Source organism: Streptomyces sp. NPDC031426 (assembly GCF_055581585.1).
Genome location: NZ_JBVIJE010000035.1, coordinates 1 through 57671, shown reverse-complemented (window position 1 = coordinate 57671; position 57671 = coordinate 1). Strand labels below are relative to the sequence as shown.

Genomic DNA, 57671 nt, shown 5'->3' with positions numbered 1-57671 from the left:
GCCAAGATGCGGGCGGCCCGGCTCCTGTGGGCCAAGCTGGTCTCGCAGTTCGAGCCGAAGAACTCAAAGTCCCTGTCCCTGCGCACGCATTCGCAGACCTCGGGCTGGTCGCTGACCGCGCAGGACGTGTTCAACAACGTCACGCGTACGGCCGTGGAGGCGATGGCGGCGACCCAGGGGCACACCCAGTCGCTGCACACCAACGCCCTCGACGAGGCCCTGGCCCTGCCGACCGACTTCTCGGCGCGCATCGCCCGCAACACCCAGCTGCTCATCCAGCAGGAGTCGGGCACCACCCGGGTCATCGACCCCTGGGGCGGCAGCGCGTACGTGGAGAAGCTGACGTACGACCTCGCGCGCAAGGCCTGGGCGCACATCCAGGAGGTCGAGCAGGCGGGCGGCATGGCGCAGGCCATCGACGCCGGCATCCCGAAGCTGCGCGTGGAGGAGGCGGCGGCCCGCACCCAGGCCCGCATCGACTCGGGCCGTCAGCCGGTGATCGGCGTGAACAAGTACCGCGTGGAGAACGACGAGGCGATCGAGGTCCTCAAGGTCGACAACTCCGCCGTACGCGCCCAGCAGATCGAGAAGCTGCGGCGGCTGCGGGAGGAGCGGGACGAGACCGCGTGCCGGGACGCGCTGGACGCGCTGACGCGGGCCGCCGAGGGCAAGGAGAACCTGCTGGAACTGGCCGTGCGCGCGGCCCGCGCCATGGCCACCGTGGGCGAGATCTCGGACGCCCTGGAGAAGGTGTACGGCCGGCACGCGAGCCAGATCCGTACGATCTCCGGCGTGTACCGCAACGAAGCAGGCAAGTCCCCGAACGTGGACCGCACCCGTGCCCTGGTGGACGCCTTCGAGGAGGCCGAGGGGCGCCGGCCGCGCATCCTGGTCGCCAAGATGGGCCAGGACGGCCATGACCGCGGCCAGAAGGTCGTCGCGACCGCGTTCGCCGACCTCGGCTTCGACGTCGACGTCGGCCCGCTGTTCCAGACCCCGGAGGAGGTCGCCCGGCAGGCGGTCGAAGCGGACGTCCACGTGGTCGGCGTGAACTCGCTGGCCGCCGGTCACCTCACGTTGGTCCCGGCGCTGCGCGAGAAGCTCGCCGAGGAGGGCCGCGAGGACATCATGATCGTGGTCGGCGGGGTGATCCCGCCGCAGGACGTGCCGACGCTGCGGGAGATGGGCGCGGCGGAGGTGTTCCTGCCCGGGACGGTGATCCCGGACGCGGCCTACGACCTGGTGCGGCGGCTGTCGGCCGACCTGGGCCACGAGCTGTAGCGGGGGCTCTCGGGGTGGCATCGATCGATCTCGACACGTATGTGAAGGGCGTGCTCGACGGAAAGCGCGCGATCGTGGCCCGCGCGATCACGCTCGTGGAATCCACGCGCCCCGCGCACCGGTCGCTGGCTCAGGAATTGCTGACCCAGCTCCTTCCGCACAGCGGCCGGGCGCGGCGGATCGGCGTGAGCGGGGTGCCGGGTGTCGGCAAGTCGACGTTCATCGACGCGTTCGGCACCATGCTGACCTCACTGGGCCACCGGGTCGCGGTCCTCGCGGTCGACCCCTCCTCGACCCGTACCGGCGGCTCCATCCTGGGCGACAAGACGAGGATGGAGCGCCTGGCGGTGGACCCTGCCGCCTTCGTCCGCCCCTCCCCCAGCGCGGGCACGCTGGGCGGGGTCGCGAAGGCCACCCGGGAATCGATGGTGGTCATGGAGGCGGCGGGCTACGACGTGATCCTCGTCGAGACGGTCGGCGTGGGCCAGTCGGAGACGACGGTCGCGGAGATGGTCGACTCCTTCCTCCTGCTGACCCTGGCCCGCACCGGCGACCAGTTGCAGGGCATCAAGAAGGGCGTCCTGGAGCTGGCCGACGTGATCGCCGTCAACAAGGCGGACGGACCGCACGAGCGCGACGCGAAGGCCGCCGCCCGTGAACTGGCGGGCGCCCTGCGCCTGATGCACGGCAAGGAGGCGTTCTGGAGCCCGCCGGTGCTCAGTTGCAGCGCCCGTGAGTCGACGGGCCTGGACACGGTCTGGGAGCGCCTGGAACAGCACCGCACCCTGCTCGACTCCACCGGCAGGCTGACCGCCAAGCGGCGCGCTCAGCAGGTCGGCTGGACCTGGGCGATGGTCCGCGACGAACTGCTGGACCGCCTCCACGCCGACCCGGCGGTGCGCGAGGCCGCGCCGGACCTCGAACGACAGGTCAGAGAGGGCCGGTTGACGGCGACCCTGGCGGCGGAACGGATTCTGGAGGCGTTCGGCGTGCGTACGGCTCTGCCGCCGGCCGACTGAGGCGCAACGAGTTGCGCACCCCGCCGGCGATCTCGAAGACGCTTCTCGACGTGGCCCGCACCGACCCGGACCGCGACACCGGCGAGATCATCGACCGCCTCCACGACGTCGACAGCCGAGCGATCGACCTCACCGAGGCGCTGCTCCTGCTCAGCCGCGCCGAACAGCGGTCCTTCACCCGAGAACAGGTCGACCTGTCCCTCCTGGCGGAGGAAGCCACCGAAACCTCCTCCCCCTCGCGGAAAAGCATGGCGTCACCATCGAGACCCGCGGCGGCATCACCCCCACGAGCGGATCGCAAGCGCTCCTGCTGCAACTGACCATGGTCAGAGCCATCACCCAGGCACACGACGGAACGCTCACCCTCACCCCGCGCCCCGCCGGCGGGATCCGCGTCACTGTGGAACTACCCACGATCTCCCCGCACGTCGGCAGGTGACAGGTAGGAGCAGAAGACTCCGTCCGGGTCGTACCGCGTTCTCAGGTTCCGCAGGCGCTGCCAGTCGTCCTCGGTGAAGGAGCGGCGGGCGCGGGACGATGCCGCGGTGAGGTCCGCCTCGGCGATGTAGTGCCCCGTTCCGAAGGGTTCCACCCTGTGCATCGCTTCCCGCAGCCAGCCGATGTTGGCGGCGTCCTGGCGGGGGTCGTCCCAGACGGCGTAGGGAACGACATAGCTCTCCCCGAGCACGGAGAAGGCCATGTCGGGCGGCGGCCGGCCTGCCGGCGAGAACGGTGCGAGGACCAGCGATCTGTTCGAAGGGGCCGAGTCCACGACATCCGCGAGCTCGCTGAGCAGTGTGGGGAAGTCGGCGTCCGACCACAGGGTGTCCGCTGCATAGCGGAGTTGCGGAGGCCACAGGGCGGCGGAGGAGTCGTACAGGGCCTCGAACGTCGTCGGCTCGTCCAGTCGATGGGAGAGGGAGCTCTGGCGCAGCGGACAGTCGCGCAGCGGCCGGAGGAACTCGGTTGCTTCCTGCCGCGACGCGGCGAAGGCGGTGCCGGTGACGGTCACCGCTTTGAGGCCCGGCTTCGTACCGGGGTCCACCGTGCCGAGAGAGAAGCTCAACTCGACGTTCGGGGAGAGCCCTGCGGCCAGCTCGGTGGCCCAGTGCGTCACCTCGGTGACGTTCGCGAGGGAGCAGGCCCAGCTGGTGCTCGTGATCGCGCCGGGGCGGGGATACAGCCTGAGGCGGAAGGCGGTGACCGCGGCGAAGAATCCGGGGCCCGCTCCCCGGGCCGCCCAGAACAGGTCCCTGTGCTCGCTCTCGCTGCAGGTGACCGGCTCCCCGTCCGCGGTCACGGCTTCTATCTGCTCGACACTGGCGCACGCCGGCCCGCGGGCCCCGGAATTCCAGCCGAGCCCTCCACTGAGGAGGTATCCGCCGACGGCGACGGACCCGCAGTGCCCTGTGGGGAAAGCGAGTCCGTGACGGCCGAGTTCCGAGGTGAGCTGCACGCCTGTGACGCCGGGCTGCACCGTCGCCGTCCCCAAGGCCGGGTCGACGGCGCAGCCGCGCAGCCCGGACAGGTCGATGAGCATGCCCCCGTCGCGCAGGGGCGACCCGCACCAGCTGTGTCCCCCCGACCGTATGGCGATCTGGAGGCCCTGGGACCGGGCCAGGCGCACCGCTTCCCTGACATCACCGGCCGACGCCGCGCGAACGATGACGTCCGGGAACCGCGCCGGTGCGAACGCGTTCCACACGACGGCCCTGCGGATGTCTTCGTAACCGGCGTCGTTCCGCCGTACCGACAGTTCCCCGAGACCGTGCATCTGCGTGTAGCGGCTCATCCCGCACTCCTTGCCCCGGCACCCGCGCGGTCTGCACGCCCTCGAGCGGAGGAGTTGCGGAGACCGCCGTTGTACACGACGCTGAAAGCACGTCGCCATCCAGTGATGAGCCAGGCCGGTTCAGGCCTTTACAGCTTACCGCGCGGCCCGCAGGGGAACGACTCGTGGCCGGCAGGGATTGCCCACAGACACCATGAAATGCTTCGTCATGAGGAACGTCGGCGAGGTCGCCGTAGTCGACAAACGCGTTCCGGAACCGGGCCCGAATGAGGCCGTGGTGCGTACGACCACCGCGATGATCTGCAGTTCCGACGTCCATACGGTAAGGGGAGCGATCCCGGTCGCCTCCGATGTCACCCTGGGACACGAGGCGGTGGGAACGATCCATGCGCTCGGCTCCGCGGTGGAAGGACTGACCGAAGGTGAACGCGTGGCGGTGGGCGGAGTCACGCCCTGCTTTCGGTGCGAATTCTGTCAGCGCGGTCTGTCCTCGCAGTGCGGAGGCAGAATGATGGGTGGAGCCAGGTTCACCGTGCAGCGGGACGGCAACCTGGCGGAGTACTTCCTGGTGAACGACGCACTGGCGAATCTCGCTCCGATTCCCGAGACACTGTCCGACCACCAGGCTTTGTACGCGACGGACATGCTGTCGACCGGATTCGTCGCCGCCGAACACGCTGAGCTCGACTTCGGGCAGACCGTCGCCGTCTTCGCTCAGGGAGCAGTGGGACTTTCGGCCACCATCGGGTGCCGGCTGCGCGGCGCCGGATTCATCATCGCCGTCGAATCGCGGCCCGAGCGTCAGGAACTGGCCCGTCACTTCGGCGCCGATGTGATCGTCGATCACACACGCTGCGATCCCGTCGAGCGAATCCTTGAACTGACGGACGAGCAGGGTGTGGACGCGGCCATCGAGGCGCTGGGCACACCGGGTACCTGGGAGGCGACGTTCCGCGTCACCAAGCCGGGCGGCCACATCTCCAATGTCGGCTACCACGGCGAGGTGCCTGAACCACTGAGGATCCCGCTGGAGCCCTTCGGATACGGGATGTCCGACAAGCATGTCCACGGTGGGCTGAACCGAGGGGGCAGGGAGCGCCTGAGGCGGATCTTCCGGCTGATGGAGCACGGCAGGGTGGACCCCACCCCGATGACGACCCATGCGTTCGGCTTCGGCGAGGTCGAAAGGGCATTCCGGATGATGGAGATCGGGGCCGATGGCATCATCAAGCCGCTGATTCACTTTGGCGGTTGACGGCGGATGATACGCCTGACGGTGAGACACTCAGCCGGTGAGACGGAAAACCGCGAGGAGCGCCGCGTAACACACCGCCACCACGGCCGTACCCACCAGGTCGGTGCGGCGCGAATGCGGTCGGTCGGGTGCCAGCCAGAAGGCCAGAGCGCGGTTGACGACCAGTGGCATCAGAAGCCAGGTCAGAATCGAAACGCTCAGGACGTTCGAGATGAAAAGGCCGAGGTATCCCGCAACGCCGGCATGTGTGAAGGCGCGGCCTACGGTGAGGTTGAGCACCATGACGGTGGGGTAGAGCGCGAGAAGAACGGACATGGCCTGCTTCCAGTTGGGCGGGACACCCGCCTGCTCCCCTTCACCGAAGCGGAACCATCCGCTGAAGGCCGACCCGATCTGGCGCACGTCGTAGTCGGCGAAGTAGTCGCGCCCCTCGTCCAGCAGTTTCCTGCGGACATCCGACTTCAGCCACTGGTCGAGGTGTTCGCGGGTGTCGAACCGGAACACAGCGACCCAGCGGTCCTGGATGCCTTCGACGGGTGCGAAGAGTTCGGATCCCATGAAGCCCCGGTACTTCTGCTGGGCCCTCAGGACCTTTTCCTGCCAGCGCTCGAAGTCCTGCTCGCGACCTGGCCGCACCGTGTGGGAGATTACGGCCGTCACGGCTTCCTGAGCCGGTTGCCCTCCGCGCAGAACCTCCTGGGAGGGCTCCTCCTCGAACAAGTTGCGGCTGTCATCGAGGAGTTCTCGGCGCCTTGCCGATTCAAGCCAGGCGCTCAACCGGTCGACGTCCGAGAAGCGGAACACCACGACCCACTCGTTGTCCTCGGCGGAGTCGGGCGGGTAGAGCTCCGTTCCCTCGAAGCCGTCGAAGGCCCGTACGGCCCGGTTCACCTGTTCCTGCCAGCGCTTGTAGTCCTCCTCGCGACCGGGGACGACCTTCTGCGAGGTCACCACGGTTGCTCCGGCCGCACCATGGCCGCGGTTTGCGCTGGTGCTCATACGGAGTAGCGTAGCCACAAAGGGACTTATGAGACAAATGGAGCAAATACCATCAATCCATTGGAACCCTGTGTAATCGAGCCGAATACCCGAGCCGGTGCGGAGTGGAGGTCGTCATGGGTCACAAGGAGTTCCTGACGGAAGCGGTACGGCTGGCCACGGAGTCGGTGGAGCACGGCTGGGGCGGTCCGTTCGGCGCCGTGCTCACCCGGGACGGCGAGATCATCGCCCGCGGCCAGAACCGTGTCCTCCTGACCGGCGACCCGACCGCGCATGCCGAGATAGAGACCATCCGCAAGGCGTCCCAGCTCCTCAACGAGGAGGCGCCCACCATCTCGGAAGAGCACCAGAACGAGGGCACCCTGGAATACGTGCCGCGCCCCGAAGGCTCCCCCGACCCGGTCCCGGAACGGGCCCGGATGCTCCAGGGCTGCTCGATCTACATCAGTGGCGCACCGTGCCCCATGTGCATGAGCGCCATCTACTGGTCGCGCATCGACAACGTCTACTTCAGCTGCGACCTGGACGCCACGGCGAAGATCGGCTTCGATGACGCCTTCCAGTACGAGGACTTCCAGAAGCCGTGGGACCGGCGCCGGATCCACATCGAGCAGATCCACCCGGAACTGGGCGCGAGCGCATACGAAGCCTGGGAGACGAAGCCCGACCGGCACGCCTACTGATCAGAGGTCCTTTGCTGCGGGCTCCAGAATCGCCACGCACTGCGCCTCTGACCTGGCCTTTTCTGCGGCTCGCTCAGGCCGACACCTTTAGTCCGTGCTGCTCAGGGCGGAACAGACTGCGGCAAACCAGATCACTCCGAGGGATCCGCCTCGCGCGCTCCAGACCTCCATCCTCACATCATGGCCCGCACCACCTCTCCGGCCGTCAGAATGGACTCACGTGCGTCGGAGCATACGCAAGCTGGATCGACGCCTACGCCCCGCACCTGGACGTCGACTTCACTCTGATCCGCGGCGACGGCCCGCCGACCGACGGATTCAGCCAGGCCGCGTGAGCCGGCCAAGGGCCGGATGCCTGAGCCGGCCGGGCGTGTGTCGGCGAGCACCTCGCGGAGCCCTGGCACCGCGTCCGAGGGCCGATCGCGGGAACCGGGTTGAGGTCACAGCAATCGGTCGACCAGCCCGTCGATGTAGTCCGGGGTGAGCGGCACAATGCCGAACAGGACGCGGATATACATCGGGGCCAGGATGTGGTCCAGCACCTCGAACGCGTCGGGTGCGTGCTCGCCACGGTCGCGGGCGCGATCGAGCATGGACTGCAGTTGCCGGGTGCGTTCGGCGCGGAGGTCGGCACCAGCCTGCAGGCCCTGCTGACCGCGGCTCGACAGTGCGACGGCCAGATGCAGCACCGCCGGACCGTCGGGTCCGGTGATCTCGCGGGCCACTTGGGCCGCGTAGGTGCGCAGGTCGCCGGCGAGGCTCCCGGTGTCGGGCATCGGCGACTGCGCATTGAGGCGGGTGAGCGCCACGTCAGTGAGCAGGGTTTCCAGGCTGCCCCACCGGCGGTAGATGCTGCTGTCGGCTACGCCTGCGCGGGCTGCGACCTCGCCGACGGTGAAGTTGCCGTAGCCGCGCTCACTGATCAGGTCGGTGACGGCCTGGTGCACCTGCGCGCCGACGCGGGCGCTGCGCCCGCCGGGCCGCCGGGCTCGCTGTCGCTCGTTCATGCCCCCCAGCTTAACGCAGTCGAGACTTGCGTTTGCGAGGCGATCTTCCCTATAGTCATCTAACGCAGTCGCTGCCTGCTTTAGGGCACTCAGGTGTATCGCCACCCGCTTCGACCGCGACATGGCGCAACCAACGATTGAGGGGGATCCCATAGCCGCATCGCATACGACCGTAGGCAGTCGATCAAACCGGGCCGTGCCGCTCACGGTGACCTGCCTAGGCCAATTCATGGTCCTGCTCGACAACACAATCGTTGGAGCGGCACTGCCCGATATGCAGCACCGGCTGCACACTCAGCTGACCGGACTGCAATGGATCGTCGACGCGTACGTACTGCTGGTCGCCATGCTGCTGTTGTCCGGCGGTGTCTTCGCCGACCGTTTCGGCCGCAAGCGGGTGTACCTGACCGGGGTGGCGGTGTTCACCGCCGCGTCGCTGCTGTGCAGCCTCGCGCCCTCGCTCGGCTGGCTGGTCGCCGGCCGGGTGCTGCAGGGCATCGGGGCCGCGGCGCTGAGCCCTGCCTCGCTCGCCCTGCTCGCCGCCGCCTATCCCACGCCGCAAGAACGAATCAAGGCGATCGGGCTGTGGGCCGGACTCAGCGGAATCGGTCTGGCCGCAGGCCCCGTGGCCGGCGGCGTGCTGACACAAGCCTTCGGCTGGCCCGCCATCTTCCTGGTCAATCTGCCCATCGGCGTGGTCCTGCTGCTGGTCGGCCTGCGCCACCTCGGCGAGTCCCGCAACCCGAGCGCCCCCGGGATCGACATCCCGGGCACGGTGCTGTCCGTTCTGGCGGTGGGCGTACTGACCTACGGGCTGATCGAGGGCGGCGCCCGCGGCTGGACCTCACCGGTCATCCTGGGCAGCTTCGCCGCCGCGGTGATCCTCCTCGCCGCCTTCGTCGCCGTCGAAGCCCGTCGCTCCGCTCCGATGCTGCCGCTGCGGCTGTTCCGGCAGCGCCTGTTCACCGTGTCCAACACCGCCATGGTCGTGGTGGGATTCGCGCTCATGGGCTCGTCGTTCTTCTTCTCCCAGTTCTTCGTGTACGTCCAGGGCAGCTCGATCCTGCGCGCCGGCCTGCAGACCCTGCCGGTATCCCTCGCCATGGTGATCGTCAGCCCGCACGCGGGCCGACTCGCCGCCCGGTACGGCTTCCGAATCGTGGTCACCACCGGCCTGGCCCTGGCCGGCCTCGGACTGCTGGCGCTCGGCATGGTGCACGCCGACACCGGCTACGGAAACGTGTGGTGGCGGCTGGGACTCGCCGGCATCGGCTTCGCACTGGCCCTGTCCCCACTGACAGGCGCCGCCATCCAAGCAGTCAGCCCGCAGGAAGGCGGCCTCGCCTCAGGCATCAGCAGCACCACCCGGCAGATCGGCGCGGTGCTCGGCGTGGCGGTACTCGGAGCCGTCGTCCGCATCCGGCAATCCGGCGGCGCCTCCTTCGCGACCGGCCTCAACAGCGCCTTCCTCGTTGCCGGCGCCGTCACTTTGGCCACGGCCGTGTTCACCGGCCTGTGGCTGGCCAGGTCCAAGCCCGCGGAAGGCTCCGCGGCGCCGCAACGTTCCACTGATCCAGGTGCGGTCACCACGAGACCGAGGTACCGGCGGTATCGAGACGGCCCCGCGAGTGCGGCTGTCAAGCCGCTGCCCCGCAGGTACGGGTCGTAGGCGGCGTCACCGGCCCCCTGTGCGCAGGTCAGCACAGTGCCACCGTCGGTGCTCAGGAACCAGGACAGTGTGGCGAGCCCGTGCGCCCACGGGCCGCAGCCGTGCCATTACGAACCCGTCCTCTCGGCAAGGACCAACTGACCGACGCGTCCCACCACCGTCCGAGTCGTGCCAGGATTCGTTCGATCACAGGTCACTGCTCGAACGTCCCGAATGAATTCGGATGCTTGCGTGTGCCGGCTCGGCCGGAGTCAGACACTCGTCCATGCTTCGACGAAGGCGTTACGTCCGGCCGCATCGGGCGCCTTGTGGCCCGCGTGAAGAACGCGCCAGGCGGTGAGTTCCAGGTCCCGGAGCCACAGTTCGCCGATGACCTGTGTTTTGAGATCAGGGAGGTGGTCGGACTCGGCGAGCGCCTGGCCGATCACCTCTGCGGCCGCAACGCGCTGGGGAGGCGTCATCTCGTCTACGGCCGAGAGGATCTGTCCGGCCAGACCGGTTCCCTCTCCGGCCAGCGAACGCAGCACCAGGTCCTTGATATTGGTCGGCAGCAGGTAGGCGGTGCCCGAGGATCTCCACAGGTTCGACCAAAAGGATTCTCCTGCGTCGGTGGGGGCGGGGAGCGCGGCCAGCAGTCCGAGGAGATGCGCGGTGGCCGCGTAGCCATCGGAGTGGGCCGCCGCGAGGACCGCTATGCCGGCGACACGCTCCACGTCGAAACGGCCGGTTTCGAATTGTGAGGGCAGCCCCAATCTTTGTTCCAGCTGATCTGCGAGGCGGGCGGATGCGTGGGAGGGGAACTCGGGAAGCATCGGCGGTCCTTGGGCGTAGGTGGGCGGAGATACGCGCTCGGAAACCTTGGTCCTTCCCATGGCCAGGCGGCTTACACGGCTTCCGCAGGCCCAGTTGGTGGCGAGACCGACCTCGAGGGACGCTGTCACGGGCAGGCTCTTGGCATGATCATGGTTGCCGATGATGCCCAGAAGAACGAGACAGGACGGGAAGTGGTGTCTGGGGACGCCGTAGCCGGTCTCCCCGGCGGATCACATCATGGCTGCCGCGATGGTCCCTGTGCGGCCGTGGTCACCCTGACAGTGACCGGCGGTCTCCTATACAGCGCGGGCGCGGTGGTCTACGCCGTCCAATGCCCATCTGCATTTCCACGTCGCCCGGATCCAGCACGGCGTCGTGGGAGTTCCGGAGACGGGCGGGATGTACCGCGTTGCGATCGAGGACGTCAGTGCCTGGACCATGGGCGACTTCAGCTACTCCGGCCACTGACGCACCAGGACACGGCACACAGTGAGGCCCGCCCGGCACACGCCGGTCGGGCCTCACTGCTCGGTTCGGCTCACACCTGTCCGTATGTCAGGCGGGCAGGCGGAGCACCGAGCGTTGCGGACGCCCTCTGGTACGGGCCGGCCATGGGCGCGGTTGCGGCGGCGGGGCGGGTGCGGCAGGTGAAGCCGAGTTGGGTCATGGCCCTGAGGACTTCGCCGGTGCTGAAATCACGGCGGTCCTGGCGGGTGATGACCTGGCCGACCTGCTTGGCGGGGTAGTGGCGTCGTCCGATGATGACAAACTCACCGGTGACCGGCTCGGGTCTGACGCCCTTCATCGATTCCACCACGCCGCTCTTGGTCAGGTCGAACGGGAAGCGGGCGATGACACAGCGCATGATGCCTCCAGGGAGACGAGAAGACGGGGCCGGGTGGGGTGAGGGCGGTTCAGCGGGAAAGGGCGAAGGCGCTCAGAGCGTTGCCGTGTTCGTCGGCCACGGGTGCGGCCCCGAGCCAGCGGCAGCGCATCGCACGTTCGGCTTCGGCCCCAGTGGTCAGCGGCGGGGCGAAGGGCCCGATGACGTCGGCGATGTCCCGCAGGCGGATCCGGTCCGTGTATCCGGAGCCGTCACGAACGGCCGTGAGCCCGGCCCGGGTGACCAGGCCGGTGCGCAGACCGTCCTCGTCGCAGACCGCCAGATGACCTGTACGGGCGGCGGTCATCACGGACAGTGCCACCTCCACGGTCATGTCCTCCCAGACCTGCGGTCCGGCCGTGTCCATGGTGTCGGCCACCGTGCCGTGCACGGGGTGGGCACTCGCCGGGCGGAACTGCGTCTGGTCCAGCGTCAAAGGGTGCCTCCTGCGGAGTTGGCGGGCTTCCTGATCACGAAGGCCTATGCAGCCGCACCCGCGGTGGACTGCCGTACGGGCGCACGGCGGGCCGCCGAGACGGGGCGGCGTCGGCCGCGTGAGGTGGCGCCGCGCTTCTTGGGGCGTTCGACCACCGGTGCGGTGATGACGACCGGGATGCCGGAGGGTGCCTGGGCGCCGGTGATGCGGTGCAGAGCCTCTTCGCCGGCGCGGACCCGGGTGGTCTGCGGGACGATGCCGGCCGCTGCCATGAGGCGAGTCAGGGCGTGGCGCTGGTTGGGGGTGGCCAGGGTGACGACACTGCCGGACTCTCCTGCGCGGGCGGTACGGCCGCCGCGGTGGAGGTAGTCCTTGTGGTCGGTCGGCGGGTCGACGTTGACGACCAGGTCGAGGTTGTCGACGTGGATGCCGCGCGCCGCAACATTGGTCGCTACCAGTACGTTGACGTGCCCGCTCTTGAACTGTGCCAGCGTGCGGGTGCGCTGCGGCTGGGACTTCCCGCCGTGCAGGGCGGCGGCCCGTACCCCGTTGTTCAGGAGGTGCTCGGTGAGGCCGTCGACGGCGTGCTTGGTGTCGAGGAACATGATCACGCGGCCGTCGCGTGCGGCAATCTGGGTGGTGGCCGTGTGCTTGTCGGCGCCGTGAACGTGGAGCACGTGGTGCTCCATCGTCGTGACCGCGCCGGCCGAGGGGTCGACGGAGTGCACGACGGGGTCGCTGAGGTAGCGGCGCACGAGCAGGTCGACGTTGCGGTCGAGAGTGGCGGAGAACAGCATGCGCTGCCCTTCGGGGCGGACCTGGTCGAGGAGGGCGGTGACCTGCGGCATGAAGCCCATGTCGGCCATCTGGTCGGCCTCGTCGAGGACGGTGATGGAAACCTGGTTCAGCCGGCACTCGCCACGATCGATGAGGTCTTTGAGGCGTCCCGGCGTGGCGACGACGACCTCGGCGCCACCGCGCAGCGCGCTCGTCTGCCTGCCGATCGGCATTCCGCCCACCACCGTGGCCAGCCGCAGCCTCACGGAGCGGGCGTACGGGGCGAGCGCGTCGGTGACCTGCTGCGCCAGTTCACGCGTGGGTACGAGGATCAGCCCCAGCGGCTGCCTGGCCTCGGCGCGCTGCCCGGCCGTACGGGCCAGCAGCGCCAGCCCGAAAGCGAGGGTCTTGCCGGAGCCGGTGCGGCCACGGCCCAGTACGTCCCGGCCGGCGAGGGAATTCGGCAGGGTCGCGGCCTGGATCGGAAAGGGCACGGTCACGCCTTGTGAGCCGAGCGCAGCCAGCAGTGCCCCGGGCATGTCGAGATCGGCGAAGCCCTTTGCGGCGGGAAGCGCGGGTGTGATCGTCCTGGGCAGCGCGAACTCCCCCTGGACCGCGGCGGGCCCGCGGCCGTAACCACCGGAGCGGCTCAGCCCGCCGGAGCGGCTCCTGGCCGACGAGCCGAATCGGCTGCCGCCCCTGCCGGAGTCGGTACTGCCGTTACGGGTGCGGGCGAAGCGGTCGTTCGTGCGTGTGCGGTTCATGCGGAACCTTCCTCGATACGGCACATATCAAGGAATTCCCGCAGCAATGAGCAGCAGAGAGAATTGCAAGAATGGACCGGTGGGATGCGAGAGCGAATCTGGCCGACGGAAAATCCGTGCGGGCACAGGCGCTGGAATGAGTGGCGCGAAGCGGACGCAATGTCCGGGCGTCCGCTGCTATGAAGCCCATGAAGGGATGCGTGCACCCCTGAAGGATGCTCCGTATGCGGTGAGCCTACGGGTTTCCTGCTTGTCGTCCGCAGGCAAGACCACTGCGGGAAAATGCGAGCAGCTGGGGCCCGCACCCCGAAGGACGCGGGCCCCAGCTACAAGTACGCGACAGTCGGCGTCAGGCGAGAACGATGTTCTCGGCCGTCGGGCCCTTCTGGCCCTGAGCGATGTCGAAGGTCACCTTCTGGCCCTCCAGCAGCTCGCGGAAACCCTGGGCGGCGATGTTCGAGTAGTGGGCGAACACATCAGCGCCGCCACCGTCCTGCTCGATGAAGCCGAAGCCCTTTTCCGCGTTGAACCACTTCACGGTGCCAGCAGCCATGTCATTTCTCCTTTGGGGCAGTGCATCGGGATCCGCACTGCGCGGACCCCGTGTCGCCGCGATGATCAGCCCGTCCGGAAAAAGACCGGATAACAAAAGCGCTTCCAACGGCACAGGCGCCGCCCGGAGGACACTTGGAGTTTTGGGAACCACAACTGCAACTGAGATCGACAGTAGCACGCCGCAGCGGCCTGTGTACGGCGAAGAATCCCACTCCACTTAAAGCGGTAGAGAATCTGTCTGCCTGTTCCGTTGAAATCTCAGCTCGCGGGCACAGATATTTGCCCAGCCGGAGCGTAACGTTTCAGGGAGCATTGGCGGCCAGATCGAAGACCATCAAGGACCAGACCGTCGATCAGCTCGGGGAAGCAGCAGCATCCTGGTGCGGCAACGCCGTGCGCGCGAGGAGATGGACCGGCTGATGGATCAGTACCTGACCCTCGACGACCTTCACCAGCGGGAACGCGTCCTGGGGCAGGTGGTGCAACAGGGCCGAGGTCAACACCGCGGTCAGGCAGTCGCTGTCGGCCTTGCGTTCCAAGCCGGTCCGTCTCGGGCCGCCCGCCCGCGAGTACCCCGGCCTGGACGCGGGTGCGTTCGGGCCTTCGAGGGGCTGACTGCTGTGGCCCGCACCGGCGCGGTCCGCTCCACAGCTCTCGGCCCCGACCACGACCCGGTGTGGTACCACTCCGACCGCACCGTCGCCTGGTTCCGGCCCACTCCGGACGTCGCCTCGGAGGAACAGTCACGTGCGCGCAGCGGCACCCGACTGAGTCCGGGTGCGGTGATCGCCGCGCATGTGGTCCCCAGTCACCGTCTGCGCGTGACGCCACCCGGAACAGCAGCCGGTCGGGGTGGGACCGTCACTGCCAGCCGGCCGAGTGCGCCACCACGTACGTCGCGGACCTGCCGTTGGCGGACAGGGCGGTGTGGGCGCCCCACGCACCGGCGAGGGTAGCCGCGGAGGCGAGGGCTGCACAGACGAGCAGGGCGAGGCGGTTCACAAGAAGCTCCAGAAGAATCGCGCAGATGAAGGGCGTCCACATACTGGACGACCGACGGCGCCCCGGCCATCAAGATCGCCTGGCAGCCTGATGACCCGGCAGGACCCTGCCAGGGGACCGCTGGCACGGTGCTGTCACTGTCATGAAGGTGACCGGTCCGGCCATCGACAGGAAGCGCCAGAAGCACGCAGGCTTTCCGATGGCGCCGCACCGCGCGCCGCTTCGACTCGGAGGAGTGCAACCGCCTTGTTCCTGATCCATGTGCGGCTGCGGGCAGTCTCCGCACCCCCCGACGGCCCGCCGTTGGCCGCATCCGCACGGCACGGCCCCGTCCTGACCGAGGCCTGCATCGAACACGTGACCGGGGATCCGGGATGGCGGTCCGGAACCGCAACGCTCACCCTGTTCGTCCGGGCGCCCACGCTCGAACTGGCGGAGGCCCGGGTCAGCTCGGCATGCCGCGCCCTGATCACCGCACCGTGGGCGGTTCGTACGCTCTGGCCGGGGATCGTGAGCGAGTACTACGAGGGGCGACTCGGTCCGCGTCACCGGCAGCCGCTGCCGTTAACCGCTATCTGTCCCCATTGGAGCCCCCGTGGCCCCGGCTTTCGACACGACGGCATGTTTACCCCGCATCCGTCTGCAGGATAATCAGTCCCCGCACAAAGGGGGAATGCATGCTTGAAACACTTGGCCTCGACGAACTCTCGGAACGCACCTATCAGTTGATGCTGGCCGACCCCGGCATCAATGTGGAGGGCATAGCGCGTCTGGCCGGCGCCAGCCCGAACAAGGTGCGCGAGGCCATGGACCGGTTGGCCGCGCTGTCGTTGCTCCGCGTACCCGTGGACGAGGACAGTCCGGTGCGCCCGGTCAGCCCCGAGTACGGGCTCGAGGCCCTGCTCGCGCGACAGCAGGCGGAGCTGATGGAACGACAGCACCAGATCGAGCGGAGCAGGGCGGCCGCTGCGGCGCTGATCGCGAAGTTCGCCCACTTGCACCGGCCCGCCGCCGACCCCTACATCGAGCATCTCGACGGCGTGGAAGCGGTACGGGAGCGGCTGACCAAGCTCACCGAGGACGTGCGCGACGAACTACTGGCCTTCTGTCCGGGCAGGGCCCAGAGCGAGGAGAACCTCAACGCGGCCCGGCCCCTGGACGAACGACTGCTCGGGCGCGGAGTGCGCATGCGGACGCTGTACGTCGACAGCGTCCGCGGTCACGCTCCCAGCGTCGCCTACGCCACGTGGCTCAATGCCCACGGCGGCCAGACTCGTACCACCGCCACACTGCCCCTGCGTATGATCATCGCGGACCGGAAGTTCGCGCTGGTACCCGCCAACCCGGACCGCAGCGAGGAGGGCGCGGTGCTGCTCCACGGGCCGGGGGTCGTGGCGGCGCTCTGCGCGCTCTTCGAGCACCTCTGGGTGACGGGGACGCCCCTGCTCGACTCCTTGCCCGAGGACGGCGAGCAGTTCGGCCGGCAGGAGCTGGAGATCCTCAGGCTCCTCGGCCTGGGGCTCACGGACGAGGCGGTGGCGGTGCGGCTCGGGGTGTCCGTGCGGACGACGCGCCGCATCACGGCCAAGGTGATGGAACGGCTGGGAGCAAGGAGCCGGTTCCAGGCGGGCCTGCGGGCGGCCGAACTGGGCCTGCTCCGAAGTTACTGACGGCGGACAGTCCCGCCGCCACAACGCCCTCGTCGAACAACACGCTCAGCACGCAGCGGCTCTCGCCGCCATTAATTCCATTCCGTCCACGCTGTTCCACATTTCCGACCATGGGAGTGATTCACATATCTCAGATCACCGTCCGCGCCGTCCGGCCCGAGGATTTCCCGCAGTGGCGCGCCCTTTACCGCGGGTATGCGGATTTCTACAAGGTCGAGCAGACCGAGGAAGCCGCCGCGACGGTCTGGTCGTGGGTGAACGACACCGCCCATGAGGTCAACGCGCTCGTGGCCGAGGACGCCGACGGCCGGCTCGTCGGCCTGGCCCACTACCGTCCGTTCGCCCGGCCGCTGTCCGCGACGGTCGGTGGCTTCCTCGACGACCTGTTCGTGGCACCCGAGAGCCGTGGTTCGGGCGCCGCGGACCTGCTGCTCGCCGCCCTGCGGGAGATCGCCCGGGAGCGCGGCTGGAGTGTGGTCCGGTGGATCACCGCCGACGACAACCATCGGGCGCGCTCCAAGTACGACCAGGTCGCGACACGGACCATGTGGGTGACCTACGACATGGCACCTGGCCTCTGATCTTCTCGGTACCTGTTCGTCCAGACGCGTTCGGCGCCTCCGTTCCGGGGGCGCCGAACGTGTCTCCGGCGGGTCCGACTGGCAGCCCCCTGCCATGGCCTTTAGGTGAACCGGCAACCACTCGACACGCCGTATCCCTCTTCGGCAGAGTCCTCGGCAGAGCGCATCGCTCAATTCCCTCCGAAGTCTCGGCATTTGAGGAATCTGCCATTATGAACTGCCCTTCCGCACGCCTGCGCGGAATTTCCCGGTCTGGCGAGCGGTACTTCCTCGCCCCGGTGTGCCTGGTGCCCAACGGCCGTGCACATCTGGGTCACATCGCCGGCCCGCTGCTGCGCATGGACGTGCTCAAGCGGTACCTGCGGTGGAGTGGAGCCGACGTGGCGATGGTCGCTACCAGCGACTCCCACGAGTCCCACGTCGCGATCCGGGGCCACCTGGAGGGTCGTAGCTCGGCCGAGGTGGCCCGTGACTACCACGAACAGATTCGGGGCGACTTCGCCGCGCTGCTGCTCGAGTACGACGACTTCATCGACCCGCTGAGCCCCGAGTGGGCCGAACGCTACGCCGAGGTCAACCACGCCATCCTCGACGAGGTCGTGGCGGCCGGCAGCACCCGGATGCGCACCGACCGGATGCCCCGCCTGACCGCGATCGCGGACGGCTCCGCCGCGCCGGCCACCGGGCCTCAGGTCGGCGACATCGTCAGCAGCGGATGGCACCAGGGACGATGCCCGGACTGCGGCGAGGGCATGACGGGCTACTCGTGCGAGGGCTGTGGCGGGCTGCACGCCCCGGACCAGGTCCTCGACGTCCGCACCGCGCACTTCGACGGCGAGCTCGTCTTCGACGACGTACAGGTGATGCACCTGGAGCTCGCCGACGGGCCGGCCCGGGTACGGGCAGCGGCCGAAGCGGCCGGTGTCCGCAGCGACTTCCTCGCGCTGCTCGACCGCTACCTGGAGCGCAACGGCACCGACGTGCGGCTGACCGTGCCCAGCAGGTGGGGTGTCCCCCGTACGGATGAGGGCCTCACCGAGGACCAGGTGATCTGGCACGGTGCCACGCTGCAGATCGCCTGCCACTACCTGGCCGCGCAGCGCTACAGCGAGCTGACCGGGCACGAGTACCCGCTCGCCCAGGGCTCCGACATCACCACGGTGGTCGGGTTCGGCATCGACAACGCGCTCCCCTACCTCGTGGGCGGGCTGGGCGCGATCCTGGGCCAGGAGAAGTTCAAGGCCATCGATCACTACCTGATCAACTACTTCTACCGGCTCGCGGGGGCGAAGTTCTCCACCAGCCGCCGCCATGTGATCTGGGCGGGGGACCTGATCGGGACCGGCGGCTCGGACCCCGACCTGGCGCGCCTGTACCTGTGCTTCCGCAACCCGGAGTTCGAGTCCGCGAACTTCGACCCCGAGGAGTTCGTCTCGTTCCACAACGAGACGGCCCTGGAGATCAACAGCGGTGTCACCGAGGCCCTGGGCGTCATCGGCGACCGGCGCGTCATGCCGAGCCGCTGGGACCGCGCCTTCCTTGCCGGGCACCTGGAGCGCCTGTGCAGCGCGCTGGACCTGGACGGCCACAGCGTCACCGGCGCCCACCGGGTGCTCAGGGAGTGGCTCGACCATGGTGAGCAGCTGCGCGCCACCCCCGCTGGAGCGGCTGTGTTCCTCATCGGACTGTCGCACCTGGCTCTGCCGCTGATGCCGCGCTTCTCGACCTCACTGTGGCAGTTCCTCACCGGGCTGGAGTCACCGGCACTCGACGACCTGGAGGCGGTGCTCGCCGACGGGCTCGACCCCGAGCGCCTGAGCGGTGCCCGGCCGCCGGTACTGGAGATGCTCGACCCGGACCGGTTCGCGCAGTGCGTGTCCCTCAACGGCGTCCTGATGAGCGCGGGGGCCTGACCATGTCGCATGACGAATACACCACGCATGTGGAGATGGAAGCCACCGCGATCGGCATCAACTTCGGGTCGATGCTGCTGACGGTGGAGCCGGGCGGCCGTACTGAGGGCCACTCGCACGAAAGCGCCGAGGTCTGGGTCACGGACGCGGGCGCCGGCTACGTGGAACTGCCTGAGGGGCGACGCCTCGAGATGCGTCCCGGCACGCCGGTGGAGATCCCGGCGCGCGCGTTCCACACCGTGTACTGCACCAGTGACGAACCCCTGGTCTTCCTGGCCTTGTGGTGGAAGCGGCTGCCGCGATGAGGGTCGCCGTCATCGGCGCGGGCGCCGTCGGACTCACCGTGGCGGACATGCTCGCGCAGTCGGATGCAGTGGCCGCGGTCCACCTCTTCGACCGGCAGCCCCAGGCGGCCGGCGGTGCGACCTCGTACGCGGGCGCCAGCGACGTGCCGCACGGCTGGACGGACCGGCACCGCCGGATCATCGAGACCAGCATGGAGTGGCACCGTGCCGTCGGCGCGGACCTGGCCGACGAGGACCAGTACCGCCACCGCACCGGCACCTTCTGGCGCTCCGACGACGAGCGCGGCGACGCCCGGATCCTGGGGTTCGCGTACGACACGCCCGTCCTGACGAACGACAGGCGCACGGGCGCCCGCGGTCTGCTCGGCGACGGGTACGTGATCGCGCCCGGCCGCCTCGCCCGTGTCCTGCTGCGCCGCTTGCGCGGCAGCGGGAAGTTCACGGCCCGGTTCGGCACCGCGGTCGAGGGGCCCGCCGGGCTCGCCGACGGGACCGTCGTGGACGCCTCGGGCGGCCGGCACGACTTCGACGCCGTCGTGGTGGCGGCCGGGCCGTGGGTCAAGGAACTGCTGGGCGGCCTGCCCGGGCTGTCCGGCCTGCGCACCAAGCAGGTGTACGGCTACCGCTTCACCGGCGACCCGCTGGATCCGCTGACCGGCACCGTCGTCGACCTGGAGCACGGCGCCTTCCTGTTCCCCCAGCCGACCGTGCCGGGCAGTTACGCCATGAGCATCAAGTGCGACGTGTACGACGTCCCTGTCGCCGAGGGCGCGCCCTCCGCCGAGGCGGACGAGGCGGCCTGGACGGTGGCCCGGACCCACCTGGGCCCGCAGGCACGCCTGACCGCCCGCCGGATCTTCGTCGACACCTACACCGACGGCAGCGTCCCGCTCGTCGCGGACCTGTCCGGCAAGCGCCGGCTGGTCTGCGTGTCCGGCACGCACGGGTCCGGGATCCGCCTCGCACCCGGCCTGGCCCGCGAGGCCTGCGACTTGCTGGGAGTGACCTGATGTCGTTCCATCCGCAGCTCGCCGAGGCGGCTCTGTACGACCTGGTGATCGTGGGACTCGGGCCCAAGGCCGTGGCGGTCTGCGCGAAGGTCGCGGCCGTCCGCGAACTCGGCCTCGGCGCGCCGCGCGTCCTCGTGGTCGAGCAGTACGACGCCGGAGCCCACTGGAGCGGCGACAACGGCTTCACCACCGGCAGCGAGAGGCTGGGGACCCGCCCGGAGAAGGACATCGGCTTCCCCTATCGCAGCGTCGAGACGTTCGAGCTGCTCGGCGCGGACATCGACCGGCTGATGATGCGCTACAGCTGGCAGTCCTTCCTCTCCGACACCGGCCGCTTCGGCGACTGGGTCGACCAGGGCTGCCCCGCGCCCCCGCACAAGCTGTTCGCCGCCTACCTCGCCTGGGTGGTCCGGGCCTGCTCGGACCATGTCGAGATCCGCCGGGAGCGGGTCGTCGCGCTCGACCGTCACGACGAACACTGGCTGGTCCGTACGTCCGCCGGCGACGGCCCCGCCCACGGGGACGGGATACGGGCCCGTGCCGTCATGATGACCGGCCCCGGAACCCCGCGCCGGCTCGCCCCGGCCTCGTTCGAACACCCCCGGCTGGTCGACGCGAGCGCCCACCGGCCGCGGCTGCGGCAGCTCCTCGCGGAGCGGCCCTGCACGCGGGTGGCGGTCGTCGGCGCGGGCGAGTCGGCGGCCAGCCTTGCGCTCTTCGTCCAGGAGAGCGCGCCCGAAGCCCGGGTGGAGCTGTTCGCGCCCAACGGCGTGCGCGTCCGTGACGAGTCCGACGAGGTCAACCGCACCTACACTGCCGGCTCCGCCAGTGGCTGGGCGGGGCTCTCGGAACAGGAACGCAGGACCTTCATCGCCCGCACCGACCGAGGCGTGGTCTCCCCCGCCCTGTCCGAGCGGCTGAGCCGGGCGATCGGCGGGCGGGTGCGCCGTTGCAGCGTCCGTTCCGTCCGCGGTGCCGCAGGCGAACCGGACGTCCTCGAACTGCACGGTGACGAGGGTCTTCTGGGCTCCTTCGACCTGGTGCTCAACGCAACCGGGTTCGATCCGTGGCAGCAGCTCGACGCGCTCCTGTCCCCGGCGGCTCGTTCCTGGCTCTCCGACGGGGTGCCAGGCGGTCTGGACCTCCGCGCTGCGCAGCGCCGCATCGGGTCGGCGCTGGGTTTCGCCGGCCTGCGGCCGCGCCTGTACGTACCGGCCCTGGCCGGTGTCACCCAGGGTCCGGGTTTCGCCAACTTGAGCTGCCTGGGGCACATGTCCGACCTGGTCGTGCGGGACCTGCTGGAGCACCTGCCCGCTCCCGACGCCGGCCCCGCCGACCACATCACCATGAAGGAGGTCCTCTATGCCCGGCGTTGAGGGCGGATCCCCGGTCGCCGCATCCCCGCCCCCCGGGATCACGACGCCCGAAACCCCGCTGGTCGCCTTCGTCGAGGCCGCCACCACCGGCAGCGGCCTGCGGCTGCTCGCCCACGCCGAGGCCACCGGGGCCAACCCCGTGTTCCTGACCACCGACACAGGCAAGTACGCGGGCGCCCCCGGACACGAGGTGCTCGACGTACTCGCCCGCGACGGCCGTCTGGTCCTCTGCGCGTCCCTCGACGAGCCGGCCGTGCCCGCGGCCCTGGCCTCCTCGGGCCTGCTGCCCAGGGTCGTCGGCGTGGTCTGCGCCGCCGACCGCTTCCTGCTGACGGGTGCCGCGATCGCGCAGGCCGCCGGAACGGACCTGTTCGACGTCCATGCCGCGCAGGTCATCCGGGACAAGCGCCGGATGCGCGACCTGCTGGACCGCCTCGGCATCCGCAACATCGCCTGGGCGGACGCCGACTCCGCCCGGGCGGCGCACGATTTCGCGGAGCGGGTGGCGGGGCCGGTCGTACTGAAGAACGTCCGCGGCAGCGGCAGTCAGCAGGTCATCTACGCGTCCACGCCCGGGGAAGCCCGCGCCGCGTACGACGAGCTGGCGCGGGAGGACCGCTACCTGGCGGGCGAGCTCATGCTGGAGGAGTTCGTCAACGGCCCGCTGGTCAGCCTGGAAGGCTTCGTCCTCGACGGCCGCTTCGCGTCCCTGGGCGTCACAGACCGGGAGTTCGGCGCGCTGCCGTTCTTCGTGGAGGTCGGGTGGACCTTCCCCGCCCCGCAGCCCGAGGACGTCGTCCGGCAGATGGAGGACACCGTCCAGCGCGTCGTCGACGCGCTGGGGATCCGGGGCGGCCCGCTGCACGTCGAGTTCATGCTCTCGGCGGACGGACCGGTACTCGTCGACTTCAACGCCCGCATGCCCGGAGGTCTGATCACTCCGATGCTGCAGGAGGTCTACGAGGGCCGGTACTACGAACTGGTCCTGGCGTCCGTCACCGGCACCCCGGTCCGGCTGCCGTCCGGGCCGGGCAGGCACGGCGCGATCCGCAAGGTGTTCCCCTCCTGCGGCGGCACGCTCACCGGACTCACCGGGCTCGACACGGCGGCCACCACCCCCGGGGTGCGGGAGGTGACCAGCGTCGCGTCCATCGGGACGGCCGTGGCACCCCCGCGGGACTACCGCGGCTCCCTGTTCCACCTCTGGGGCGTCGGGGACTCCGCCGCCCACGCCCGGCAGACCCTCCTCGACGCCGCGGCGGCCGTCACCGTCGAGATCTCCTGAACCAGCCCCGAAAGGAACCACCATGTTTCGCACCATGTTCAGCGCGAAGATCCACCGGGCCACCGTCACCCAGGCCGACCTGCACTACGTGGGCTCCGTGACGATCGACCGCGACCTCCTGGACGCCGCCGACCTGCTTCCCGGCGAGAAGGTCGCCATCGTCGACATCACGAACGGCGCGCGGCTGGAGACGTACGTCCTGGAGGGCGAACGCGGCAGCGGGGTCATCGGCATCAACGGCGCCGCCGCCCACCTGGTGCACCCCGGCGACCTGGTCATCATCATCGCCTACCAGCAGGTCCCGAGCGACGCCGCCAAGGACTTCGTGCCCCGTGTGGTCCACGTCGACCAGGACAATCGCGTGGTCCATCTCGGGGCGGACGCCGCGGAGGCCGTGACGGACGGCGTCGAGCGGTCCCCGTTCACGACGGCCCGCCCGTGACCGGCCCCGCCGGCGACGTGCCCGCGCCCCCGGCCGCCGCGGCGGCCGGGCGCCGCCCCGGTGGTCTTCGGGTGCACCGCTTCGAGTCCCTGGCCGAAGTCCCGCAGGACCTGTGGGACAGCCTTGCCGTGAGCGACTCCCTGTACGTCTGCGCACCGTGGACGAAGGCCCTCAGCCGGTCCAACCCCGCCCTGCCGATCGTCTTCTGGGCGGTGGCCGACGGCGACGGCTGGATCGCGGGTACGCCCGTGCACCTCTTCGACGCCGCACCGCCGAGCCCCACGTACAGCCCGTGGGTCCTGCACCCGGGTCTGGCCGACGACGCCGACCGGATCCGCGCCCTGCCGCACGCACTGGTAGGCACGCGCAACGGCCAGGGCAACGGCCTGCTCCGGTCCCCGGCGGGACGGCTGTCCGAGGCCGCCTTCGACGGGGCCGTCGCCGCCCTCGTCGCCGGGATCCGCGCGGGCCACCCGGACCGCGTGATCGCCTGGACGTACGCCCCGCCGCGGTTCGCCCGCCGCGTCTCGGCCGCCTTGCCGGACTCGGTGGTGCTGTTCGCGGACGTCACCGCCGAGATCCCGCTGCCGGGCCCCGGGGCCGACTTCGCCAACCACCTGGCCGCCCTGCGGGGCAGCAGCCGCCGACGGGTCCGCGCCGACCTCAAGCTCATCGAGGCCGTCGGCGGCGTCGGGACCCCCGAAGTCGATCCGGCCGTGATCGAAGCGCTGTGCGACGACCTCGCGCCGCTCCTCGGCAACGTCATGCGCCGCCACGGCCACGAACCGGACGTCCCCTCGCTAGCGCGTTACCTGCGCGCATGCGCCGCACCGGAACTGCGTCCCGCGCTGTTCACCGTCCGGTCGGGGGACCGGATCGTGGCGTTCTCGCTGTGCGTGCGCCACGGGGAGGAGATGTCCGTACGCGTCGTCGGGCTCGACCATGCCGCGTTGGAGGAGCGCGACGCCATGGACTACGCGCACGTCTCCGTCCACGGGCCGGTCGCACACGCCCTGCGCATCGGGGTCCGCAGGATCGACCTGGGCGTCGGCACACTGGACGCCAAGCTGATGCGCGGTGCCCGGCCGCGGGCCCTGACCACCGTCGTGGCAATCCCGGCCACCGCCCCGTACCGCCTGGCACCCGGGCTGGAGCGGGCCCGCCTCCCTCTCCTGACCGAGCAGAGCCGCGTCATGGCCTCCTTGCGGCTCGAAGACTGGGACGACCTTGAGATCTGACAAGACCTCCGCCGTGTGGGACAACTTCAACCGCTTCTGGGCCAGCCAGTCCTGCGCCCAGGCCGCCGGCCAGGTCCTCTACTTCGCCTACCCGTTGCTCGCCGCGTCGTTGCTGGAGCTCGATCCCGCGCAGATCGCGATCACGACATCCCTGCAGTTCCTGCCGACCCTGCTGATGACGCCGGTCGGCGGTCTGATCGTCGACCGCGTCAACAGGCGCCCGCTGCTGCTGTTCTGCCACCTCGGCAGGGCCGGGCTGCTGGCGGCCGCGGCAGTGGCGGCGGCCGCGGACCAGCTGCCGACCGTGCTGTTCTGGGCCCTGGTGGCCTGTACCGGCGCGATCTCCTCCGTGGCGGACCTGGCGACGCTCGCGGTGATCCCGCAGGTGTCCCCCGAGGGCGAGATCCTCGCGGCGAACTCGAAGATGCAGCTGACCCTCTCCGTTGCGCAGGTGCTCGGCCCCGCCGCGGCGGGCCTGCTGATCGGCCTGTCGGGGGCGGGCGTGCTCGGCGTCGTGGCGGGCGTCTTCACCGCCGGGGCGCTGCTCAGCCTGCGAGCCCGGCTGCACACCGAACTCCGGGCGACGACCGACGAGCCCTGGCGGACCCGGTTCACCCGGGGGGCGCACGAGGTGCGCCGCAGTCCGCTGCTGCGGGCGCTGCTCGTCCAGGGGGCCCTGTTCAACTTCTTCGAGCAGGCGCTGATCACGCTGTACCTGGTCTTCGCCCTGCGGACCCTGGGCATGTCCACATCTGCGGTCGGCATCCTGCTCGGCGTCGGCGCGGTCGGCTCCGTCGCCGGCGCCGCCGTGGCCGCACGCCTCTCGGCCCGGGTGCGGCGCACCCGTCTGGTGGCCCTCGCCATGGGGTTCGCCTCGATCGCGCCGTGCGTGCTGCCGCTCTCTCCGCACGGCTCGCCGTTCCTGGCCGGGGCGATGGCCGCCGTCGCGTTCCTCGCGTACGGGGTCGGTCTCACCGTCTACAACGTGCACTCGATCGCGATCCGGCACGAGAGCGTCGAAGCCGAGTACCAGGGGCGGGTGGGCGCCGTGTACCGCTTCTTCGCCTTCGGGGGCACCGCCCTGGGCGCCGCCTTCGCCGGCTGGCTCACCACCTGGTGGGAGCCGCAGTCGGCGATGTGGGTCCCGTGCGGTGGGCTGCTGGCCGCCCTGCTGCTGTTCGTTGGCTCCCTTCGCCGGATCGAAGCGGTCGGCCCGGCCGGGGACCGGACCCCGGAGGGTGCCGGGGCTCCGGCCTGACCGGAAGCGCCGCGCCCCGGCCGTCCCTCCCGAACGGAGGGACGGCCGGGGTGCTCCGGCGTTTCGGGGGTCCTCCCGCCGGCCGTTCTCAGAACGCGGGATCCGGAGCGCTTCCCGTCAGCACCTGGCGTACCGCCCGTACGGCCTCCCGGCCCGCGCGTTCCTGGGCCTGGGCGGTGCCCGAACCGATATGCGGGGTGGCGATCACGTTGGGCAGCCCGAGGAGGGGCGAGGAGAGGGGCGGCTCGAACTCGAACACGTCGAGTGCGGCCCCGGCCATCCGCTGTTCCTTCAGCGCCCGGGCGAGCGCGAACTCGTCCACGATGCCGCCGCGGGCCGTGTTGACCAGGCGCAGGCCGGGCTTGGCCCAGGACAGCTCCCGCTCGCCGATCAGGCCGCGGGTGGCGTCGGTCAGCGGCACGTGGACGGTCAGGACGTCGCTCTGCCGGAGCAGTTCCTCGAGCGACACGGCCTGCGCGCCAGTGCGTTCCAGGGCGTCGGCGTGTACGTGCGGGTCGTGGGTCAGGACGTGCATGTCGAAGGCGCGCAGCCGGGTCGCGACCAGCTCTCCGACCTTGCCGAGGCCGAGGATGCCGACGGTGCGGCCGGCCAGTTCGACGCCCTGGAAGTCGGCGCGCCGCCACTGCCCGGCGTGCACGGACGCGGACGCCGGGAGAACGGAGCGGGCCAGCGCGATGACGAGTCCGACGGTGAGCTCGGCGACGCTGACCACGTTGGAGTACGGGGCGTTGGCGACGGTGACGCCCGCGCGGGCGGCGGCCGCCACGTCGACGTTGTCCAGTCCGACGCCGGCCCGGGCCACGACCCGGAGCCGCGGGGCCGCGTCGAGGACCTCCTGGTCGACCCGGGTGGCGCTGCGGATGAGCAGGGCGGACGCCTCCGGGACGGCGGCGAGCAGCTGGGCGCGGTCGGCTCCGGTGCAGTGGCGCACGTCGAAGTCGGTGGCGAGTTCTGCCGTCAGGTGCGCGGGGAGCGGGTCCGCGACGAGGACGACGGGTGCGGGCACTTGTGTTCCTTCCCGAAGCGGGTGGGGCGGGGGGGGGGGGGGGGGGGGGGGGGGGGGGGGGGGGGGGGGGGGGGGTGGGTGTTTTTTTCTTGCGGGGGGGGGGGGTGGCGCTTTCCCCTTCCCCCCCCCCCCCCCCCCCCCGCCCGGGCGTTGCTGCGGAGCCGTCGTCAGGCGGCGTTCTCCGTCGGCATGGCACGAAGGAAGCCGAGCATGCGGTCGAACTGGCGGCGGCCGGTCTCCGAGGCCAGGTGCGCGCCGTACACGATGTCGTTGATCTCGTCGGGGGTGAGCTGCGGACGCTGCAGGCGCATGCCGTCGGACAGTTCGCGGCTGTGCCGGGGGTCTATCGCCACGTGCGCGGTGAAGTAGATGCGCTTCTCGTCGTCGAGGAGGCCGACGCGGGTCATGCCTTCCAGGATCCGGACGAAGTGCGGTTCGACCCAGCTCTCGAAGACGAGGAAGCAGCCGTACGCCATCATCTTGCGCGCGGGGCGGGTGAGCAGCGCGGCGTTGGTGTTGGAGGTCAGCTTGCCGAACCAGGGGTGGCCGACCCGGTACCGGTCAAGGGTGTTCCAGCCGTCCTCGGTCGCCTCCAGCAGGCGGCGGAGCCAGTAGGTGTGGAAGTTCTCCAGCTTGCCGCGGCCGCACTCGTCCCAGAGGTTGGCGGCGGCGACGGCCTTCATCATGCCCTGCAGGCCGACGACGAGGAGTGCCACCTCGTCGTCCACGACCTCGTTGCGGATCGTCTCGCACAGCAGGAAGCGTTCGATCTGCTCGCGCGAGGCCTCGTCGCGGATGAAGTCGAAGAGCGGGTGGACCACGCCGGGGTTGGTGGCCGCCAGCTCGTCGAGGTGGTCCGCCGCCTCCAGTTGGTCGGTGAAGGTGGGCAGGTCGCCGAGGGCGGCCCAGTGGTCGAACAGCTCGCGCTCCAGGGCGACCTTCGCGGCGAACTGGGCGATCTCGGCGGCGTCGTCGGTGTGCCGGGTGAAGGCGCCGTCGCGGTAGCCGAAGGAATGCGCGTAGATGGAGCCGAGGTGGCTGTGCAGGAAGCGGCCGTGGGCCTCGGGGTCGTGCCGGAGTCCTTCGAGGATCGCCTGCTGCTTCTCGGGCGTGGCGGCCATGAAGTCGGTCAGCTCGGGGTCGAAGCCCTCGAAGTGCTCGACCGGCGGCCAGTAGTACTCGTACAGGCGCAGCGCCTCGTCAGCCGGCGTCTTGAGGCTCCTGGTGAGGGAGGAGGGCTTCTGCTGCTTGATGGCGCGCTCGGAGGCGGTCGTCTCGGTGCTGTCGGACATCAGGGGTGTCGTTCCTTGCGTAGATGGGTCGGGGCAGTGGCATGGGGGTCAGGCGGGTGTGGGCGGGCGCCGGCCGTCGAGCACCGCCAGGATGTTGTCGACGGCGAGGGCGCCCATGGCCTGCCTGGTGTGTGTGGTCGCGCTGCCGAGGTGGGGGGTCAGCAGCGCGCGTTCCTGTGCGAGGAGCGCCTGGTTGACGGACGGTTCGTGGGTGTGGTGGTCGACGGCCGCCGCGAACAGGGCGCCCGAGCCGAGGGCCGCGGCGAGCGCGTCCTCGTCCACCACTCCGGCGGTGATGCTGACCACCACGGCACCGGCCGGCAGCAGAGCCAGGCGCCGGGCGTCGAGCAGGCCGCGGGTCTGCTCGGTGAGCGGGCAGCTGACGATCAGCAGCACCGACTCCTCCAGCAGTTGCTCCAGCGGGCGCCAGACCGCGCCGGAGGCGTGCTCGTCGGGGAGCGGGGAGCGGTTGTGGTAGCCGATGCGCAGGCCGAAGCCCCGCGCCCGGCGGGCCACCGCCCGGCCGATCTCGCCCATCCCGAGGATGCCGAGCCGGGCTCCGGACAGTTCCAGCCCGAGCAGGAAGTTCGGCGCCCAGTTCCAGGGGCCGGCGGAGCGGACCGTGCGCTCGCCCTCGCCGATGCGCCGGGCGGCACCCAGCAGCAGGGCCAGCGCGAGGTCCGCGGTGGACTCCGTGAGAACGCCGGGGGTGTTGGTCACCTGGACGCCCCGGGCGGCGCAGGCCTCCCGGTCGATGTTGTGCAGGCCCACGGCGTGGTTGGCGACGACGCGCAGCCCCGGGCCGGCGGCCGCGAGAAACTCTTCGTCCACCCGGTCGTCCGGGGTCGTCAGCACCGCCGCCTTGCCCCGTACCGCCTCCAGGAGCCGGTCTCGTGGCATCACCGCGTCGCTGTCGTGCAGCTCCACGGTGCAGTGGGCGGTGAGCCTGTCGAGGATGCCGGGGGCGAGACGGCGGGTGACCAGGACCCGTTCCCGGCTGCCGGTACCGGTCAGCTCCATCGCTGGGTCTCACCGAAGAAGTCCGCGACGGAGGTGGCCTGGCCGGTCTCGACGGCCCGGCGGTGCACGTAGGCGCCGACGGCGAGGTCGAGCACGCCCAGTCCGAACGGCGAGAAGATGCGGGGGCGGTCCGCTCCCAGGGTGACTTCGCCCTCGATGACCTGGGCCAGGACGCCGGACACGAAGTCGCGGTTGCCGCTCTTGAGCTCCGCGAGGTGCGGGGAGGTCTGGGCGGTCAGGCAGTGGTCGACGTCGTCCAGAACGTTGTACGAGGACAACACGATGTCGGCGGAGATGTCCCGCAGCGAGATGTTGAGGACCACCTGGCCGGCGGCGAAGGAGTCGATGCCGGTGATGTACGGCTCACCGGCCGTGGTGGCGAGCACGACCACGTCGGCGCCCTCGAGGGCGTCCGGCAGGCTGCCGGACACAGACGCGGCGAGACCGATTCCCTCGCGGATGTGCGTGGCCAACGATCCGGCGTAGTCGGGGACCTGGTCGTACAGGGAGAACTCGCCGACCGACCAGCCTTCGGCGGCGAAGAACTCGACGATGTTGCGGGCGATGATGCCGGAGCCGACCACGGCGATCTTCTCGGCCTCGGTACGGCCGAGAAGCCGCGCCGCGCCCAGCACGGCGGAGGCCGCCGTGCGCGCCGCGCTGATCTGCGAGGCCTCCAGACAGGCGAAGGGGTAGCCGGTGGCGTAGTCGTTGAGCAACAGGACGGCCGACGCCCGGGGGATGTTGTTCTGGATGTTCTCGGGGAAGCTGCCGATCCACTTGATGCCCGCGACATCCGTGTCGCCGCCCAGGTAGGCGGGCAGGGCGATGATCCGTGCGCTCGGCTTGTCGGGGAAGCGCAGGAAGTAGCTGTTGGGGTTGATCGAGTCGCCCCGGTGGTGGGCGAGGTACGCGTCGCGGACCACCGAGACGAGTTCGGAGCGGGACTCGCTGATGATCTTGCGGGCGGCGGTGCCGCCCACCACGTCGAACTCAAACATCTGTTGCATCGCTCCTAAAGCGGTACGGGAAGCTGGGGCTGTTCGACGGGTTCGAGTGCCTCGACGCCGAAGCGTTCGGCGACCCACGTGTCGTCGTACACGGTGGACAGGTAGCGGTCACCGAGGTCGGGCGAGAGAGCCACGGTCCGTGATCCGGCGGGAATGACGTCGGCCCGCTCGAGCACGGCGGCCAGCACGGAGCCGGTCGAGCCGCCGACGAGGATGCCGTGGCGGCGGGCCGTGGCCCGGCAGGCCCGGACCGCGTCCCGCTCGTCGATCAGAACGACCTCGTCGACCAGTTGCGGCTGCAGGAGTTCCGGGCGCTGGCTGGTGCCGAGTCCCGGGATGTACCGGGTCCGGCTGGGTCCGCCGAAGGTGACGGAGCCCTCCGTGTCGACGGCGATGATCCTGGTGCGGGGCGAGTAACGGCGGAAGTACTCCGCGCACCCCATGAGGGTTCCGGTGGTGCCCGCCCCGATGAACAGGTAGTCGATCGCGGCGATCTTTGCCATGGTGGACGCGGCGGTGCGCACCGAGTGGATGCGGAGGTTCGCCTGGTTCCCGTACTGGTTGGTCCACAGCAGGTCCGGGTCCTCGGCGACCATGGACTTGATGAGGGCGATCCGGGAGCCGAGGTACCCGCCGTTGGCGTCCCGCTCGTCCACCACGAGCACCTGGGCACCCAGGGCCTTCATGGCCGCCACGTTCTGCGCCGACGCGTTCGGATCGGTGACGCAGGTGAACTGGTAACCCTTGGCGGCGCACACCATGCTCAGCGCCACGCCCAGGTTCCCCGACGACGACTCGATCACCCGGCCGCCGGGGCGGAGGAGACCTTGGAACTCGGCGTCCGAGACCAGTCCGACGGCGGTCTTGAGTTTGATGGAACCGGCCGGGTTCAGGCCCTCGATCTTGAGGAACAGTTCGCTGCCCGGCAGTTCACCGGGAAGGCTCAGGAAGATGTCATCCGTGATGAGGTCGAAGGCCTTGTCGTGAATGGTCACGCTCGTGCGTCCCTTCCCGGTGCTGTACGGGCCTGGTCCTCCGTCGTGATGGTGAGGGTGCGCCGCACGTGGGCGAGGGCCTCCTCAAGCTCTTCCGGTGACGCCGCGGACAGCACCGCGAAGCCGGTGCGCTGCCCGGAGGACGAGGTCTCGCCGATGCGGTCGCCGACCGCCGCGGAGACGCCGGCGTCCACGACGGCGGGGTGCGCGCGCACCTGCTCCAGGCCCTGGACGGCCACCACGGTGCCGGGCTCGGAGACGACGAAGTGGCTCGCCGCGTACCGGACGGGCGCCTGCGGCGCAGGAGGCAGCTGCGCTCCGACGGCCAGGCGTACGACTGCTTCGAACCAGTCGATCCCGTAGGCGAGCGAGCAGAGGTCCATGAGGTAGTCGCCCGGGGTACGGACCGCCACCTCCATCACCTGCGGGCCGGACGCGGTCATCCGGAACTCCAGATGGACCAGGCCGGTGCGCATGCCGATCGCCTCGATCACGGACTCCCCCAGGGCGTCCACGACAGCGGCCTCCTGCGCGGGCAGCCGCACGGCCACCCGGTGGGTGAGCTCGACGAAGTTGGGCGGTCCCGTCGTCTCCTTGGCGGTGAGGTTGGCGAACCACACCTTGCCGTCCTGGACCAGCGCTTCCCAGCTGTACTCGGGCCCCTGCGCGGCGGTCTCGACGAGCAGCAGCCCCTCGGCGCCGCGGCGGGCCGCGGTCTCCTGGTACGCGGGCAGGTCCGGGACCAGCTCCACTCCCTCGCTGCCGGCGGACGACAGCGGCTTGACGATGACCGGGAAGCGGGTGGAGGCCCACGGTGCGGCCTCGGTCAGGGCACCGGTGAGACGGTAGTCGGGCTGTCCGATGCCGTGGGCCCGGAAGCGGCCCCGCTGCAACGCCTTGTTCCGGGAGATCGACGCCGCCTGGAGGGACGGCCCGGGCAGCCCCAGACGGTCCTGGAGCAGGGCGGCCGCCAGCACGTGCGACTCGGTGAAGGCCAGTACGCCATCCGGCCTGCGCCGCTGGGCGGCTTCGTAGGCGGATTCGGCCCACAGCTCGTCCAGGGCACCGTACTGGCCCTGGCTCAGCTCCAGTTCGTCGACGAGACCACGGGCTTCGTCCGCCCGGGACTCGGCCTCGATGGCGCGGACGCGCAGACCGAGGCGGTGCGCGGCCCGGACGTAGGGCCGGCCCATCAGGCCGACTCCGATCAGCAGGAGCTCGGGGGCGGCGGCCGGTTCCGCGTGGGGTTTGTCGCTCATACGGCAGGTTCCTCTGACGTGTTCCAGGCGCCTTCGAAGAAGATCAGAGGCCTGCCGGCGTTCAGCACCCCGGCGTCCAGAACCTCGCCGAACACGACGTAGTGGTCGTCGCGGGTCAGTACGTCCGAGACCCGGCAGTCGATGTAGCCGAGCGCCTCCGACAGCACCGGAGCGCCGGTCGTGGCGGTCGTCACCGGTGTGCCGGAGAAACGGTCGTGGTCGGAGCGCCAGAACCGCTCGGCCGCCGCCCGCTGCCCGTCGGCGAGGAAGCTGGCGGCGAAGATGCCCGACTTCTCGATGTCCGGCCAGGTGCGGGACCCGGTGCTGATGCAGAAGAGCACCGTCGGCGGGTCGAGGGACACGGAGGTGAACGAATTGACCAGTACGCCCACGGGACCCCGGTCACTCTGGGAGGCGATCACCGCGACCCCGGTGGCGAACTTGCCCAGGACACGGCGCAGAGGCGGCTTGGCAGCGCTTCCGGCTGCGGGAGGGGACAAGGCGGCGGCACTTGTCGTCATGTTTGACTCCTTGAAGTCCGGTGCCGACGGGCGCCCGGCGTGGTTGGCGCGCAGGACCGGCAGGCTCCGCGCGGCAGGTGCGCGGGCGGGGGTCCGGGGGGCGCGGCTTACTCGTAGTGAATGGCCACGGATTCGTCGAGCCCGTCGTGGAACTGCTCGGCGTCCTCGTACGAGTCGTGGCGGGAGAAGACGAATCCGGGGTAGCCCGAGTACTCGGGGTACGGGAGGATCCGGTCGCCCGGGTGCAGCAGCTGGACGATGCGGTCGACCCTGGGGTCGGCTGCGGCTTCCTCCAGGCCGGCGATCGCGGTGATGCGGCCGGATCCGCCGACGGGAACGAAGTACATGGCTCCGGTGCCCTGGTGCCGGACGGGCTCGTTCCAGCCGAGGGGCTCCCGGCCCATCGCGATGCGGAACGTGTCGCCGGTGAAGTCGGCGCCGGTCACGGACTCCACGATGTGGTGGGAGGCACCGGAGGCGCCCACACGCGCGCCCATCTCCAGCAGGTACGCCTCGTCGCCGCGCAGGCGCAGTTCGGAGTGGGTGGGGCCGTCGGTGACGCCGAGGGCGGCGTGGGCGCCGGTGATCTGCTCGATGATGGACCGCTCGACATCCGGGGACAGCGGGGCCGGGGCGCGGTAGACCTTCTCCTCGAAGTAGGGACCCTCGGGACGGCCCTTGTAGCCGATGGTGTGGATCTTCACCTGGCCCCGGTAGGACAGGGACTCGATGCAGTACTCGTCGCCGTCGAGATACTCCTCCACGACGAGGCCCTCGAACTGGGCGGAGCTCCCTCCGTAGCCGAGGTATCGCTCGCAGACCTCCCACACGGACTTCACCGTGGTCTCGAGCTTCTCGGGCGAGTCGACCCGGGTGACGCCGAGGCTGGTGAAACCGCCGGCGGGCTTGACCACGACCGGGAAGACGAGGTCCGCCGCGAGCTTCCAGTCCTCCGGGCCGGAAAGGCCCACGTAGGCGGGGGTGTTCAGTCCGGCCTGCTCCAGGCGGCGGCGCATCTCGCGCTTGTCGCGCACCGCGAAGGAGGTCTCCTCGCTCAGACCCGGAAGGTCCAGCATGCGGGCGGCCTTGGCGGTGAACGGCACGGCTACGTCGAGCGCGGTGACGATCGCGGCCAGCGGCCGCTCGCCGTGCAGCTCTTCGATGGCGGCGAGGGCCGCGGCCTCGTCCCCGAAGATGTCCAGCGGGAGGGTCTGTACGACGGCGGGGGGAAGCTGCGCGGGCAGGGCCTCGTCGGGGCGCGGGTTGGGGCGGTGGATCAGGACGACGTCCACCTCCGCCCGTCGGGCTCCTTCGAACATCCACGGCATGCCCGGCCGCTGGTAAACGAGGGCCACAAGAGGACGGTCGGTCACGGGAAACACTCCAGTCTGGGGAATCGGGTTGTTGTGCTACCGGTCACTGAACGCGCCGGCGCGGGGAGAACTCGACGCGGAAGTTCTCCATCAGGTGGCGCACATCGGCTTCGGCCTGTGCCTCGGAGTCGTGCACCACGATGCCGCGTCCGCTCTGGAGGCTGTCGTATCCACCGCCCGCGTCGATCACGTCACCGGGCTGCGGGACGAGCTCCCGCCACACGGAGCCGACCATGCTGCTCATGGGGACCGAGGAGACCACCTCGGCTGGCAGCACGCGCGGCTTGGGGATGATCACCCAGCCACCGCTCGGGTCACCGTTCTTGGGGGTCGCCGGAAGGGGCTCTCCGACCAGGGCCTTCAGCCAGACCTCGAAGAGGTTCACACCGAACAGCTTGTGGATGAGGTATGGCACTTCGGCGCCGCCGATCCGGCCGGCCACCTCGAGGAAGACCAGCTCCTCGGTCCCGGTGACGAAGAGCTCCAGGTGGAAGGGCATTCCGCGCATGCCGAGGGCCGTCACGCAGCTCTGCGTGAATTCCTCGATCCGCTCCCGGAGCTGCCCCTGCTGGACGACCACCGATCCGAGTGGGGCGCCGCCTTCGAAGGACAGGCAGTCGTTCAGATAGCGCGAGACCACCTGGAAGCCGATCTTCCCGTCCGCGTCGGCGAAGCCGTCGACGTGGTGGACGGTGCCGGTGATGAACTCCTCGATCTCGTTGCCGGCCGGCTCCTGCGTCTCCCACAGGGCGCGCAGGGCCTCCTCGTCCGGGATCAGGTGCACGCCGATGCTGCCCGCACCGTCCACCGGCTTGACGATCAGGGGGTAGCCGTACGCGTCCGCGAAGGCCAGCGTCTGCTCGACGCTCTCGCAGCCGGCGAAGCGCGGCACCCGCAGTCCGGCCTCCGCGAGTAGTTCCTTCATCCGCACCTTGTTGCGGTAGACGGCCACCTCCTCGGGGCCGGGACCGGGAATCCCCAGGGCCTGCCGTACCCGGGCCACCGCGTCGAGCGTGAACTCGGACAGCGTGATGATCTGGTCCACCGGGCGGCCGACCCGTTCCGTCACCTCCGTCACCGCGGCGCGAAGCTGGTCGTAGGAGCTGATGTCGTCCACTTCGACCATCGAGGCGATCCGCTCGCGCGCGGCCCGGACGCCGGTGGCACCGACACGGTCCACCACATAGCTGACCCGATGTGCCTCGTGGTCGATGAACTCCTCGTACCGGGTGAGCTCGTGGTCCCAGCGCACGCCTTCGGTGAATCGGGGCCACCGGTTGACGATGACGATGTGCACGTACTGCTCCTGATGTCGAGACGGGGTGAGAAGGCGGGCCGGTGCGCTCAGTTGCCGGCGATGTCCGCGAGTGGACGCTCCTGCTCCACCGCGGCGATGGCCACGTTGAACCCACGGATGGTCAGCGGCAGGACCACCAGGCCGTACAGGGCGAGCAGCACCGCCAGGATCCCGACGAGCAGCTGCGGGCCCAGAGCGTTGCCCAGGAAGGCGATCAGCAGGCCGCCGATGGGATACGACAAGGTGTTGAGCAGGTAGAACGGGCCCATCACCTTGCCCAGGTGACTCGACGGGATCACCTTGACGCGCTGCGTGCGGTTGTAGACGTTGAAGTACGCCACGCCCATCAACGCCGCCACGTAGGCCACCGCGTACAGCACGAAGGACGGGGCGGAGGCCAGTCCCAGCAGCGAGGCACTGAGCAGCACGAAACCGAACACGCCCAGGGCCTTGACCTCGAACCGCTTCAGCAGGGTGGGCACCAGCATCAGGTTCAGCAGGCCCGTGACGCCCACCAGCGTGTTGAGCAGGGCGAAGGACGACTCGGGTGCCTTGAAGATGTCGGTGACCACCGCCGCGTTGACGCTCAGCGCCGTGGCGAAGGCCAGGTTGATGGAGAAGTTGATGCTGACCAGCAGCACGACGGGCTTGTTGTGGATCAGCAGCGACCAGCCGAGGCGCAGCTCGCCCACGGTCTTGGCCACGCTGCCGGGGTTGGGCTGGCGCTCGCCCCGCGGCAGCGGCAGCCAGCACAGGCCCGCCAGTGTGCAGAGCGCCGCGGCGACGCCCAGCAGCCACAGCTTCCCCATGTACACCGAACCGAGCACGGCCAGCGCCGGGCCCACGGCCATGGCCAGCAGCTCCATGTTCTGCACCAGGGACTGCGTGCGTGCGACCTTCTCCCCCTTGGCCAGGAGCAGCACCGTCTTCTCCACCGACAGCCGGATCGGCGCCATCAGCAGCGACATGCACACCGAGCCGGCCATCAGCGCCGGGGTGGTCCAGGACGGCACTGCGGCACAGGCCGTCAGTACGAGCGCCAGCACGACGGCGCGACCCGTGTTCACCCGGGAGAAGAGCCGGGGGCCGCCGTCACGGTCGGCGATGAGGCCCGCGAAGGGAAAGGCGAGCAGGCCGGGCAGCCACTCCAGGGCGAAGGAGACACCGAGCACGGAGATGTTCTCGGTGTCCTGGAAGATCAGCAGCGGGACGCTGAACATGACGACCTGTTCGGCGACCAGGCCGAGCAGCACACCCATGGCGAACAGCGCGAACTGCGCCCGCTCGCGCGCCGGCTGCACCATCAGTTCACCGCACCGGCGACGGCGGACTGCCCGGTCCCGGCAGCCTCGGCTTCGGCCTCACGCTGCCTGACCAGCGGCAGGACGTGCTTGTAGAAGATGCGCATCTCGTCGCGCGACGGCCAGCCCGAGAAGATGAACTCGCTGACGCCCGCGGCCTTGTACTCCATGATGTAGTCGGCGACCTCCTCGTAGCTGCCGACGATGCACAGCGCCGGGCCGCCCCGGTACGCGACGGCACCCGACCAGAGGTAGGGCGACAGCCAGTCGTCACCGGAGGTGTCGGCGAGCCGGAAGGAGTTCTTCACCGCCTCCGAGTCCACGTTGGCCATGAACTCGGCAATGAACTTGCGCTGCTTCTCGTCGGGCTCGCGCATCATCTCCGCGACCTGCGCCAGCGCCTCGTCCCTGGTCGCCCGGGCCAGGACCTGCATGCGCAGGCCCACGTCGCACCCCTCCGCCAGCACCGGCTCCGCAGCCTTCGCGATCTCCTCGGGCGTGTCGGCGTACCGGAGCCAGCAGTCGCCGTACTTCACGGCCGTCTGCTGCGCCACGCCCGAGGCGCCGCTCAGGTAGATGCGGGGCCGGCCGCCGCCCTTGTGACCGAGGCCCAACTGGGCTTCCTCGATGCGGTAGTGCTGTCCCTCGTAGCTCAGCGGCCCGCTGTTCTCCCACAGGCCGTGCATGATTTCCAGGAATTCGTTGGCGCGCTCGTAGCGTGCGTCGTGGTGGAGGAAATCGCCGTAGTAGGCCTGCTCCTTCGGGGAGATGCCCGCCACGATGTTCAGGTGGACGCGATTGCCCGACATCCACGAAACCGTGTTGACCACCTGGGTGAACAGCGTGGGCGACAGCAGGCCCGGACGGTATGCCAGAAGCAGGTTGATCCGGTCCGTCAGGTGCGAGAGCGCACCGAGCATCGGAAGCGGGTCGGGCATGTGGTAACTGATCGCCATCAGAAGAGAATCGACACCGATCTCCTCCGCCTCCTTGACGAACGACACGATGCCGTCGAAGTCGAGGCTTCCCGCGTCGTACTGTCCGGAGGCCTTCTTCTGACCGCTCTCCAGGGGAGAGCACCAATGGAACCTCAACTCGTTCACGCGTGACCTCTGTCGTCAAAAAATGGGGGGTGGTTTCAAGAAAACGGGTGGAACACCTGGAGCGGTCGAAGATCAAGCCCTCGTCGCCGGACCCAGCTCGCCGGAATTCCCGGCTGCGAACCCGGCGGAGGGGAGCCTGTCGAGCAGTTCCCCGATCACCCGCTCCGGCTGCTCGGAGAGGTAGAAGTGGCCGCCGGTGAACTCCACCACCTCACTCGGTCCGGAGGTCCACTCGCTCCACCGGGCTGCCCCGTCCAGGGTCAGCTCGGCGTCCGCCACGCCGACGAACGCACTGACCGGGCAGGACAGCAGCTCGCCGCGGCGCGGCTGGTAGCGGGCCAGCAGCTCATAGTCACCACGGATGACGGGCAGCACCATCTCCCGCAGCTCGGGGAGTGCGAGCAGCTCCGGCTCGATGCCGCCGAGCTCGGCCAGCTCGGCGCACAGGTCGTCGTCCGTCATCACGTGCTGGCCGCGGTCGCGGCGCAGGGTGGGTGCCGCGCAGGCCGAGACGAAGAGCCTCGCGGGGGCGGGCAGCCCCATCTGCTGGACGCGCAGGACGAGTTCGTGGCCGACCAGAGCTCCCATGCTGTGCCCGAAGGCCGCCCAGGGCCGGTCCAGCCAGGGAGCCAGCTCGGCCGCGAAGTCGGCCGCCATGTCCGCTATCGAGGCCGGCCAGGGTTCGTCGATCCGGACGAGCCGCCCCGGCGGGCAGGCGACGATCAGTTCGATCTCGGGCGGCAGCAGCTGCGCCCAGTCCTGGTACAGGCTCTGCGAACCGCCCGCGTGGGGCAGGCACACGATGCGCATGACCGCCCGCGGGCGAGGCAGCGGTCGGCGCAGAGCCCTGGTCTCTGCCATGATCCGGTCAACTCCTCGTATCACTGGTGCACCGTCGGATGACGCGTTGTCACACGGCGCTCGCCGCGGTCTGGTCCGTCTGCGGGTCGGTACGCAGCACGGGCCGCCTCTCGGCCGCCCTGGCAAGCGGGCCGACCAACGCGCCGGCGAGCAGGAAGACGGCGCCGAGCACCGCCCATCCCGCGGTCCCGTTGCCGATCACACCGACGGTGACGATGGTGGGGCCGAGTACGAACTGGGCGCTCGTGCCCAGGTTGAAGGTGGCCAGGTACTCGGCCCGGGAGCGGTCCGGGGCCAGTGCGTACGACAGGCCCCAGCCGCCGGCGGACTGGTAGAGCTCGCCCGCGGTCAGCAGGGCCAGGCCGAGGACCAGCGAGGCGACGACCGCGACGACGGGCAGGTCGAAGCCCGCGAGGGCGAACAGCGCGCAGGAGCCCACCAGGGCCACCGCCGCCTTGTGCATCGCTCGCACGCCGCCCGCGACGTCCTCGGTACCGGCCGAAGCCCGGACCTGGAAGACGACGGCGAGCACCGTGTTGACCACCAGCAGCAGCCCGACCAGGGCCTTCGGCGCGCTGGTGTGCTCGCTCACCCAGAGCGGCACGCCGATGCCGAGCAGTGCCATGTGCAGGACCAGCACGCCGTTGACCCCGGCGACGGCCACGTACCGCAGATCGCGCAGGGCGACCAGGCGCAGGGGCGCCTTCTTGGCCTTCGGTTCGGCCGGGGCGGCCGGGTTGCGCAGCCGGAGCCTGCTCAGCAGCAGCGCGGCGACGAGGAACGACGCCGCGTTGCCCAGGACGATCACGCTGAACGCCGCGCGGGTGCCCACCGCGATGGCGGCACTGGCGAGCAGGCCGCCGAGGGTGAAGCCCACGTTGAACACGACACGCATGCGCGCCATCATCGCGACGCGCCCGTCCGCGCCCGCCAGTTGCTCGGCGAGGGCCTGGTAGATCGGGAACACCGCCTGCTCGCCGACGCCGAGGAAGGCCGCGATGAGCAGGAAGCTGATGAAGTCGTGGGCGAAGACGTATGCGGTGAAGCCGCAGGCCCGGTAGAGGTTGAGGATCACCAGGAGTTTGCGCGGGGTCCAGCGGTCCGCCAGCCATCCGATCACCGGCTGGGCGGCGAGTCCCAGCACACCGGCGACCGAGAGGCCGATGCCCACCTGGGACGCGGTCAGCCCCACGACCGTGGTGAAGAACAAGGCCGAGCCCGCCAGGTACATGCCCGTGCCGATGGCGTCGATGAGCCCGATCGTGAGGAAGGCGACGCCTCCCTCGACGGCGGCCGGGCCGAGCAGCTTCTCACGCAGGCGGGCCGTCCGGCCGCCCTGCGTCCCCCCGGTGCTCACAGCGCGGCCTCGGCGTCCACGGTGATGCGGACGGCCCCGGCCGCTTCCTCGGCGGCGGACCGGGCCTCGGCCGGACCCGCGGCGAGGACCATGATCTCGCCGACCCGGTCCCACGAGGACCGGAGTTCGGCCACCTGGTCCCCGGGTGCCACCGTGACGGCGGCGCGCAGCACGCCGGTCCGCTGCTGTACCTCCTCGACGCCCGTCACCTCCCGTACCGTGCCCGCGGGCGCGGTCAGGAAGCGGATCGCCGCCCCCATCGGGGTGCTGCCCGGCAGCTTCGGGCTGACGCCGGCCAGGAGTTCCACCAGGGTGCGGATGACGTTGCCGCCGTACGCCGCGTCGAGGAGGAAGGTGATGGAGTCACCGGGCACCCGGCCCGCGCATTCGATGAGGACCGGGCCCTCCTCGTCGAGCATCCACTCGGCGTGCAGGATGCCGGTGTCGTACCCGATGGCCTCGACGAAGCGCGTCATGGCCTCCTCGAAGCCGCGTCGCACGTCGTCCGGAAGGCCGGCGGGCACGACATGGCCCAGCTCCACCGGGTAGCGGCCACCGGCGGTGAGCTTGTCCGTGACGTTCAGGAACACGATGTCCCCGCCACGCACCAGGGCCTCGACGCTGTACTCGTGACCGTACAGACGGCGCTCGGCCATGTAGCGCCAGGCGAGCTCCCGGTCGGGCAGCATCATGTCGTCCTGGGCGGAGACGGTGAGCTCCCAGGCCGCGGCGATGTCGTCGCCCGGCTCCAGCAGCTGGACGCCCAGCGAGGCGTGCCGGTTCGCGGGTTTGAGGACGACGGGCCCGCCGGCGGCGAACGCCTCGGTGTCCGCGGGCCCGTGCACCTCGGTCCACTCGGGGTTGCGCAGCCCCCCGGCCTGCGCGGCCTCCCGGAGCCGCAGTTTGTCCGTGAGGGCGGCGGCGGCCTTGACACCGCCACCGGGCCTCTCGAACCGCTCGGCCAGGACGGCCGCGCCCTGGACGCCGTACTCCAGGCCGGCGATGACGAGTGCGACGGGCTCTCCCGCCAGGTGCTCCTCGACGGCCGCCACGAGAGCGAGGTCCTGGTGGTACGGGGCGGCGACGACGGAACCGACGCAGCGCAGGCCCGCCGCGGCTTCGTGGACCGCGCGCTTGCGGATGATGTCGGGGTCCTCGACCACCACCACGCTGTTCTCCGGCAGGAACTGCTCCATCTGGTTCAGCAGCAGTTTGCCGAAGCCGACCATGACCACCCGGCCGGCGGGGAGTTGCATAGGCATGGGCTCTTCTCTCGTTGGGAGCGCAGGGGGTGGCCCCGGAGCAACGGCTCCGGGGCACACCGGGATCGGGGGGCTCAGGCCGGACGCAGTGCGATGTCGAACCGGTCGATTCCGGCGATGAAGTTCGACGGCCTGCGGATCAGACCGGACAGGGCTTCCACCGACTCCACACGAGTGAGCAGTTCGGTGAAGAGCGAGCGGATCTCCAGCCGGGCCAGTACGGCGCCCAGGCAGAAATGCGGTCCGATGGTGAAGGACAGGTGGTTGTTGGGCGTGCGGTCGAGGCGGAACTCGTCGGGCGCCTCGAACACCTCGGGGTCGCGGTTGGCCGCCGAGAGCCAGACGCAGACCGTGTCCCCTTCCTTCAGCTCCGTTCCGCCGAGCACGGCCGGCCGGGTCACCGTGCGGATGAGGTGCATGGCGGGGGTGTCGAAGCGGAGCATCTCCTCGATCATCGCGGGGACCCGCCCGTGGTCCTCGCGCAGCCACTGCCAGGCGCCCGGCGTGGTGGCGAGCCGGAGCAGGCCCGCCGCCACGGCGTTCTTCGTGGTCTCGTAGCCGCCGATGGCCAGGTTGAGACAGTTGAGCAGCACCTCGTCCGAGCTCAGCCGCTCACCGTCCATCTCGATGTCCATCAGGCGGCGGACCATGCCGTTCGGGTCCAGTCGGTGCGGTTGCCCCTCGATGATCTCCACGAAGTACATGAGAAGGTCGTTGTTGCCGGTCTCGCTGACGCGGCGGCGCTCGGCCAGAGTGGGCGCCGAGCCGCCCGCCGCCTCGGTACCGGTGATGGCGCGGCTGGCCATCGAGGCGACCGTCTCGTGGTCCTCGGCGGGGATGCCGAGGATGGAGCCGATGGCCAGCCTCGGCATCGGGGCGGTCAGCGTGCTGACCGCGTCGACCTCGCCCTGCCGTACGGCCGTTTCGACCAGCCGCCGGGCGTGCTGCTCGATGACCGGGGTGAGCGAGTGGACGAACTGCGGGGTGAGCGCCCCGGTGACCAGCTTGCGCAGCCGTGCGTGCCGCGGCTTGTCGGTCAGCTCGATCATCAGGCCCGCCGCGGGGTCCCGGACGCCGAGCGTGCTGTCCAGCGTCATGCCCCACTCGGAGCTGTACGTGGCGACGTCACGCAGGACGGTCCGGGTGTGGTCGTGCCGGGTCACCGAGTAGAACCCCGGCGCGTCCGGCCGGTCCTGCCACGGGAGCTCCGGCAGGTTCCGCATCGCGGCCCAGACCCGGTAGGGCGGTTCCGGGACGAACTGCGCCGAGGAGGAGAGGTCCACGGACGCGGTCGGCTGTGCGTCGGTCGTCGTCATCGCTCCGCTCCGTTCGGCTCGGCGGACGGGGCCGGGGAAGCGGCCCCGGCGAGCGTCTCGAGGACGATCTCGACGACCTTGGCCGGCCGGGTACGAGTGAAATAGTGGCCGCCGCTGGGCATTTCCAGCATCCGCGGGACGCCGGTGAAGGGCTCCCAGTCCCGGTAGCGGTCCGCGAAGCCGGTGGTGACCGGGTCGTCGGCCGCGTACACGGCCGTCGTCGGTACGGTCACCGGCCGGGGGTCGGCCGCCCCGCCCTCCTCGTACCCGGTCAGGTAGTACGCGTTGGCGCTGGTCGAGTCGTGCCGGAAGGTGCGCACCAGCAGGTCCGCGTAGGAAGCCCCGAGCTCGTCGAAGCCCGTGAAGCCGGTCTCCACGGTGAGCCAGTGCTTGATGTCCTCGTACGTCATCGAGGAGACGTAGTCGATGGACTCGTGCAGGGCGGCGGCGTCGTACAGCAGCTTGGCGCCGATGAACAGGTGCTCCACCTCGACGTTGCGCGCCCGCAGTTGCCGGGCCACCTCGATGGCCAGCGCGGAGCCCACGCAGTGGCCCCACAGGACGATCCTGCCGCGCTCCTGGCTCAGCAGTTCCTCGACCACCAGGCCCGCGATGTCGGCGACCGGCATCAGCTCGTCGGCGCCGGACTTGGGGTCGTGGCCGGGCAGTTCGACGCCCAGCACGGCGAAGGAGGCGTCCTTGCGGCCCATCGCGTCGGCGACCGGGCGGAAGTGCACCGCGTGACCGGCACCGTAGGGGAAGCAGACGAGGGTCGCCGAGGGCCGGTCGGCGGCGGGCGTGAGCCGCACCAGTACACCGGAGCCCTCGTCCTGAGTGAGCTTCTCCGCCAGGCCGGCCTGCTCGCCGAGCCGAGAGTTGCGCATCACGTCCTTGATCGTCAGCAGGCCGTTGAGCATCATCACCGCGCGCATCGCGGCCAGCGAGTTGCCACCGAGTTCGAAGAAATCGTCGGTGAGCTTGATCGTCGTGGGGTCGATGCCGAGCACCTCGCCCCAGACCGCTGCCACGCGCAGCGCCGCCGAGGACAGTTCGCCGTCGGCCTCCTCGACGGCGTCCGCCGACGCCGGGACCTGCGGCTCGTCGGCGACTTCGCCGGCCTGCTCCAGCACGCCGGTGGGCAGCCAGCGGCCCCGGCCGACGACGGAGCGGGTGCCGTCCGCGCTCACCAGGACGACGTCGCCCGGAGCGCCGATCGCCGCGGGCAAGCCCGCCGGGTCGAGTACGACGACGGACGCGTCGGCCCCGCTGCCGGCCACGGCCGGCTGCGGGCGGGAGCCGAACTCCGCCAGCGCGGCGAGCTCCTCGTCACCCAGCAGCGCCCCGGCGACGTGCGACTCCGACGGGTCGGCGGTCATCCGGTCGAGCGCGGCAATGAAGTAGCCGCCGATGCGCCCGATGTGATCGTTGTCGAACGCGTCGGTGTGGTAGTGCAGGCTCAGCTGCACCTCGTCGGTGTAGAAGTGCCGGGAGAACTCAGAGCGGAACGGGAACTCCGTGATGGCCACGGAGCGAACGTCCAGCAGCGAGAACTCGGGCAGCTCGCGCAGCTTCTTCAGCGAGTAGAAGTGCGTGAAGTTGAAGACGGTCTCGAACAGCGGCACCTGGGTCTGCAGGTCCTGCTTCATCTTGGCCATCGGGTAGCGGCGGTGGGGCAGGAAGGAGGTCTCGGTGTCGTAGACCTGCCGGATCAGCCCCTCCCAGCTGCCGTCGGCGAGCTCCACCCGCATCGGCACCGAGTTGAGGAAGAGACCGCACGCCTTCTCCGCGTCCGGGGCTTCCGGGCGGCCGCTGTGCTCGTAGCCGGTCATGACGTCGCGCTCGCCGGTCACCACGGCGTGCACCTTCATGTGGGCGGCGAGCAGGACGGTCTTCACCGGGACGCCGAGGCGTCCGGCGAGCGCCACGATCCGGTCGGAGAGGCCGCGCGGGAGCGGCACGTCCTGCAGGACGACGTTGAAGGCCGCTTCCTCGTCCCGCGGGCGCAGCCGCGGGACGATCGTCTGCGGCCGGTCCTCCAGCCGGTCGAGCCAGTACTGGCGGTCCTCCGCGGAGTTGATCGACTGCTGTTCCAGGCCGATGAAGTTGCGCAGGTGGTTGGGGACCGGCTCACCGGTGAACACGCCGTCGGTGCACAGGGCGTGGTAGATCTCGAACAGCTTGGTGTGCACCAGGTTGATGCTCCAGCCGTCGAGCGCCGAGTTGTGCTGGCTGATGCTGTAGCGGTACAGGTCGTCGCGCAGGACATGGACGTGCAGCCGGATGAGACCGGGGTACTCCCAGTCGAAGGCGTGGGCCTTCTCCTCGCGCTCCCACTCCTCGTACCAGGCCTCCTGGGCCGCGTCGTCGAGGTGACGGATGTCGGCGATGAACAGCGGCGGCGGGTCCACGGCCTTGTGGACGAGCTGCAGGTAGTCGCGGAAGCCGCTCAGCCGGTAGCTGGTACGGAAGATCGGGTTCTGGTCGACCAGGATCCGCACGGCCTCGGTGAAGGCCTCGGCGTCGAAACTGCTGTTGATCAGGTAACCGATGATGTCGTGGTACTGGGAGCTGCCCCTGGTCATCTCGCTCTGGAAGATGGTGCCCGCCGAGAGCATCGACATCGGGTAGGCGTCCTCGACGTCCTCCGGCAGGCGGCTGCGCTCCTCCTCACTGATGAGCTCGAACGGCGCGAACTCGTGGCGCAGCTCCTCCTGGGTGCCGCCCTCGTCCAGCACGGCCGCCAGGGCGGCGACGGTGGGGTTGGCGAAAAGCTGCTGGAAGGTGAAGGCCAGGCCGAGCTTGCGCGCCTTGGCCAGCACGGTGACGAAGTGGATGGAGGTGCCGCCGAGCGCGAAGAAGCTGTCGTGCACGCCGATCCGGTCGCGGCCGAGCACTTCGGCGATCAGGCCGGCCAGTGCCTTCTCCCTCTCGGTACGGGGCTCCACGTGGCCGGCGGCCTCGATGGCGGGCTCCGGCAGGGCGCCCCGGTCCAGCTTTCCGTTCGGCGAGAGCGGGAAGGCGTCCATCACGACGACGCGGGCCGGGACCATGTACTCGGGCAGCGTTCCGGCGAGGTGGTCGCGCAGCTGCTGCTCGGCCGGCCGGTCCCCGGCGGCCTCGGCGGCCACGGCGTACCCGACCAGGCGCTGGTGTCCGTCCGTACCGGCGCGCACCACGACCACCGCGTCGCCGATGCCCGGGTGGTCGAGGAGGCGGCGTTCGATCTCGCCGAGCTCGATGCGGTAGCCGCGGAGCTTGACCTGGGAGTCGTTGCGGCCCAGGTACTCGAGGGAGCCGTCCGCCAGGCGCCGGACGATGTCGCCGGTGCGGTAGGCGCGGGACTCGCCCTCGAAGGGGTTCTCCACGAACCGCTCCGCGGTGAGTTCCGCCCGGTGGAGGTAGCCGCGGGCCAGACCGTCGCCGGCGATGTACAGCTCGCCCGGCAGGCCCACCGGCCGCTCGCGGCGCTGCTCGTCGAGCACGTACAGCCGGATGTTGTCGATGGGCAGTCCGATCGGGACCACGGTGTCGTCGGCGCTGGTGCGGTGGTGGCTGACGTCCACGGTCGCCTCGGTGGGACCGTAGAGGTTCACCAGCTCGGCGTGGCCGAGCAGTTCGGCGAAGCGGCGCACGTGGTGCACGCCGAGGGCCTCGCCACTGGCGAAGACCCGGCGCAGGGAGGTGAGGCGCTTCTGGGCTCCGGTGGCCGCGACGTAGTCGAGGAACGCACCGAGCATGGTCGGCACGAAGTGCAGGGTGGTGACCTGGTGGCGCTCGACGGCGGCCACGATGGCCTCCGGCTCACGCTCACCGCCCGGCGCCAGCAGGGCGACGCGCGCGCCCTCGATGTGCCACCAGAACAACTCCCAGACCGAGACGTCGAAGGAGACCGGCGTCTTCTGCAGGATGGTGTCCGTGTCACCGATGGGGTACGCGCGCTGCATCCAGTTGAGGCGGTTGACGACGCTGCGGTGTTCCACCACCACGCCCTTGGGGGAGCCCGTGGAGCCGGAGGTGTAGATGACGTACGCGGCGTCGGTCGGGGACCCCGTCCCCAGGGGCTCGCCGGCGTCCTCGGAGACATCCGCGGACAGCTCCAGCACGGTGACGGAGGACGGCACCAGGGCGGCGCGGTCGGCCTGCGCCAGGACGATCGCCGCTTTGCTGTCCTCGAGCATGTAGGTCATGCGCGCGGCCGGCAGGGAGGCGTCGAGCGGCAGGTAGGCCCCGCCGGCCTTCAGGACGGCGAGGATGGCGACGAGCATCTCGACCGACCGCTCGGCGAGGACACCGACGATGGCCTCGCGGCCGACGCCCTGCTCCCGGAGGGTATGGGCCAGCCGGGTGGTGGCACGGTCGAGTTCCGCGAAGGTGAGGGAGACGTCGCCGGACACGACGGCCACGGCGTCGGGGGTGGCCGCCACCGTACGGGCGAAGAGCTCCGGGAGGGTCACGTCGTCGGGGAACGGCGCGGTGGTGTCGTTGGCCGCGGCGACCACGGCCGCATCCGTCCCGGCACTGAGGTCCAGCTCCGAGAGCGCGGTGTCCGGCGCCGCGAGGGCGGCGGTGAGCAGTCGCACGTAGTGAGCGGCGAGGCGGGCGGCGTTCTGCGGGGAGAACCGTTCCGCCTCGGTCCGTACGTCCAGGGCGAGACCGGTCTCGGTGCGCCGTACGTGGAACAGCACGTCGGTGGCAACCGCGTCGACCGCCTCCGCGGCGTGCAGCCCGTCCAGCGCCACGGCCACCTCGACCTCGGCGCCGGTCAGTTCGACCGGGTAGTCCTGGTGGGTGAGCACGTCCAGGGTGACCTGGCTCAGGCGGCCCAGGAGGGTCTTGAGGGTGTCCTCGGCGAGCAGCTCGAGGCGGGTCGGCAGGACCCGGGCCAGCGGCCGGGGCGCGGTCGGAGGCTGCCCCACCACCAGGTCGCGCTCACCGGTGTACGCGTTCAGCAGCGCGATCGCGGCGGCGGTGAACAGCGTGTGGAGGGTGGTCTCGTCGCCACGGCTGACGGCGGTCAGCCGCTCGGCCAGCGCGGGGTCGAGGTCGAGCACCGCGGTGGGGCGGGTGCGTCCGGTACGGGCGGCGGCGGGGCGGTCGGCCGGGAACCCGGCGGCACGGGCCCCGTCGAGGAAGCGGGCCCAGAACGCAGCCGAGGCGGGCCGCTGTGAGGCGGCGATCTTTCGCTGCCCGACGGTCAGGTGAGAACTCATTGAAACGAGGTGCTCCTCGGCGTGTGGATCAGAAGTCGAATGCGATGCCGGGAAGTCCCGGCGCGGCTGTGGTGCCGGGGGCACCGGGTTCGGCCGGCCGTCCCAGCGAGGCGACCGTCATGCCCGGGTGCGCGAGCGCCCGGTCGAGGATGCCGAGGAGGGTGTCGCGGAACGCGGCGACCGTGTCACGGTCGAAGAGCTCCGTCGAGTACTCCCACTCGACGTGCAGGTCGTCCTGCTCCTCGAAGACCTGCATGTTCAGGTCGGCCATGCCCTGTCCGGTGTGACGGGCCCTCAGCAGGACGCGCTCCCCGAGGAAGTCGACGGTCTGCAGCACGCTCGCCTGCAGCGCGAGCAGGGTGTCGAAGAGGGGGTTGCGGCCGGGCGTGGGCTCCCCCGCCTCGCGGACGAGTTCGCCGTACGGGAAGTCCTGGTGGGCGAACGCCTCCTGGGCGGTGGTGGCCGCCTCCTCGACGAGCACACCGAACGGCTTGTCCCCCGCGGGCCGCAGCCGCAGGGAGACCGTGTTGACGAACATGCCCACCGCCGAGTCGAGGCCGGGGGCCGTACGGCCGGACGCCGGCACCCCGACGGTGACGTCGTCCTGCCCCGTGACGAGGGACAGGAACACCGCGTACGCGGCCGCCAGCGGCGCGAAGAGTGTGACGGACCGCTGCGCGGCGAAGGCGCGCAGCGCGGCGGTGCGTTCGGTGCCCAGCCGGAACGGCAGCAGGTCACCCGCGTGGTTGCGCAGCGCGGGCCGGGGCCGGTCGGTGGGCAGCTCGGCCGGGGCGGGCCGGTCGCGGAACGCGGAGGTCCAGTACGCCCGCTGCTGCTCGGCGATCGCCTTGCCCTCCCCCGCGGCCGCCCAGTGGGCGTAGTCCCGGTAGGGGTGTGCGACCGGCGGCAGTTCCCGGCCGTGGTACAGCGCGTCGAGGTCGCCGAAGAGGTACTTGAGGGAGAGCCCGTCGACCACCAGGTGGTGCAGATCGACGAAGAGCACGGACCGGTCGCCGGTCCGGTGCAGGGTCGCCCGGGCCAGCGGCGCGGTCGCCAGGTCGAAGGGCCGGACGAGCTCGTCGAGCCGCGGCTCCCCCTCGGTGACGCGCAGCTCCGACACGACGTGGGGGTGCACCACCTGTACGGGTTCGTCCTTCAGCAGGAACGAGGTGCGCAGGACCTCGTGGCGGCGGACCAGTGCGCGCCAGGCCTCCGCGAGCCGGACCCCGTCCACGTCGGCCGGCAGGTCCAGCAGCACCGGCACGTTGTACTGGACCGAGTTCTCGTCCCTGCGCTGCGCCACGAACAGCGGGTACTGCTGGGGCGCGAGCGGGTAGTGGTCGGCCAGGGGAGCGGCGGGCAGCCCGGCAGGTCCCTGGGGCCCGGGGGCCCGCTGACCGAGCAGGACCGCGAGGTCCTCGACGGTCGGGTTGCGGAAGATGTCCGCGACGGTCACCGGAAGCTGGAATTCCGCGCTGATGACGGTCGCGATACCGGCCGCCGTCAGCGAGTCGACACCGTGGTCGAACGCCGAGTCGAGCACTCCCACGGTGGCGCCGGGCGGCAGCGCGCTCTCCCAGATCGCCACCAGCCGCTCCTCGACGGCGTCCCGCGGCGGCACGTGCTCCACCGGCAGGTCGTGGAGTTCGGCCGGGTCGGGCAGCGCCGACCGGTCGACCTTGCCGTGGGCCGTCAGCGGGAGGGCGTCGAGCACGACGAGGTGCCCGGGGACCATGTGGCGGGGAAGCCGCTCCGCCAGGTGCTCGCGCACCTCGCGGACGTCGAGCGGTTCGGCCTCCGTCAAGTAGGCGGCGAGGTAGCGGTCCGTCGCGTCCCCGCCCTCACGCACCCGTGGTACGACGACGGCCTCGCCGACGCAGGGGTGGCCGCGCAGTACGGACTCGACCTCGCCCGGCTCGATACGGTAACCCCGGATCTTCACCTGGCCGTCGGCGCGGCCGAGGAACTCGATGATCCCGTCCGGGCGCTGTCGTGCGAGGTCTCCCGTGCGGTACATGCGGCCGCCCGGCAGGAAGGGGTCGGGCAGGAAGACCTGCCCGGTGAGCTCCGGCCGGTTGAGGTAGCCGAGCGCCACGCCGTCGCCGCCGACGTACAGCTCGCCCTCGGTACCCGGCGGGACCAGGGCGCCCTCCGGGTCGAGGACGTAGGCGGTGGAGTGGGCGATGGGCCGCCCGATGGGCAGCGGCCCGCCGGTCTCCTCCGGGCTGATGCGGTGGGTGGTGGAGAAGGTGGTGTTCTCCGTGGGGCCGTAGCCGTTGACGACCCGTATCCCGGCGCAGGCGGCCATGACGGCCGCCACGTGCTCGCCGGCCACCACGTCGCCGCCGACCACGAGGTCGGTCAGCGGGGCGAAGACGGACGGGTCCTGCCGGGCGAGCCGGCTGAAGAGGGGCGAGGTGAGCCACAGGGTGGTGACCGCGTGGTCCCGCAGCGCGGCGCCGAGCCGGCCCGCGTCCAGGACGGCGTCCTCCTCGGGCAGCACGACCGCGCCGCCGTTCAGGAGCGGGCCCCAAAGCTCGAACGTGCTCGCGTCGAAGGAGACCGCACCGGTCTGGAGGACCCGCATCCCGTCGGAGAACGCGACGAAATCCGTACCGCGGACCAGTCGGACCACGTTGCGGTGGCACACCATGACGCCCTTGGGCCGTCCGGTGCTGCCCGAGGTGTACATCACGTAGGCGAGGCTCTCGGCCCCGGCCTCGTCCGGCTCGTCGTCCGCCGGGGCCCCGGCGTCCGGGACCCGGTCGTCCTGGATCGCCATCTCGGTCCCACGGCCGCCGGGCAGTTCGCCCTCGCGGTCGCCGAGCAGCAGCCGCACCCCGCCGTCGTCGAGCAGGTACTCCACCCTCCGGTCCGGCTCGGAGGGGCTGATCGGCAGGTACGCGGCTCCGGCGCGCAGCACGGCCAGGTTGGCGATGACCCATTCGGGGCTCCGCTCGGCGCGTACGGCCACGAGTTCTCCGGGGCGCACCCCGTGAGCGCGGACGCGGGCGGCGAGCCGGGTCGAGCGTTCCGCCAGTCCGCGGTAGGTCAGCGTGCCGTGCGCGCTCACCACAGCGGGGGCGTCGGGCGTGACCGCGGCCTGCCGGAGGAACAGTTCGTGGATCGTCGCACTGCGCGGGTAGCCCGGCGTAGGTCTCATCGTTCGTTCCATCTCTTCGTGCTCTTGCCTCAGGCGCCCGCGCCGGCCAACGGCGCGAGGACGGGGCGGAAGGTGGCGGTGATCGACTCCGCGACCGTCCGCAGTGCGTCGTGGTCCGGGGCCGAGCCGAAGACCACGCCCAAGTGGCTCTGGGTGCCCTCGCGGAAGTCCACGATCCGCCCCGGCTCCGCGTGCGTCTCGACGTTGCGCACGCCGGGCAGCTCGGCGAGCTCGGCCACCCCGTCGACCGTGGTGAGCGTGCCCGCCACGGCCGGCGGCGTGAGGAAGTACTGGTAGGTGACGCCCCGGTGGCGCGTGGCCGGGATCCGGGGTTCTGCGCCGAGGGCGACGTCCAGCGCCGCTCGCACCAGGTTGATCCCGGTGGCCCTGCGGAGGATCTCCGGTACGTATCCGCCCAGTCGGCCGTTGACCTCGATGATCCGGGGGCCGTCCGGGGTCAGCTTGATCTCGGTGTGGGTGATGCCGTGGCGGATGCCCAGGGCCCGCACCGCCGCGGCCTCCAGGGCCAGGACCTCGGCGGTGGCCTCCTCCGTGAGCGTGGCCGGCAGCAGCATCCCGGTCTCGCGGAAGGGTTCGGCGAGGGCGAACTTCCCGGTGACGCAGACCTGCCGGGAGGAGGATGCGGTGTGGACGGACTCCACGGAGACGTAGTCCCCCCAGAACTCGCCGGCCACCAGGGGGTCGCCCTCCAGCATCTGCTCGGCGACGAACTCGATACCGGCGGGGCGGGCGGCCGCCACGGCGAGGAACTCCTCGGCGGAGTCCACCCGCGTGGTGTGCAGGCTCCCGGCACCGATCCGCGGCTTGATCACGGCCGGCACACCGACGAGGTCGAGCGCCTGCGCCGGATCGTCGCCGATCACCGCGCAGCGGGTGGCCTGGACCCCGGCCTCGGCCAGGATCCGACGCTGCACCAGCTTGTCCACCAGCGCCGGGATCAGCTCGACCTCGTGGTAGGGCAGCCCGAGACCGTGCGCCAGCCGCGCCGTCTCGGCGAGCTGGTACTCGCTGTAGGTGACGACGCCGTCGACCGCGGCTTCCCGGAGCAGCCGGAGCCGCTCTTCCGGCTCCCGTCCGGTGACGTCGACGACCTCGGCGAGAGCGAGCAGGGACTGCCGGGCGGCTGCGGCCGCGGGCCGGTCGAAGTCCGCGACGAAGAGCACGTCGCAGAGCCGGTGGGCGGCGGCCAGGATGTCGTTCGGTGTGGCGGAGCCGAGGTCGTAGACGACCGCGACCCGGGGCACCTTCCGTGCGTGGCCGGTCATCAGCGCTCCGCCCCGGCCTCGGCCGCCTGCCGCGCCGTGAGGTGTTCCACGAGGCGCGCCGCGGTCGGCTGCAGGTACAGGTCGCGCAGTGGTACGGACTGCAGGCCCTCCCGGCGCAGCGCCGCGGAAAGCCGCACCGCGAGCAGCGAGTTGCCGCCCAGTTCGAAGAAGTCGTCGTCCGGCTTCACCTCGGGGCCGAGGGTGGCCCGCCAGGCGCGCAGGACCGCGTCGGCGAGGCTCTGCTCCCCAGGGGCCTCCGCCTCGGCCGCGCGAGCGGCGTCGGTGGCAGCGTCGGTGGCGGACTCCGTCGCGGGAAGCTGGTCGGGCTTGGGCAGCTTGGCCGTGTCCACCTTGCCGTTCACGGTGAGCGGGATCTCGGACACCGCGGTGATGGTGGCCGGCACCATGTGCTCCGGAAGGACGTCGCGCAGCCGGCGCCGGACCTCGGCCACCGAGCCGGAGGGTCGCAGCACCACATAGGCGTCGAGGCGCACCCCGGCCGCGTCGCCGTCGCCCTGGTTCAACACGACGGCGCCCGCGGAGACCGTGGGGTCGTCGAGCAGGACGGACCTGACCTCGCCGAGCTCGATGCGGAAGCCCCGCACCTTGACCTGGTCGTCGATCCGGCCCAGGTGATCGAGCAGCCCGCCCGGACGGAGCCGTCCCAGGTCGCCGCTGCGGTAGACGCGTTCACCGGTCAGCGGGTCGTCGACGAAACGGTCGGCGGTGAGCTCCGGACGGTTCAGGTAGCGGTCGGCCACGCCTGCGCCGCCCACGTAGATCTCGCCGGGGACACCGAGGGGCTGTACGCGGCCCCGGGTATCGCGCACGGAGAGGGTCCATCCGGGCAGCGCCGTCCCCACCGACCGGGATCCGGCGGCCACCTCGACGGGCGTGACCGTCTGGGTGGTGACATGCACGGTGGTCTCGGTGATGCCGAACATGTTCACCAGCCGGCACCGGTCGTGCGGCTCGCGCCGGAACCACAGCTCCAGGGACCGCACGTCCAACGGCTCGCCGCCGAAGACCACGAGCCGCAGGGCGAGCGACTGCTGCTGGTTCAGGTGTACGTCGCGCAGCGAAGCGAAAGCGGAAGGAGTCTGGCTCAGCACGGTGACACGGCGCTGGACGAGCAGCGCGTGGAACTCCTCCGGCGAGCGCGAGACCCAGTACGGGACCACGACGAGGTGGCCGCCGGTGAGCAGGCAGCCCCAGATCTCCCACACGGAGAAGTCGAAGGAGCTGGAGTGGAACAGGGTCCACACGTCGTCCGGGCCCAGCCGCATGTCCTCGGTGGTGGCCGCCATGAGCGCGACGACGTTGCGGTGGGGTACGACCACGCCCTTGGGCTTGCCGGTGGACCCGGACGTGTAGATGACGTAGGCCGGTGCCTCGGGGTCGTCCACGGGCTCGGGTGCCCCGGCCGTGGATCCGGCCAGCGCGTTCGGGTGCACCACGGTGACGCCGTCGAGGGCGGGGAACCCGCCGAGGGTGGTGACCACGAGGTGCAGCCCCGCGTCCTCGGTCGTGTACCGCAGCCGCTCGACGGGGTAGCGCGGGTCCATCGGGACGTAGGCGGCCCCGGTCTTGAGCACCGCGAGCAGGGTGACCACCAAGTCGGTGTCACGGTCCAGGCAGACGCCCACGAAGGAGCCCGGGCCGGCGCCCCGTTCGGCCAGTGCGGCGGACATCCGCGTCGCCGCTTCGTCGAGCTGCGCGTAGGTCAGCTCGCGGTCGGCGTCGGACAGGGCGGTCGCGTCGGGACACATGGCGGCGAGCCGGGCGAAGGCCGCGTGGATGGTGGTGGCCGGCTGCGGGCGGACGGGCTGCGACCTTCCGAGGTCCAGCAGGGCCGCGCGCTCCTCGTCGGCCATCAGCTCGACATCCCCGCTCACCGGGGTCCGGTCGCTCTGGGCGTCGTCCGGCTTGGAACCGACGAGGGCCGTCAGGCGGCCGACGTGCCGGGCCAGTTGCTCGGCCACCTCGGGGTCCAGCACCGACTCGTCGTAGTCGAGGCGACCGGTGAAGGTGCCGTCCCGCAGCGGCTCCCAGGTGAAGGTCACCGGGAACGGCAGCTCCAGGAAGGGCCGGTACGCCTCGTCCTGGCGGGACAGCGCCACGATTCCCACCGCGGGGACGGGCTGGCCGGCACCGACGGGCGTGGCGGAGGCGATGGCGCTCTCGGCCTGTCGGGCCAGGTCGGCGACCGGTGTGTCGTCGTCGGCGGGCAGGGTCACCGCGGCGAACCGTTCGCGGCCCTCGTGGTCGGCGGTGAGCAGGCCGACGGTCCGGCCGCGGTCCGCGTAGCGGGACAGCACCAGGGCGGTGGCGGCGAGCAGGACGGGGGTGGCCGGCTCCAGGGCGATCTCCACGGGACCGATCCGCACCACGCCCGTGGCGCCGGCGCGTCGCGCGTCGCCCATGCCCCAGGCCGGCGGCTCGGCGTCCACGGCGGTGTGGCGCGTCAGGTCGCCGGGGCCGGTCAGCCGGCCCGCGTCGTCCGCGGTGCCGGACAGGATCCGGGCGACGAGGTCGAGCCCGGCGATGTCCACGGCACGGCGGTGGGCCACGAGGACCAGGTCGGCCGCGCCGTCGGCGTAGGACAGCAGGACCACGCGCAGCCGACCTCCGTGACCGACCGCCCGGGAACCCTCACGGGCACGCAGCGCCTCGGAGGCGGGGTCGGCGGCGGCCGTGGCCACGTCCTCGACCCACAGGCGGAGGTCTGCGGGCAGCGCGCCGGCCTCCTGGGCGGCGGTCAACCGCTCGGTGATCCGGTCTGCGGTGAGCCCTTCGGGCATCCGGCGGACGAGGCTGTGGCACGCGCGGGCCGGCCGCGCGTCGAAGGTCGTCCCCGCGAAGAAGTCGGCAGCGCTGCCGGGTCCGGCCGTCGGGGGCGGGCTGATCCGGGTTGCCATGCTGGTCTCCTGGCTGGTGCGGGCGGTGTGCGCGGTCGTGTGGTCTGGTGCGCTCATCGCGTACTGAATCCGCCATCGACGGTGACGACGCTCCCGGTCACCTGGCGCGCGTCGTCACTGGCCAGCCACAAGGCGGCCGCTGACACGTCCTCCGGGTTGACCAGGGCGTTCATCGGCTGGGACTCCAGGAAGGCTGTCTCCTGGTCCTCCGGCGCGACACCGAGCGAGCGGGCCACCTCCGAGAGCATCCGGCCTTCGAGAGTCGGCTCCTCACGGACCTGTCCGGGGCACAGGGCGTTGACGCGGATCTGCAGGGCCGCGTAGTCGAGCGCCGCCGCCTTGGTCAGCCCGACCAGGCCGTGCTTCGCGGCGACGTAACCGGCGAAGTAGCGGTAGCCCACGAGGCCCGCCGTCGACGAGATGTTCACGATGCTGCCGGACCGCTGCCTCGCCATGGAAGGCGCCACAGCCTTGATCATTCGCCAGGCGCCGGAGAGGTCGACGTCCAGCATGACGCCCCACTCGTCCTCGGTGATCTCATGGCTGGCCTTGCCCGAAGGCGCCGCGATTCCGGCGTTGTTGACCAGGACGTCGATCCGGCCGAACCGGTCGAGGGCGTCGGCCACGACGGCGTCGACCTCCTTCTGCTGCCGCACGTCCGCCCGGGCGGCCAGCACGGAGGCACCGCGCTCGCGACACAGCCGTGCGGTGGCCTCCAACTGGTCGGACGTGCCGAGCGGGTAGGGCACGTCGGTGATGTCCGCAGCGACGTCGAGCAGCACCAGGTCCGCGCCTTCCTCGGCGAACCTCAGGGCGCAGGCACGGCCGAGGCCGCGGGCCGCGCCGGTGATGAGGACGGTCTTCCGGGAAAGTCTCACGTCAGTTCTCCGTATGCCCGGACCGGAGCCGCGAGGCGATCAGCTCGAGCAGTGACTTGGCATCCGCGTCGAGGTACATGTGGTCACCGGGTACGTCCACGGCGGTGAACGTCGCGCTGGTCGCGTCGCGCCAGTGGTCGGCCGCGTCGGCCGAGACCAGGTGGTCGTCGACGCCGCGGATCGAGGTGATGGGCGCGGCGAGCCTGCGCTCGGAGGTGGGCACGTAGGCCTCGTGCATCTCCACGTCGGCCCGGAGCGTGGGGAGCAGCAGCTCACGCATCTCCGGAATGTCGAACGCCGGGTGGGTGTAGCCGGCGAACTCCTGGACGCGGGCGAGGAACGCGTCGTCGTCCAGTCCGGTCGCACGCTCCGTACGGCCGTTCCAGGGCCCCTGCGACCCGCTCACGAACAGGTGGACCAGCTCGTTGGCGCCGTGGTCGGCGATCCGGTGGGCCAGCTCGTACGCGAGGATCGCGCCGAGGCTGTGGCCGAAGACGGCCACCGGCCCCTCTCCGGCCGCTTCGAGGGCGGCGGCAAGCAGTCCGTCGGCCGCGTTCTGCACGTTGGTGTACGGCTCTTGGTCAACCAGGCGCTCACGGCCGGGCAGTTGGAGTGGCCGGACATCGACGCCCTCGACGCCGAGGGATCGCCAGGGCATGTAGAAGCTGGCGCCTGCTCCGGCGAAGGGCAGACACAGCAAAGGCGTGGGATGAAGCATGGGGCTCATGGCTCCGTGAAGGAAGTTCGAAGAAAGACGGAATCGGTCCGTCACGCGGATCATGTGCGGGCTGCCGACAAAGCCGCCGGCATCGATGAATGCCTTAGGACGGCAGGCAGCCCAAACCGTGCAGGCTGGAAAATCGACAGAATGTCAATTCCGCCTCACGAAAGAAAAGATAGCGACGTCATCACCCAGCTCCCCCCGGTGCCGCTCGACAAATAGAGCATGCAACAGGTCGCAGCGGGCTGTCGAGAATCATTCCGGTGAACCGAGGGTGCGGTGACCCCATAGCGCAAATCCGCAGCCATGGAAACCCCGCACCCAGTCGAATCGGGCGGAACAGGCCGCAATCAGCCCGCCCGACGCCGCCCGGAACCACTGGAGCTCGGGCCTGTCCCACGTGGCGGGGGGGGGGGGGGGGGGGGGGGGGGGGGGGGGGGGGGGGGGGGGGGGGGGGGGGGGGGGGGGGGGGGGGGGGAAGGAGGGAA

General features: G+C 70.6%; 46 protein-coding genes and 1 pseudogene (1 of these 47 running past the window's edge). 16 read left to right on the top strand and 31 right to left on the bottom strand.

The window, feature by feature from the left end; all coding sequences use genetic code 11:
- The 3 genes and pseudogenes from scpA to ACZ5NH_RS40140 all read left to right on the top strand — a co-directional run.
- Positions 1–1281, top strand: partial view of a methylmalonyl-CoA mutase gene (gene scpA / locus ACZ5NH_RS40150; protein ID WP_388624766.1) — the 3' portion only. It extends 894 nt beyond the left edge of the window; only the last 1281 of its 2175 coding nucleotides appear in the window; the start codon falls outside the window, past its left edge; the stop codon is at positions 1279–1281.
- A gap of 14 nt (positions 1282–1295) precedes the next feature.
- Positions 1296–2300, top strand: a complete 1005-nt coding sequence (meaB, locus tag ACZ5NH_RS40145) for a methylmalonyl Co-A mutase-associated GTPase MeaB (RefSeq protein WP_468782658.1) — start codon at positions 1296–1298, stop codon at positions 2298–2300.
- Positions 2301–2305: 5 nt separating this feature from the next.
- Positions 2306–2739 (top strand): annotated as a pseudogene (locus ACZ5NH_RS40140) (sensor histidine kinase); the annotation flags it as partial.
- On the opposite strand, the gene ACZ5NH_RS40135 reads toward ACZ5NH_RS40140, so the two are convergent.
- Positions 2707–4092: an FAD-binding oxidoreductase gene (locus tag ACZ5NH_RS40135; protein ID WP_468782656.1), complete on the bottom strand. Its 1386-nt coding sequence runs from the start codon at positions 4090–4092 to the stop codon at positions 2707–2709. The pseudogene ACZ5NH_RS40140 and the gene ACZ5NH_RS40135 overlap by 33 nt on opposite strands.
- A 208-nt stretch (positions 4093–4300) precedes the next feature.
- Between ACZ5NH_RS40135 and ACZ5NH_RS40130 the strand changes: the two genes are divergently transcribed.
- Positions 4301–5347, top strand: coding sequence for a zinc-binding dehydrogenase (locus ACZ5NH_RS40130; RefSeq protein WP_468782654.1), 1047 nt, complete (start codon positions 4301–4303; stop codon positions 5345–5347).
- Positions 5348–5377: 30 nt separating this feature from the next.
- Here the strand turns inward: ACZ5NH_RS40130 and ACZ5NH_RS40125 are convergent, their stop codons facing one another.
- Complete coding sequence (locus ACZ5NH_RS40125) at positions 5378–6346, bottom strand: antibiotic biosynthesis monooxygenase (protein ID WP_451553327.1); 969 nt, start codon at positions 6344–6346, stop codon at positions 5378–5380.
- A 116-nt stretch (positions 6347–6462) separates the two neighbouring features.
- Between ACZ5NH_RS40125 and ACZ5NH_RS40120 the strand changes: the two genes are divergently transcribed.
- Complete coding sequence (locus ACZ5NH_RS40120) at positions 6463–7029, top strand: nucleoside deaminase (RefSeq protein WP_468782651.1); 567 nt, start codon at positions 6463–6465, stop codon at positions 7027–7029.
- Positions 7030–7469: 440 nt separating this feature from the next.
- Here the strand turns inward: ACZ5NH_RS40120 and ACZ5NH_RS40115 are convergent, their stop codons facing one another.
- On the bottom strand, positions 7470–8036 hold the full coding sequence (locus ACZ5NH_RS40115) for a TetR/AcrR family transcriptional regulator (RefSeq protein ID WP_388624784.1): 567 nt from the start codon (positions 8034–8036) through the stop codon (positions 7470–7472).
- Positions 8037–8187: 151 nt separating this feature from the next.
- Between ACZ5NH_RS40115 and ACZ5NH_RS40110 the strand changes: the two genes are divergently transcribed.
- Positions 8188–9705, top strand: a complete 1518-nt coding sequence (locus ACZ5NH_RS40110) for an MFS transporter (RefSeq protein WP_468782678.1) — start codon at positions 8188–8190, stop codon at positions 9703–9705.
- Between the two features lie 251 nt (positions 9706–9956).
- On the opposite strand, the gene ACZ5NH_RS40105 is transcribed toward ACZ5NH_RS40110, so the two are convergent.
- The 7 genes from ACZ5NH_RS40105 to ACZ5NH_RS40075 all read right to left on the bottom strand — a co-directional run bounded on the left by ACZ5NH_RS40105 (position 9957) and on the right by ACZ5NH_RS40075 (position 14935).
- Positions 9957–10517, bottom strand: a complete 561-nt coding sequence (locus tag ACZ5NH_RS40105) for a hypothetical protein (protein WP_468782649.1) — start codon at positions 10515–10517, stop codon at positions 9957–9959.
- 539 nt (positions 10518–11056) lie between these two features.
- The gene (locus ACZ5NH_RS40100) at positions 11057–11383 is read right to left on the bottom strand and encodes an SCO5918 family protein (RefSeq protein ID WP_468782647.1); all 327 of its coding nucleotides are present in this window, start codon (positions 11381–11383) and stop codon (positions 11057–11059) included.
- 49 nt (positions 11384–11432) lie between these two features.
- Complete coding sequence (locus ACZ5NH_RS40095; protein ID WP_468782645.1) at positions 11433–11837, bottom strand: CBS domain-containing protein; 405 nt, start codon at positions 11835–11837, stop codon at positions 11433–11435.
- A gap of 44 nt (positions 11838–11881) precedes the next feature.
- Positions 11882–13378: a DEAD/DEAH box helicase gene (locus ACZ5NH_RS40090; protein WP_468782643.1), complete on the bottom strand. Its 1497-nt coding sequence runs from the start codon at positions 13376–13378 to the stop codon at positions 11882–11884.
- A gap of 349 nt (positions 13379–13727) precedes the next feature.
- Positions 13728–13931: a cold-shock protein gene (locus ACZ5NH_RS40085; RefSeq protein WP_014145516.1), complete on the bottom strand. Its 204-nt coding sequence runs from the start codon at positions 13929–13931 to the stop codon at positions 13728–13730.
- Positions 13932–14286: 355 nt separating this feature from the next.
- The gene (locus tag ACZ5NH_RS40080) at positions 14287–14472 is read right to left on the bottom strand and encodes a hypothetical protein (protein ID WP_468782641.1); all 186 of its coding nucleotides are present in this window, start codon (positions 14470–14472) and stop codon (positions 14287–14289) included.
- Positions 14473–14794: 322 nt separating this feature from the next.
- Complete coding sequence (locus tag ACZ5NH_RS40075; protein ID WP_450983391.1) at positions 14795–14935, bottom strand: hypothetical protein; 141 nt, start codon at positions 14933–14935, stop codon at positions 14795–14797.
- Between the two features lie 677 nt (positions 14936–15612).
- On the opposite strand from ACZ5NH_RS40075, the gene ACZ5NH_RS40070 reads away from it, so the two are divergent.
- From ACZ5NH_RS40070 to ACZ5NH_RS40025, 10 genes are all read left to right on the top strand, one after another.
- Positions 15613–16605, top strand: coding sequence for a LuxR C-terminal-related transcriptional regulator (locus ACZ5NH_RS40070; RefSeq protein WP_450983393.1), 993 nt, complete (start codon positions 15613–15615; stop codon positions 16603–16605).
- A gap of 116 nt (positions 16606–16721) precedes the next feature.
- Complete coding sequence (locus ACZ5NH_RS40065; protein WP_450983394.1) at positions 16722–17186, top strand: GNAT family N-acetyltransferase; 465 nt, start codon at positions 16722–16724, stop codon at positions 17184–17186.
- A 212-nt stretch (positions 17187–17398) separates the two neighbouring features.
- On the top strand, positions 17399–19099 hold the full coding sequence (locus ACZ5NH_RS40060) for a class I tRNA ligase family protein (RefSeq protein WP_468782638.1): 1701 nt from the start codon (positions 17399–17401) through the stop codon (positions 19097–19099).
- Between the two features lie 2 nt (positions 19100–19101).
- Complete coding sequence (locus ACZ5NH_RS40055; RefSeq protein WP_450983396.1) at positions 19102–19404, top strand: cupin domain-containing protein; 303 nt, start codon at positions 19102–19104, stop codon at positions 19402–19404.
- Positions 19401–20414, top strand: coding sequence for an FAD-dependent oxidoreductase (locus ACZ5NH_RS40050; protein ID WP_468782636.1), 1014 nt, complete (start codon positions 19401–19403; stop codon positions 20412–20414). Before ACZ5NH_RS40055 ends, ACZ5NH_RS40050 begins: the two co-directional genes overlap by 4 nt.
- Positions 20414–21790, top strand: a complete 1377-nt coding sequence (locus tag ACZ5NH_RS40045) for a SidA/IucD/PvdA family monooxygenase (RefSeq protein ID WP_468782634.1) — start codon at positions 20414–20416, stop codon at positions 21788–21790. Before ACZ5NH_RS40050 ends, ACZ5NH_RS40045 begins: the two co-directional genes overlap by 1 nt.
- Positions 21777–23075, top strand: a complete 1299-nt coding sequence (locus ACZ5NH_RS40040; RefSeq protein WP_468782632.1) for an ATP-grasp domain-containing protein — start codon at positions 21777–21779, stop codon at positions 23073–23075. The genes ACZ5NH_RS40045 and ACZ5NH_RS40040 overlap by 14 nt, the downstream gene beginning before the upstream one ends.
- 22 nt (positions 23076–23097) lie before the next feature.
- Positions 23098–23517, top strand: coding sequence for an aspartate 1-decarboxylase (panD, locus tag ACZ5NH_RS40035; protein WP_450983400.1), 420 nt, complete (start codon positions 23098–23100; stop codon positions 23515–23517).
- Entirely contained in the window at positions 23514–24755 is a 1242-nt protein-coding gene (locus ACZ5NH_RS40030; protein WP_468782630.1) for a GNAT family N-acetyltransferase, read from the top strand. The genes panD and ACZ5NH_RS40030 overlap by 4 nt, the downstream gene beginning before the upstream one ends.
- A complete protein-coding gene (locus tag ACZ5NH_RS40025) occupies positions 24745–26013 on the top strand; it encodes an MFS transporter (RefSeq protein WP_468782628.1) in 1269 nt (422 codons plus the stop codon). The genes ACZ5NH_RS40030 and ACZ5NH_RS40025 overlap by 11 nt, the downstream gene beginning before the upstream one ends.
- 88 nt (positions 26014–26101) lie before the next feature.
- Here the strand turns inward: ACZ5NH_RS40025 and ACZ5NH_RS40020 are convergent, their stop codons facing one another.
- The 21 genes from ACZ5NH_RS40020 to ACZ5NH_RS39920 all read right to left on the bottom strand — a co-directional run bounded on the left by ACZ5NH_RS40020 (position 26102) and on the right by ACZ5NH_RS39920 (position 57243).
- A complete protein-coding gene (locus ACZ5NH_RS40020) occupies positions 26102–27040 on the bottom strand; it encodes a hydroxyacid dehydrogenase (RefSeq protein WP_468782626.1) in 939 nt (312 codons plus the stop codon).
- 167 nt (positions 27041–27207) lie between these two features.
- Positions 27208–28332 (bottom strand): iron-containing redox enzyme family protein, encoded by a 1125-nt coding sequence (locus ACZ5NH_RS40015; protein WP_468782624.1) that lies wholly within the window; start codon positions 28330–28332, stop codon positions 27208–27210.
- A gap of 48 nt (positions 28333–28380) precedes the next feature.
- Positions 28381–29352 (bottom strand): NAD(P)-dependent oxidoreductase, encoded by a 972-nt coding sequence (locus ACZ5NH_RS40010; RefSeq protein WP_468782622.1) that lies wholly within the window; start codon positions 29350–29352, stop codon positions 28381–28383.
- Positions 29343–30353: a 2,3-diaminopropionate biosynthesis protein SbnB gene (gene sbnB / locus ACZ5NH_RS40005; protein ID WP_450983428.1), complete on the bottom strand. Its 1011-nt coding sequence runs from the start codon at positions 30351–30353 to the stop codon at positions 29343–29345. The genes ACZ5NH_RS40010 and sbnB overlap by 10 nt, the downstream gene beginning before the upstream one ends.
- Before the next feature lie 14 nt (positions 30354–30367).
- Positions 30368–31357 (bottom strand): 2,3-diaminopropionate biosynthesis protein SbnA, encoded by a 990-nt coding sequence (gene sbnA / locus ACZ5NH_RS40000; RefSeq protein ID WP_468782620.1) that lies wholly within the window; start codon positions 31355–31357, stop codon positions 30368–30370.
- Positions 31354–32616: an ATP-grasp domain-containing protein gene (locus ACZ5NH_RS39995; RefSeq protein WP_468782618.1), complete on the bottom strand. Its 1263-nt coding sequence runs from the start codon at positions 32614–32616 to the stop codon at positions 31354–31356. Before ACZ5NH_RS39995 ends, sbnA begins: the two co-directional genes overlap by 4 nt.
- Positions 32613–33137, bottom strand: coding sequence for a flavin reductase family protein (locus ACZ5NH_RS39990; protein ID WP_468782616.1), 525 nt, complete (start codon positions 33135–33137; stop codon positions 32613–32615). The genes ACZ5NH_RS39995 and ACZ5NH_RS39990 overlap by 4 nt, the downstream gene beginning before the upstream one ends.
- Positions 33138–33244: 107 nt before the next feature.
- The gene (locus tag ACZ5NH_RS39985; RefSeq protein WP_468782614.1) at positions 33245–34510 is read right to left on the bottom strand and encodes an ATP-grasp domain-containing protein; all 1266 of its coding nucleotides are present in this window, start codon (positions 34508–34510) and stop codon (positions 33245–33247) included.
- 43 nt (positions 34511–34553) lie between these two features.
- Positions 34554–35807, bottom strand: a complete 1254-nt coding sequence (locus tag ACZ5NH_RS39980; protein WP_468782612.1) for an ATP-grasp domain-containing protein — start codon at positions 35805–35807, stop codon at positions 34554–34556.
- Between the two features lie 47 nt (positions 35808–35854).
- Positions 35855–37111, bottom strand: a complete 1257-nt coding sequence (locus ACZ5NH_RS39975; protein WP_468782610.1) for an MFS transporter — start codon at positions 37109–37111, stop codon at positions 35855–35857.
- Complete coding sequence (locus ACZ5NH_RS39970; RefSeq protein ID WP_468782608.1) at positions 37111–38211, bottom strand: LLM class flavin-dependent oxidoreductase; 1101 nt, start codon at positions 38209–38211, stop codon at positions 37111–37113. The genes ACZ5NH_RS39975 and ACZ5NH_RS39970 overlap by 1 nt, the downstream gene beginning before the upstream one ends.
- Positions 38212–38283: 72 nt before the next feature.
- A complete protein-coding gene (locus ACZ5NH_RS39965; RefSeq protein ID WP_468782606.1) occupies positions 38284–39072 on the bottom strand; it encodes a thioesterase II family protein in 789 nt (262 codons plus the stop codon).
- Positions 39073–39121: 49 nt separating this feature from the next.
- Positions 39122–40429: an MFS transporter gene (locus ACZ5NH_RS39960; RefSeq protein ID WP_468782604.1), complete on the bottom strand. Its 1308-nt coding sequence runs from the start codon at positions 40427–40429 to the stop codon at positions 39122–39124.
- On the bottom strand, positions 40426–41691 hold the full coding sequence (locus ACZ5NH_RS39955) for an ATP-grasp domain-containing protein (protein WP_468782602.1): 1266 nt from the start codon (positions 41689–41691) through the stop codon (positions 40426–40428). The genes ACZ5NH_RS39960 and ACZ5NH_RS39955 overlap by 4 nt, the downstream gene beginning before the upstream one ends.
- A 74-nt stretch (positions 41692–41765) precedes the next feature.
- On the bottom strand, positions 41766–43007 hold the full coding sequence (locus tag ACZ5NH_RS39950; protein ID WP_468782600.1) for a cytochrome P450: 1242 nt from the start codon (positions 43005–43007) through the stop codon (positions 41766–41768).
- Positions 43004–48217: an amino acid adenylation domain-containing protein gene (locus ACZ5NH_RS39945; protein ID WP_468782598.1), complete on the bottom strand. Its 5214-nt coding sequence runs from the start codon at positions 48215–48217 to the stop codon at positions 43004–43006. Before ACZ5NH_RS39945 ends, ACZ5NH_RS39950 begins: the two co-directional genes overlap by 4 nt.
- Positions 48218–48245: 28 nt before the next feature.
- Positions 48246–51380, bottom strand: coding sequence for an amino acid adenylation domain-containing protein (locus ACZ5NH_RS39940; protein ID WP_468782596.1), 3135 nt, complete (start codon positions 51378–51380; stop codon positions 48246–48248).
- Positions 51381–51409: 29 nt separating this feature from the next.
- Positions 51410–52666 carry an ATP-grasp domain-containing protein gene (locus tag ACZ5NH_RS39935; protein WP_468782595.1) on the bottom strand — a complete coding sequence of 419 codons (1257 nt, stop codon included), beginning with the start codon at positions 52664–52666 and terminating at the stop codon, positions 51410–51412.
- Positions 52666–55641 (bottom strand): amino acid adenylation domain-containing protein, encoded by a 2976-nt coding sequence (locus tag ACZ5NH_RS39930; protein ID WP_468782594.1) that lies wholly within the window; start codon positions 55639–55641, stop codon positions 52666–52668. Before ACZ5NH_RS39930 ends, ACZ5NH_RS39935 begins: the two co-directional genes overlap by 1 nt.
- Entirely contained in the window at positions 55638–56462 is an 825-nt protein-coding gene (locus tag ACZ5NH_RS39925) for a mycofactocin-coupled SDR family oxidoreductase (RefSeq protein ID WP_468782592.1), read from the bottom strand. The genes ACZ5NH_RS39930 and ACZ5NH_RS39925 overlap by 4 nt, the downstream gene beginning before the upstream one ends.
- A gap of 1 nt (position 56463) precedes the next feature.
- A complete protein-coding gene (locus tag ACZ5NH_RS39920) occupies positions 56464–57243 on the bottom strand; it encodes a thioesterase II family protein (protein WP_468782590.1) in 780 nt (259 codons plus the stop codon).
- Between the last annotated feature and the right edge of the window lie 428 nt (positions 57244–57671).

Bases quoted from the DNA above. Each gene is read 5' to 3' on its own strand.
- ACZ5NH_RS39945 (WP_468782598.1), bottom strand. From the start codon at position 48,217: ATGAGTTCTCACCTGACCGTCGGGCAGCGAAAGATCGCCGCCTCACAG.
- ACZ5NH_RS40070 (WP_450983393.1), top strand. From the start codon at position 15,613: ATGCTTGAAACACTTGGCCTCGACGAACTCTCGGAACGCACCTATCAG.
- ACZ5NH_RS40055 (WP_450983396.1), top strand. From the start codon at position 19,102: ATGTCGCATGACGAATACACCACGCATGTGGAGATGGAAGCCACCGCG.
- ACZ5NH_RS39965 (WP_468782606.1), bottom strand. From the start codon at position 39,072: ATGGCAGAGACCAGGGCTCTGCGCCGACCGCTGCCTCGCCCGCGGGCG.
- panD (WP_450983400.1), top strand. From the start codon at position 23,098: ATGTTTCGCACCATGTTCAGCGCGAAGATCCACCGGGCCACCGTCACC.
- ACZ5NH_RS40125 (WP_451553327.1), bottom strand. From the start codon at position 6,346: ATGAGCACCAGCGCAAACCGCGGCCATGGTGCGGCCGGAGCAACCGTG.
- ACZ5NH_RS39935 (WP_468782595.1), bottom strand. From the start codon at position 52,666: ATGACCGGCCACGCACGGAAGGTGCCCCGGGTCGCGGTCGTCTACGAC.
- ACZ5NH_RS39920 (WP_468782590.1), bottom strand. From the start codon at position 57,243: ATGATCCGCGTGACGGACCGATTCCGTCTTTCTTCGAACTTCCTTCAC.
- ACZ5NH_RS40115 (WP_388624784.1), bottom strand. From the start codon at position 8,036: ATGAACGAGCGACAGCGAGCCCGGCGGCCCGGCGGGCGCAGCGCCCGC.
- ACZ5NH_RS40090 (WP_468782643.1), bottom strand. From the start codon at position 13,378: ATGAACCGCACACGCACGAACGACCGCTTCGCCCGCACCCGTAACGGC.
- ACZ5NH_RS40045 (WP_468782634.1), top strand. From the start codon at position 20,414: ATGTCGTTCCATCCGCAGCTCGCCGAGGCGGCTCTGTACGACCTGGTG.
- ACZ5NH_RS40085 (WP_014145516.1), bottom strand. From the start codon at position 13,931: ATGGCTGCTGGCACCGTGAAGTGGTTCAACGCGGAAAAGGGCTTCGGC.
- ACZ5NH_RS39940 (WP_468782596.1), bottom strand. From the start codon at position 51,380: ATGAGACCTACGCCGGGCTACCCGCGCAGTGCGACGATCCACGAACTG.
- sbnB (WP_450983428.1), bottom strand. From the start codon at position 30,353: ATGTTTGAGTTCGACGTGGTGGGCGGCACCGCCGCCCGCAAGATCATC.
- ACZ5NH_RS39975 (WP_468782610.1), bottom strand. From the start codon at position 37,111: ATGGTGCAGCCGGCGCGCGAGCGGGCGCAGTTCGCGCTGTTCGCCATG.
- ACZ5NH_RS40105 (WP_468782649.1), bottom strand. From the start codon at position 10,517: ATGCTTCCCGAGTTCCCCTCCCACGCATCCGCCCGCCTCGCAGATCAG.
- ACZ5NH_RS40015 (WP_468782624.1), bottom strand. From the start codon at position 28,332: ATGTCCGACAGCACCGAGACGACCGCCTCCGAGCGCGCCATCAAGCAG.
- ACZ5NH_RS39950 (WP_468782600.1), bottom strand. From the start codon at position 43,007: ATGACGACGACCGACGCACAGCCGACCGCGTCCGTGGACCTCTCCTCC.
- ACZ5NH_RS39990 (WP_468782616.1), bottom strand. From the start codon at position 33,137: ATGACGACAAGTGCCGCCGCCTTGTCCCCTCCCGCAGCCGGAAGCGCT.
- ACZ5NH_RS40050 (WP_468782636.1), top strand. From the start codon at position 19,401: ATGAGGGTCGCCGTCATCGGCGCGGGCGCCGTCGGACTCACCGTGGCG.
- ACZ5NH_RS39955 (WP_468782602.1), bottom strand. From the start codon at position 41,691: ATGCCTATGCAACTCCCCGCCGGCCGGGTGGTCATGGTCGGCTTCGGC.
- ACZ5NH_RS40060 (WP_468782638.1), top strand. From the start codon at position 17,399: ATGAACTGCCCTTCCGCACGCCTGCGCGGAATTTCCCGGTCTGGCGAG.
- ACZ5NH_RS40010 (WP_468782622.1), bottom strand. From the start codon at position 29,352: ATGGAGCTGACCGGTACCGGCAGCCGGGAACGGGTCCTGGTCACCCGC.
- ACZ5NH_RS40040 (WP_468782632.1), top strand. From the start codon at position 21,777: ATGCCCGGCGTTGAGGGCGGATCCCCGGTCGCCGCATCCCCGCCCCCC.
- ACZ5NH_RS39930 (WP_468782594.1), bottom strand. From the start codon at position 55,641: ATGAGCGCACCAGACCACACGACCGCGCACACCGCCCGCACCAGCCAG.
- ACZ5NH_RS40100 (WP_468782647.1), bottom strand. From the start codon at position 11,383: ATGCGCTGTGTCATCGCCCGCTTCCCGTTCGACCTGACCAAGAGCGGC.
- ACZ5NH_RS40120 (WP_468782651.1), top strand. From the start codon at position 6,463: ATGGGTCACAAGGAGTTCCTGACGGAAGCGGTACGGCTGGCCACGGAG.
- ACZ5NH_RS40135 (WP_468782656.1), bottom strand. From the start codon at position 4,092: ATGAGCCGCTACACGCAGATGCACGGTCTCGGGGAACTGTCGGTACGG.
- ACZ5NH_RS39995 (WP_468782618.1), bottom strand. From the start codon at position 32,616: ATGAGCGACAAACCCCACGCGGAACCGGCCGCCGCCCCCGAGCTCCTG.
- ACZ5NH_RS40130 (WP_468782654.1), top strand. From the start codon at position 4,301: ATGAGGAACGTCGGCGAGGTCGCCGTAGTCGACAAACGCGTTCCGGAA.